42 protein-coding genes and 1 pseudogene are annotated in these 44,335 nt (G+C 39.6%); 30 read left to right on the top strand and 13 right to left on the bottom strand.

Translation table 11 applies throughout. The features are described 5' to 3' along the window. From GEZ89_RS09595 to GEZ89_RS06740, 17 genes and pseudogenes are all read left to right on the top strand, one after another. Window positions 1–408: pseudogene (locus GEZ89_RS09595) on the top strand (hypothetical protein); the annotation flags it as partial. Further along, window positions 401–1,681, top strand: coding sequence for a restriction endonuclease subunit S (locus tag GEZ89_RS06815; RefSeq protein WP_228113875.1), 1,281 nt, complete (start codon window positions 401–403; stop codon window positions 1,679–1,681). The pseudogene GEZ89_RS09595 and the gene GEZ89_RS06815, both read left to right, overlap by 8 nt. Before the next feature lie 9 nt (window positions 1,682–1,690). Beyond that, a complete protein-coding gene (locus tag GEZ89_RS06810; RefSeq protein WP_153225452.1) occupies window positions 1,691–2,221 on the top strand; it encodes a hypothetical protein in 531 nt (176 codons plus the stop codon). Between the two features lies 1 nt (window position 2,222). Further along, window positions 2,223–3,050 (top strand): hypothetical protein, encoded by an 828-nt coding sequence (locus tag GEZ89_RS06805; protein ID WP_153225451.1) that lies wholly within the window; start codon window positions 2,223–2,225, stop codon window positions 3,048–3,050. 31 nt (window positions 3,051–3,081) lie between these two features. Next, complete coding sequence (locus tag GEZ89_RS06800; RefSeq protein ID WP_153225450.1) at window positions 3,082–4,683, top strand: type I restriction-modification system subunit M; 1,602 nt, start codon at window positions 3,082–3,084, stop codon at window positions 4,681–4,683. Window positions 4,684–4,763: 80 nt separating this feature from the next. Next, the gene (locus GEZ89_RS06795) at window positions 4,764–5,168 is read left to right on the top strand and encodes a YbgA family protein (protein WP_153225449.1); all 405 of its coding nucleotides are present in this window, start codon (window positions 4,764–4,766) and stop codon (window positions 5,166–5,168) included. Further along, on the top strand, window positions 5,152–5,517 hold the full coding sequence (locus GEZ89_RS06790) for a TIGR02328 family protein (protein ID WP_153225448.1): 366 nt from the start codon (window positions 5,152–5,154) through the stop codon (window positions 5,515–5,517). Before GEZ89_RS06795 ends, GEZ89_RS06790 begins: the two co-directional genes overlap by 17 nt. Before the next feature lie 185 nt (window positions 5,518–5,702). Then, window positions 5,703–5,996, top strand: a complete 294-nt coding sequence (locus GEZ89_RS06785) for a helix-turn-helix domain-containing protein (protein WP_153225447.1) — start codon at window positions 5,703–5,705, stop codon at window positions 5,994–5,996. Between the two features lie 258 nt (window positions 5,997–6,254). Next, entirely contained in the window at window positions 6,255–8,504 is a 2,250-nt protein-coding gene (gene metE / locus GEZ89_RS06780) for a 5-methyltetrahydropteroyltriglutamate--homocysteine S-methyltransferase (RefSeq protein ID WP_153225446.1), read from the top strand. A gap of 62 nt (window positions 8,505–8,566) precedes the next feature. Continuing rightward, window positions 8,567–9,433, top strand: a complete 867-nt coding sequence (metF, locus tag GEZ89_RS06775; protein ID WP_153225445.1) for a methylenetetrahydrofolate reductase [NAD(P)H] — start codon at window positions 8,567–8,569, stop codon at window positions 9,431–9,433. A gap of 337 nt (window positions 9,434–9,770) precedes the next feature. Continuing rightward, window positions 9,771–11,993 (top strand): polyribonucleotide nucleotidyltransferase, encoded by a 2,223-nt coding sequence (gene pnp / locus GEZ89_RS06770; protein ID WP_153225444.1) that lies wholly within the window; start codon window positions 9,771–9,773, stop codon window positions 11,991–11,993. A 15-nt stretch (window positions 11,994–12,008) separates the two neighbouring features. Beyond that, window positions 12,009–12,626 carry a serine O-acetyltransferase gene (gene cysE / locus GEZ89_RS06765; RefSeq protein WP_153225443.1) on the top strand — a complete coding sequence of 206 codons (618 nt, stop codon included), beginning with the start codon at window positions 12,009–12,011 and terminating at the stop codon, window positions 12,624–12,626. Between the two features lie 79 nt (window positions 12,627–12,705). Then, on the top strand, window positions 12,706–13,467 hold the full coding sequence (locus GEZ89_RS06760; RefSeq protein WP_153225442.1) for a nucleoside phosphorylase: 762 nt from the start codon (window positions 12,706–12,708) through the stop codon (window positions 13,465–13,467). Between the two features lie 224 nt (window positions 13,468–13,691). After that, a complete protein-coding gene (gene cysS / locus GEZ89_RS06755) occupies window positions 13,692–15,035 on the top strand; it encodes a cysteine--tRNA ligase (protein ID WP_153225455.1) in 1,344 nt (447 codons plus the stop codon). Continuing rightward, entirely contained in the window at window positions 15,028–15,414 is a 387-nt protein-coding gene (locus tag GEZ89_RS06750; RefSeq protein ID WP_045763483.1) for a Mini-ribonuclease 3, read from the top strand. Before cysS ends, GEZ89_RS06750 begins: the two co-directional genes overlap by 8 nt. A 2-nt stretch (window positions 15,415–15,416) precedes the next feature. Next, window positions 15,417–16,286, top strand: a complete 870-nt coding sequence (locus GEZ89_RS06745; RefSeq protein WP_153225441.1) for a helix-turn-helix domain-containing protein — start codon at window positions 15,417–15,419, stop codon at window positions 16,284–16,286. Between the two features lie 113 nt (window positions 16,287–16,399). Then, window positions 16,400–17,530: an ABC transporter ATP-binding protein gene (locus GEZ89_RS06740; protein ID WP_049504000.1), complete on the top strand. Its 1,131-nt coding sequence runs from the start codon at window positions 16,400–16,402 to the stop codon at window positions 17,528–17,530. Window positions 17,531–17,630: 100 nt separating this feature from the next. On the opposite strand, the gene GEZ89_RS06735 is transcribed toward GEZ89_RS06740, so the two are convergent. Beyond that, window positions 17,631–20,012, bottom strand: a complete 2,382-nt coding sequence (locus GEZ89_RS06735) for a bifunctional 2',3'-cyclic-nucleotide 2'-phosphodiesterase/3'-nucleotidase (protein WP_153225440.1) — start codon at window positions 20,010–20,012, stop codon at window positions 17,631–17,633. Window positions 20,013–20,304: 292 nt separating this feature from the next. Here GEZ89_RS06735 and GEZ89_RS06730 point away from each other — a divergent pair, with 292 nt between their 5' ends. Beyond that, window positions 20,305–22,521, top strand: coding sequence for a RelA/SpoT family protein (locus GEZ89_RS06730; RefSeq protein WP_049503998.1), 2,217 nt, complete (start codon window positions 20,305–20,307; stop codon window positions 22,519–22,521). A gap of 30 nt (window positions 22,522–22,551) precedes the next feature. Beyond that, window positions 22,552–22,995, top strand: coding sequence for a D-aminoacyl-tRNA deacylase (dtd, locus tag GEZ89_RS06725; RefSeq protein ID WP_153225439.1), 444 nt, complete (start codon window positions 22,552–22,554; stop codon window positions 22,993–22,995). Window positions 22,996–23,033: 38 nt separating this feature from the next. Here the strand turns inward: dtd and GEZ89_RS06720 are convergent, their stop codons facing one another. The 8 genes from GEZ89_RS06720 to GEZ89_RS06690 all read right to left on the bottom strand — a co-directional run bounded on the left by GEZ89_RS06720 (window position 23,034) and on the right by GEZ89_RS06690 (window position 28,719). Beyond that, window positions 23,034–23,447 carry a hypothetical protein gene (locus tag GEZ89_RS06720; RefSeq protein ID WP_153225438.1) on the bottom strand — a complete coding sequence of 138 codons (414 nt, stop codon included), beginning with the start codon at window positions 23,445–23,447 and terminating at the stop codon, window positions 23,034–23,036. Between the two features lie 18 nt (window positions 23,448–23,465). After that, complete coding sequence (locus GEZ89_RS09730) at window positions 23,466–23,879, bottom strand: hypothetical protein (protein ID WP_228113874.1); 414 nt, start codon at window positions 23,877–23,879, stop codon at window positions 23,466–23,468. Between the two features lie 128 nt (window positions 23,880–24,007). Then, window positions 24,008–24,718 carry a nicotinamide mononucleotide transporter gene (locus GEZ89_RS06715; RefSeq protein ID WP_194251843.1) on the bottom strand — a complete coding sequence of 237 codons (711 nt, stop codon included), beginning with the start codon at window positions 24,716–24,718 and terminating at the stop codon, window positions 24,008–24,010. A gap of 117 nt (window positions 24,719–24,835) precedes the next feature. After that, complete coding sequence (locus GEZ89_RS06710) at window positions 24,836–25,486, bottom strand: metal-dependent transcriptional regulator (protein WP_153225437.1); 651 nt, start codon at window positions 25,484–25,486, stop codon at window positions 24,836–24,838. 89 nt (window positions 25,487–25,575) lie between these two features. Continuing rightward, window positions 25,576–26,070, bottom strand: a complete 495-nt coding sequence (tpx, locus tag GEZ89_RS06705; protein ID WP_061863530.1) for a thiol peroxidase — start codon at window positions 26,068–26,070, stop codon at window positions 25,576–25,578. 120 nt (window positions 26,071–26,190) lie between these two features. Continuing rightward, on the bottom strand, window positions 26,191–27,120 hold the full coding sequence (locus GEZ89_RS06700) for a metal ABC transporter substrate-binding protein (protein WP_060955483.1): 930 nt from the start codon (window positions 27,118–27,120) through the stop codon (window positions 26,191–26,193). 31 nt (window positions 27,121–27,151) lie between these two features. After that, window positions 27,152–28,000, bottom strand: coding sequence for a metal ABC transporter permease (locus GEZ89_RS06695; RefSeq protein ID WP_075229540.1), 849 nt, complete (start codon window positions 27,998–28,000; stop codon window positions 27,152–27,154). After that, window positions 27,997–28,719 carry a metal ABC transporter ATP-binding protein gene (locus tag GEZ89_RS06690; RefSeq protein ID WP_075228047.1) on the bottom strand — a complete coding sequence of 241 codons (723 nt, stop codon included), beginning with the start codon at window positions 28,717–28,719 and terminating at the stop codon, window positions 27,997–27,999. Before GEZ89_RS06690 ends, GEZ89_RS06695 begins: the two co-directional genes overlap by 4 nt. 178 nt (window positions 28,720–28,897) lie before the next feature. Here GEZ89_RS06690 and GEZ89_RS06685 point away from each other — a divergent pair, with 178 nt between their 5' ends. Continuing rightward, window positions 28,898–30,790: a M13 family metallopeptidase gene (locus GEZ89_RS06685; protein WP_075229567.1), complete on the top strand. Its 1,893-nt coding sequence runs from the start codon at window positions 28,898–28,900 to the stop codon at window positions 30,788–30,790. An 87-nt stretch (window positions 30,791–30,877) separates the two neighbouring features. Further along, on the top strand, window positions 30,878–31,642 hold the full coding sequence (locus GEZ89_RS06680) for a hypothetical protein (RefSeq protein WP_153225436.1): 765 nt from the start codon (window positions 30,878–30,880) through the stop codon (window positions 31,640–31,642). 104 nt (window positions 31,643–31,746) lie between these two features. Here GEZ89_RS06680 and GEZ89_RS06675 read toward each other — a convergent pair whose 3' ends face one another. Next, window positions 31,747–32,376, bottom strand: a complete 630-nt coding sequence (locus GEZ89_RS06675; RefSeq protein ID WP_153225435.1) for an MBL fold metallo-hydrolase — start codon at window positions 32,374–32,376, stop codon at window positions 31,747–31,749. A 102-nt stretch (window positions 32,377–32,478) separates the two neighbouring features. Next, window positions 32,479–33,555 carry a DUF2974 domain-containing protein gene (locus tag GEZ89_RS06670; RefSeq protein WP_153225434.1) on the bottom strand — a complete coding sequence of 359 codons (1,077 nt, stop codon included), beginning with the start codon at window positions 33,553–33,555 and terminating at the stop codon, window positions 32,479–32,481. Between the two features lie 95 nt (window positions 33,556–33,650). Here GEZ89_RS06670 and GEZ89_RS06665 point away from each other — a divergent pair, with 95 nt between their 5' ends. The 9 genes from GEZ89_RS06665 (at window position 33,651) to GEZ89_RS06615 (ending at window position 42,670) form a co-directional block, all read left to right on the top strand. After that, window positions 33,651–34,328 (top strand): response regulator transcription factor, encoded by a 678-nt coding sequence (locus tag GEZ89_RS06665; protein ID WP_153225433.1) that lies wholly within the window; start codon window positions 33,651–33,653, stop codon window positions 34,326–34,328. Then, window positions 34,321–35,295, top strand: a complete 975-nt coding sequence (locus tag GEZ89_RS06660; protein WP_153225432.1) for an ATP-binding protein — start codon at window positions 34,321–34,323, stop codon at window positions 35,293–35,295. Before GEZ89_RS06665 ends, GEZ89_RS06660 begins: the two co-directional genes overlap by 8 nt. A gap of 326 nt (window positions 35,296–35,621) precedes the next feature. Then, on the top strand, window positions 35,622–36,380 hold the full coding sequence (locus GEZ89_RS06655) for an ABC transporter ATP-binding protein (protein ID WP_070459777.1): 759 nt from the start codon (window positions 35,622–35,624) through the stop codon (window positions 36,378–36,380). 1 nt (window position 36,381) lies between these two features. Then, window positions 36,382–38,373, top strand: coding sequence for an ABC transporter permease (locus GEZ89_RS06650; RefSeq protein ID WP_153225431.1), 1,992 nt, complete (start codon window positions 36,382–36,384; stop codon window positions 38,371–38,373). Between the two features lie 578 nt (window positions 38,374–38,951). After that, entirely contained in the window at window positions 38,952–40,001 is a 1,050-nt protein-coding gene (locus GEZ89_RS06640) for a DUF389 domain-containing protein (protein WP_153225430.1), read from the top strand. Window positions 40,002–40,718: 717 nt separating this feature from the next. Beyond that, entirely contained in the window at window positions 40,719–41,021 is a 303-nt protein-coding gene (locus GEZ89_RS06630; RefSeq protein WP_075231213.1) for a TMEM175 family protein, read from the top strand. Then, window positions 40,946–41,287, top strand: a complete 342-nt coding sequence (locus GEZ89_RS06625) for a hypothetical protein (protein WP_322741494.1) — start codon at window positions 40,946–40,948, stop codon at window positions 41,285–41,287. Before GEZ89_RS06630 ends, GEZ89_RS06625 begins: the two co-directional genes overlap by 76 nt. A 13-nt stretch (window positions 41,288–41,300) precedes the next feature. Further along, window positions 41,301–41,624 carry a potassium channel family protein gene (locus tag GEZ89_RS06620; RefSeq protein WP_001253404.1) on the top strand — a complete coding sequence of 108 codons (324 nt, stop codon included), beginning with the start codon at window positions 41,301–41,303 and terminating at the stop codon, window positions 41,622–41,624. After that, window positions 41,621–42,670, top strand: a complete 1,050-nt coding sequence (locus tag GEZ89_RS06615) for a DUF389 domain-containing protein (protein ID WP_153225427.1) — start codon at window positions 41,621–41,623, stop codon at window positions 42,668–42,670. The genes GEZ89_RS06620 and GEZ89_RS06615 overlap by 4 nt, the downstream gene beginning before the upstream one ends. A gap of 428 nt (window positions 42,671–43,098) precedes the next feature. Here the strand turns inward: GEZ89_RS06615 and GEZ89_RS06610 are convergent, their stop codons facing one another. Together GEZ89_RS06610 and GEZ89_RS09590 are read right to left on the bottom strand one after the other, a co-directional pair. After that, complete coding sequence (locus GEZ89_RS06610) at window positions 43,099–43,329, bottom strand: hypothetical protein (protein ID WP_153225426.1); 231 nt, start codon at window positions 43,327–43,329, stop codon at window positions 43,099–43,101. Between the two features lie 18 nt (window positions 43,330–43,347). After that, window positions 43,348–44,335 (bottom strand): hypothetical protein (locus GEZ89_RS09590; RefSeq protein WP_194251842.1); only part of this gene is annotated, 988 nt, incomplete at its 5' end.

Below are 44,335 nucleotides of genomic sequence, written 5' to 3'. Positions count from 1 at the left end.
GTAAATGATGTTTATAATCCAGATCCCAAAATTAAGATGCAAGATTTGCATTTGGTAATCTTTCCTTTGAAAGAATCATCCCTTGTTTTAGCCTTCTATCATAATAAAGACAAAAAATATAGAACTTTAAGACATCAGTTTAATAGTGAAAATTCTAAAAAAACAAAAGAATTTTTAAATTATCTTGTATTTGCCTATACAGAAAATTTTTTTATTTCGAAAAAAATCTGTGAAAAAATTCAAAGTGATAAGAAACTAATCCAACTAAGTCGTGAATTATATCAGAATCCAAATTTTGGAAGGGTCAGTATTTTTGATATTTTTAATATGAACTATAAACCAGTTAAAGCAGATGAAATTCCTAATTTTTTAACAAAAGATTGGGGGCTTGGAGAAAAAGATGAGTAAGATTAGTAAAATTAGATTTAAAGGATACTCAGAAGAAGTACGCAGAAAGTTATTAAAACAATTGGTAAAATTGGATGGTAGAATTGGTTTTAGGGGATATACAAAACAAGATATTGTTGAACGTAGTAATGGTGTTCTGGCATATAGTCCAACTAATATTTTGAACAATAAGATTGTGAATGGAAAAAATGATACCTATATTTCGCAAGCTAAATATGAAGAATCTCCTGAAATAATGGTAAAAAAAAATAACATATTGTTTGTAAAGACAGGTTCTACTCTAGGAAAGTCATCACTAGTAAGAGAACTTACTGAACCTGCCACCATAAATCCTCAATTAATAGTAATAAAAACGATTCATGTCGATTCTGATTATTTAGCTGTTTATTTACTTACAGATAGTATACAAAAACAAATATTTCAAGCTAAAATTGGGGGAGCTGTTCCAACATTGACGGAAACAGAAATTGGTAAATTTGTTATTTCACTGCCCTCACTCGCTGAACAATCCGCCATCGGCTCCCTCTTCCGCACCCTTGACGAGCTTCTAGCTAGCTACAAGGATAATCTTGCCAACTACCAATCTCTTAAGACGACCATGCTTTCCAAGATGTTTCCCAAAGCTGGACAGACCGTTCCTGAGATTCGTTTAGATGGATTTGAAGGTGAGTGGGAATGTTTAAAAATAGCAGAGATTTTCCAAATAATAGATGGAGATAGAGGTAAAAGTTATCCGGGAGAAAGTGACTTCTATAGTGTTGGTCATACCTTGTTTTTAGACACAGGGAATGTAAAAAAGTCAGGATTAGATTTTAGTACAACTAAATTTATATCAGAAGAGAAGGATAAAGAATTAAGAAATGGTAAATTAATCTTAGGGGATTTTATTCTAACTAGTAGAGGGACACTTGGGAATGTAGCGTATTATAATGAAAATATCCAAAAAAGATATAGTTCTGTTAGGATAAATTCGGCTATGCTGATTTTAAGACCTTTATTAGGCGACAAAATATCTCCAGATTATATTTTAGCTGTTTTACGTGGAAACTTGATTAGTGATTTTATGAAAGTAAATCAAGTTGGTTCAGCACAACCACATATTACAAAGAAAGAGTTTTCTAAGATTAAAGTATTAGTACCTTCTAATATTCAAGAACAACAAGCCATCGGTGCTTATTTCTCTAACCTTGAACAGCTTATCACATCTTATCAAGATAAAATCACTCAGCTCGAGACTTTGAAAAAGAAATTATTGCAAGATATGTTTATTTGAGGTTCCCCAATGAAATTTTTAAAAAGATTATTTTTGTCGTTCAGTTCTTTTTTTCCTGGTTTAATTTTGTTTATTTTTACTATAAATATTTGTCCTAACGTTGAAAATTTATTGGCGAGTATTACAAAAATAATTATTTTGATTATAGTAATGCTAGTAGTTGCATTTGTAACACTAAACAATTTTGAAAAAAAAGAAAAATCTGATACGGCTAACATCGTATCAATTCAACCAGTTGAGCATGAAATTATTCCAACGTATATAGGTTTGTTTGTCATAATGCTTGGTCTAGGTAGTTTAAGTTTTATTTATCAAATATTTATTGTGTTTTTTATATTTGTGATATGGTTTGTCTTAATGGAAAAATCATATTACTTTAATCTTATTTGGTTACTTGTATTTAAATATAGGTATTATAAGGTACAAGATGAGATTGGTAATACTTATATAATTTACAGTAAGGAAAATGATGTAAAAGAAGTTGGTAAAATTCAGAATTTAGTAAGAATTAATAATTTTACTTTTTTGGAGAAGAAATAGTATGTTATTGGTAAAAGTAGATCGAAAATATAGAAAATTGGATAACTCAGATGACATTTCTGAACTAGTTGCCCCAGAGATTGGGCCTGAAAATAGCAGAGAGTTTGATCCAGAAACAAAATTAGAACAAGGGGATTGGTTCTATATTGAAATTGATGCCGATCATAGAACGATGATCAGTGAATATAGTGACAAGTTTTTAAATACTGCAAGCTTAAATGATGTGAATAGAGATGAGTTCTCGAAAATTGACTTAATTTTTCGTAAAGTTGATAACGATGGGTTAGTTTTTCAAAAAATTACACAATCAAAGAGAATGGTTGAAAAATCAATTTTAAGATGGATACCTAACATTGGAAGACCAGAAAGAACAATTATCGAGAATGGTATAGAATTAAAATCTGAAATTGATGCTTACTTTGATGGAAATGATAAATTGTATTTTAAAAGTTTTAAAACGATTCGTAGCTTGTTTAATGGGATTGATGATTATTATCGTATAGCAAGTCAGGCAGAAGTTGATGAGTTTAAAGAAGTTAATCTAGTGCATTTTGTTTCAGATTTTGAAATTAAGACTAATAACTTAAAGATGTTGGCAGTTTTAAAAGATTATGAGATAGATTTGGATGATATAGCTATTAAAAGTACTTTGTTGAGAACATACAGTCAGTATCCTAGTCAAGAGTTTGAGTTGGATAATAATCAAAATTTTATAATTGATAGTAATAGAAAATTAACATGCTTTCTAAAGTTAGCACTTGGACGGTTATATACAAATCCAATAACTCATCATAAAATGGAAGCTAATTATGCAAAAAAACTTAATTAAAAATAGGTTAATTTAAAAAGAAAGAAACACTATGGAAACAACACAAACTTCCCAGTCGCTTTACCAAGCCCTGTGGAACTCAGCGGATGTTCTCCGCTCTAAGATGGATGCCAACGACTACAAGTCCTATCTTTTGGGCATGGTCTTTTATAAGTATCTGTCAGACAAGATGCTCTTTTTCGTGGCTGAGACTATGGAAGAGGGGACAGATAGTCTGGAGGATGCCCTTGAGGTCTATCGCAACTACTACGAGGATGCGGATACCCATGAGGATTTGGTCTCTGTCATGAATGACGAGCTCAACTATATCATCAAGCCAGACTTGACCTTTACGGCTCTAGTAGCACGTGTCAATGAGGGGACTTTCCAGCTGGAAGACTTGGCTCAAGGTTTTCGTGATATCGAGCAGAGTGACGACCTCTATGAAAATCTCTTTGAAGATATCGACCTCTACTCTAAAAAGCTAGGGGCAACTCCGCAAAAGCAAAACCAAACAGTAGCAGCAGTCATGAAAGAGTTGGCTGTGCTGGATGTGGCTGGTCATGCTGGCGATATGCTGGGGGATGCCTATGAGTATCTGATCGGTCAGTTTGCGACTGACTCGGGTAAGAAAGCTGGTGAGTTCTATACGCCTCAGCCTGTTGCCAAGCTCATGACCCAGATTGCCTTTTTAGGTCGTGAAGACCAGGAAGGCTTTACCATCTATGATGCGACTATGGGGTCTGGCTCTCTCTTGCTCAATGCCAAGAAGTACTCTCATAAACCGCAGACGGTTGTCTACTTTGGTCAGGAGCTCAATACCTCGACTTATAACCTAGCTCGGATGAACATGATCCTACACGGTGTTCCGGTTGAAAATCAATTCCTCCACAATGCCGATACACTAGACGAAGACTGGCCAACTCAAGAACCGACCAACTTTGACGGTGTTCTCATGAACCCTCCATACTCTGCTAAGTGGTCAGCAAGCTCTGGATTCCTGAATGACCCTCGTTTCTCTCCTTTTGGGAAACTTGCGCCTCAGTCCAAGGCTGACTTTGCATTCCTCTTGCATGGATACTACCACCTAAAGCAGGATAATGGGGTCATGGCTATCGTCCTTCCCCACGGTGTTCTCTTCCGTGGCAATGCGGAAGGAACCATTCGCAAGGCCTTGTTAGAAGAAGGGGCTATTGATACAGTTATCGGTCTACCAGCCAATATCTTCTTTAACACCAGCATTCCGACTACGGTTATCATTCTCAAAAAGAACCGTACCAACCGTGATGTCTACTTTATCGATGCTTCTAAGGAGTTTGATAAAGGGAAAAACCAGAATATCATGACGGATGCCCATATCGAGAAGATTCTGGAAGCCTACAAGTCTCGTGAGGAGATTGATAAGTTTGCCCACCTAGAAAGCTATGAAGAAATCGTCGAAAATGACTACAACCTCAATATCCCTCGCTATGTGGATACCTTTGAGGAAGAAGAAGTCGAGCCTCTGACAGATATCGTCAGCAAGATTAACAAGACAAATGAAGCTATCGAAAGCCAAACAGCTTCCCTGCTTGAAATGCTCGGTCAACTCCACGGAACCACACCAGAAGCTGATGCAGAACTCAAAGAGTTTTTGAAAAACTTTAAAGGGTGATGGAGTAATTAATTCGCTCATTTTATAGAAATAACTTTGTTTCCGTATTTCCTGGGAACTAGTAGAAAGTTAGGAGAAATATGGAAAATAACAACCAACGTGCCCTTTGTCAGCAACTCTGGGCGGAAAATAAATACCTTGTTTTGAGCCATTCTAGCAATATTTACAAGGACATTCGCCAGTATCTCAAGCAAGAAGTGGTGGAGCTTAGTCAGGTTCAAGAGATGATTGACCGTGCCTGCCAGATTCCGGAACACAGGGGTCAGGTTTGCGATGCCTTTCAGCATATTTGGGGCTATTTTAAAAAGCAAGCCAGCCTTGACGAGCGCAAAGACTATATGCTCTTGCTAGATCGCTATCGCTTTGGTCAGGCTTCCAAGGAAGACTTGATTGCGAAAACTAGAGATTTGCTTGAACGTTATCCAAATGCTTATCTGCAACATTCTACCTTGTTGAAAGGAGACTCCCATGAGACTTTGGCATGAGACTTTAATCCCACAACTGCCCCGTCCTCAGCTCTTGGGGCAACATCGAGAGTGCTGTGCCCTTCGTGGCAATGGCTGGGGCAGAAAGCATGCGACGGTTGACTATGTCTTTACCCACTCGCCTTATCGTCTCTATGCCTATCATCGCTTGATCATGGAGGAGATGGCTGACCGTGGCTACAATGTCAGTCCAGAGTGGCTGGACAAGAACTACCGTGGCAAGACCTGCCCTTCCTATGAAGACTTAGGAGAGGAAAAGCTGAAAAGTCCTATCTATAGCGAGCATGACGCTGCCTACTATGAGGAGTGCCTGGCTAATCTCCGAGAGAAGGGGATCGAGTTGGAGTAATAGTAAGGATTATCTTCAATTAAAGACTCTTCTTGTAATTTTTTCGAATAATAAAAATGAGACCTTTAGAATGATTCTAAGGTCTTCTTTTTGTAAGTATTTGGATTTACTTTTAATAACTTTTGAGTTATAATTTTAAAAAGCCAAGCGTGAACTAAAGGACTTAAAAGAAAGAGGGATAAGTGATGAAGAATAGTGCCGTTGGGAGTAACTGGAAGGATGTTCGGTCTCAACTATTTACCAAGGAGGAAATCCTTGAAAGTGATATGCGAGTGGCTATCATGAGTGAGTTGATTGAGGCTAGGCATGAGCAAGGAATTAGCCAGAAAAAGTTAGAAGAACTTAGTGGAGTGAGCCAGCCTGTCATAGCTAGGATGGAAACAGGAAAGACCAGCCCTCAGTTGGATACGGTCTTAAAAGTTTTAGCCAGTTTAGGAAAGACACTAGCAGTCGTTCCACTTGAACAGGAAAAAAGTTGATTAAACTGACCTATAGTCTTTTCTAATAACAAGCCATAGTCATCTTTCGGTTTAATCAAGTTTGACTATGAACATGGCTATCTTGAAAATCTATTAACCATTGTCTATCAAGGATTTGGGGAATCTTCTCCAAATCTTTTTTTGTACTTTAAAAAGTGATATAGTTTCAAACTATATCAAAGCCTAATTTTTTACAATTATACAGACGCTTTCTTTTCTGTTAAGATAGTTTCAACAACAATTTTTGGAGGACAAAACATGTCAACTACAATTATCGGTTTCCCTCGTTTGGGTGAATTCCGCGAATTAAAATTTACAACTGAAAAATACTTTAGAAAAGAAATCTCAGAAGAAGAACTCTTGGCTGCTGCGAAAGAATTGCGTGCAAAACACTGGAACATCGTTAAAGAAAAAGGCATCACTGAAATCCCATCAAATGACTTTTCTCACTACGACAACTTCCTTGATGCTGCCTTCCTTTTCAACGTAGTTCCTGCATCTGTTCAAAACTTGGACTTGTCTGATCTTGAACGTTACTTTGCTTTGGGACGTGGTTACCAAGGAGAAAAAGGGGATGTTCGTGCCCTTCCGATGAAGAAATGGTTCAACACTAACTACCACTACATCGTTCCTAAATTTGAAAAAGACACTCAAGTAAAATTGGCTGGTCACAAGATCTTTGATGAGTTCCAAGAAGCTAAAGAACTTGGTCTTAACACTCGTCCTGTCCTTGTAGGACCATTCACTTTCCTTCAATTGTCAGACTTTGAAGAAGGTGTGAAAGCAGAAGACTTCGTAGATAGCTTAGTAGCTGCTTACCAAGATGTTTTTGCGAAATTGGCTGAACTTGGTGCAACTCGTATCCAACTCGACGAAGCTGCTCTTGTCAAAGACTTGACAGAAGAAGAAAAAGCCCTCTTCTTGAACATCTACAACAAACTCTTGGCTGACAAAAAAGGTCTTGAAGTCTTGCTTCAAACATACTTTGGTGACGTTCGTGACGTTTACGCTGACCTTGTAAAATTGCCAGTAGATGCGATTGGTCTTGACTTCGTTGAAGGTAAGAAAACTCTTGAACTCGTTAAAGGTGGCTTCCCAGCTGACAAGACTCTTTATGCAGGTATTGTCAATGGTAAGAACATCTGGCGCAACAACTACGAGAAGAGCTTGGCTATTCTTGAGCAAATCCCAGCTGAAAACATCGTTTTGACAAGCTCATGCTCACTTCTTCATGTACCATTCACAACAGCTAATGAAGAATTTGAACCAGCTATCTTGAACCACTTTGCATTTGCAGTTGAAAAACTGGATGAAATCCGTGACTTGGATGCTATCCGCAACGGTCAAGGTGCAGAGGCTCTTGCAGCAAACAAAGAACTCTTTGCGACTGAACGTGTTGGTGAAAATGCGGAACTTCGTGCGCGTATCGCTGGATTGACTGATGCAGACTACACTCGTTTGCCAGCCTTCGCAGAACGTGAAGCTATCCAAGAAGATGCATTCAAACTTCCAGCTCTTCCAACAACAACAATCGGTTCATTCCCTCAAACTAAGGAAGTTCGTGCTAAACGTTTGGCCTTCCGTAAGGGTGAATTGTCACAAGAAGAATACGATGCCTTCCTTGCTGAAACCATCGACGAATGGATCAAATGGCAAGAAGAAGTTGGATTTGACGTGCTTGTACACGGTGAATTCGAGCGTAACGACATGGTTGAGTACTTCGGTCAAAACTTGTCAGGTTACCTCTTCTCTAAGAACGGTTGGGTACAATCATACGGTATGCGTGGGGTTAAACCACCAATCATCTGGGGTGATGTAACTCGTCTCAACCCAATCACTGTTAAATGGTCTAGCTACGCACAAAGCCGTACGGACAAACCTGTTAAAGGTATGTTGACTGGACCTGTTACAATTCTTAACTGGTCATTCCCACGTGAAGACATCTCTATCAAGGATTCTACTCTTCAAATCGCTCTTGCAATCAAGGATGAAGTTCTTGACCTTGAAGCTGCAGGCGTGAAAATCATCCAAATCGACGAGGCTGCTCTTCGTGAGAAATTGCCACTCCGTCGTAGCGACTGGTACGAAGACTACCTTGACTGGGCTATTCCAGCCTTCCGTTTGGTACACTCAACAGTAGCACCAGACACACAAATCCACACTCACATGTGTTACTCAGAATTTACAGATATCATCCCAGCTATCGACAACATGGATGCAGACGTTATCTCATTTGAAGCTAGCCGTTCAAACCTTGAAATCTTGGACGAACTCAAAGCGAAAAACTTCCAAACAGAAGTTGGACCTGGGGTTTACGATATCCACTCACCTCGTGTGCCTAACGAAGGCGAAATCGACCACACAATCGAAGCTATCCTTGCGAAAGTACCAAGCAAGAAAGTTTGGATCAACCCTGACTGTGGTTTGAAAACACGTGGTATTCCAGAAACGAAAGAAAGCTTGATCCGCCTTGTAGAAGCTGCCAAAGCTGCGCGTGAGAAATTGTAAGAAAAGATATTTCTCCATACATGGTTGATCAGTAAGAAATCAACTAGAAAAGGTTCATAAATATGTCACGTCAAACACCGTCCCTCTCATTTGAAGTTTTCCCTCCAAACCCAGCAGTAGGCAATGACAAAATTATTGCAGCTCTGAAAGACATGCAGGGCTTAGCACCACACTTCATCAGTGTGACTGCCAGCAATAATAAATTTAATATCAAAGAGACGACGGTTCGTTTGGCAGACTATATCCAAAATGACTTGGAGATTCCAACCATTGCTCACTTGCCAGCTATCTACCTAACTAAGGATAAGGTAGCTGAGACTATTGCAGATTTGGATAAGGTTGGGGTTCAGAAAATCTTGGCTCTTCGTGGAGATATCATTCCTGATGTGGAGCCACAAAAGGATTTCCGTTACGCGACAGACTTGATTGAGTTTATCAAGGAGCAGGCGCCACATTTTGAAATTATTGGAGCTTGTTACCCAGAAGGGCACCCTGATTCGCCAAACCAAATCTCAGATATTCAAAATCTGAAAAGAAAAGTAGATGCAGGCTGTTCAAGTCTTGTCACTCAGCTTTTCTTTGACAATGAGCGTTTCTACGATTTCCAAGATAAATGTACCTTGGCTGGGATTGATGTTCCTATCCATGCTGGAATTATGCCAATCCTGAATCGTAACCAAGCGCTTCGTCTCTTGAAGACTTGTGAGAATATCCATCTCCCACGTAAGTTCAAGGCTATTTTGGACAAGTATGAGAATGACCCTGAGTCACTCAGAACAGCAGGACTTGCCTATGCCGTAGACCAAATCGTGGACTTGGTAACGCAAGACGTAGCAGGTGTGCATCTCTACACCATGAACAATGCAGATACTGCTCAGTACATTCACCAAGCAACCCATGCCTTGTTTAATCACCAATCTTTAGGATAATAAAAAGCAAACCATTCTTCTTTTCATGGAGGAATGGTTCCTTTTTAATAGAAAAGCCAGCACTTTTTAAGAAAAATATGATAAAATAGACTCTGTACGTACTTGATACAAAGATGAGGGTATTAAATAATACAATGCATTCAAACTGCAAGGTTTAGCGACACGAGCGAGTCAAATCGATATTATTTGACGAGGGAGTTAGTAAAGCATTTAGCTAATCGCCTGATAGCGATTAGCGTGAAAGGCTTAGATGCTTTAGTATCAAACCTTTCTAATGATTTGTATCTTGATCTTTGTAGGCAAGGCGTATAATATTATCAATCCAAAGGGGATTAAAATGACAAAACATGTGTTTCAAACGACTTTTGCGGGTCGTGAGTTGATCGTAGAGACTGGTCAAGTTGCTAAGCAAGCAAATGGCTCTGTTGTCGTGCGTTACGGTGAGTCAACTGTCTTGACTGCTGCCGTTATGTCTAAGAAGATGGCGACTGGGGATTTCTTCCCACTTCAAGTCAACTATGAAGAAAAAATGTATGCGGCTGGGAAATTTCCTGGTGGCTTTATGAAACGTGAAGGACGTCCTTCAACAGATGCGACCTTGACAGCGCGTTTGATTGACCGTCCAATCCGTCCAATGTTTGCGGAAGGTTTCCGTAATGAAGTACAAGTTATCAACACAGTCCTTTCTTACGATGAAAATGCATCTGCACCAATGGCAGCGATGTTCGGTTCATCATTGGCTTTGTCTATCTCAGACATTCCATTTGACGGACCAATTGCTGGGGTACAAGTGGGTTATATCGATGGCCAAATCATCATCAACCCAACGCAAGAACAAGCAGAGCGCTCTCTTCTTGAATTGACAGTAGCTGGTACCAAGCACGCTATCAACATGGTAGAGTCTGGTGCCAAAGAATTGTCAGAAGAAATCATGTTGGAAGCTCTTCTCAAAGGGCACGAAGCTGTTAAAGAATTGATTGCCTTCCAAGAAGAAATCGTTGCGGCAGTCGGTAAAGAAAAAGCAGAAGTAGAATTGCTTCATGTGGATGCTGACTTGCAAGCTGAAATCATCGCAGCCTACAACAGCGACCTTCAAAAAGCTGTTCAAGTAGAAGAAAAATTGGCTCGTGAAGCTGCGACTCAAGCAGTGAAAGACCAAGTCACAGCAGTTTATGAAGAAAAATATGCAGACCACGAAGAATTTGACCGTATCATGCGTGATGTGGCTGAAATCTTGGAACAAATGGAACATGCAGAAGTGCGCCGTTTGATCACAGAAGACAAGGTTCGTCCTGACGGCCGTAAGGTCGATGAAATCCGTCCTTTGGATGCGGTTGTTGACTTCCTTCCTCGTGTACACGGTTCTGGTCTCTTCACTCGTGGACAAACGCAAGCTCTTTCTATCTTGACTTTGGCGCCAATGGGAGAAACTCAAATCATTGATGGTTTGGATCCAGAGTACAAGAAACGCTTTATGCACCACTATAACTTCCCACAATACTCTGTAGGGGAAACTGGACGTTACGGTGCTCCAGGTCGTCGTGAAATTGGTCACGGTGCTCTTGGCGAGCGTGCTCTAGCTCAAGTATTACCAAGCTTGGAAGAATTCCCATATGCGATTCGTTTGGTAGCAGAAGTCTTGGAATCAAACGGTTCTTCATCTCAAGCATCCATCTGTGCGGGAACACTTGCCCTTATGGCTGGTGGTGTGCCAATCAAGGCTCCAGTAGCAGGTATTGCCATGGGTCTCATCTCAGATGGAAACAACTACACCGTATTGACAGATATCCAAGGTTTGGAAGACCACTTTGGAGATATGGACTTTAAGGTTGCAGGTACTCGTGACGGGATTACAGCCCTTCAAATGGATATCAAGATTCAAGGAATTACTGCAGAAATCTTGACTGAAGCTCTTGCTCAAGCCAAGAAAGCTCGTTTTGAAATTCTTGACGTGATTGAAGCAACCATTCCAGAAGTTCGTCCAGAATTGGCTCCAACTGCTCCGAAAATTGATACTATCAAGATTGATGTTGACAAGATTAAGATTGTCATCGGTAAGGGTGGAGAAACGATTGATAAGATCATCGCTGAAACAGGCGTTAAGATTGATATCGACGAAGAAGGTAACGTATCTATCTACTCTAGTGACCAAGCTGCCATTAACCGCGCTAAAGAAATCATTGCTGGCTTGGTTCGTGAGGCCAAAGTGGACGAAGTCTACCATGCCAAAGTAGTTCGTATCGAGAAATTCGGTGCCTTTGTCAACCTCTTTGACAAGACTGACGCTCTCGTTCACATCTCTGAAATGGCTTGGACTCGCACTAACCGTGTCGAAGACTTGGTAGCCATTGGTGATGAAGTGGATGTTAAGATTATCAAGATTGACGAAAAAGGTCGTGTAGATGCTTCGATGAAAGCACTCTTGCCACGTCCACCGAAACCTGAACATTCAGAAGAAAAAGGTGAAAAGGGGCATCGTCATGGCGATCGTCCTCGTCACCATCACAAGGACAACAAACCTAAGAAAGAAACTACAGAAACACCAAAAGACTCAGAATAAGAAAAGGAGAATTGTATGGGATGGTGGCGTGAAACCATTGATATCGTAAAAGAAAATGATCCAGCGGCCCGCACCACTTTGGAGGTTCTTTTGACCTATCCTGGTGTCAAAGCCTTGGCTGCCCACCGTCTCTCTCATTTTCTCTGGAAGAATGGCTTTAAGCTCTTAGCTCGTATGCACAGCCAGTTTTGGCGCTTTTGGACGCAGATTGAGATTCATCCAGGAGCTCAGATCGAATCAGGTGTCTTTATCGACCACGGTTCTGGCCTTGTGATTGGGGAGACGGCTATCGTTGAAAAAGGAGTTCTTCTCTATCACGGAGTGACTCTTGGTGGGACTGGTAAGGATGTTGGCAAACGTCATCCGACCGTGCGTAAGGGAGCTCTCATATCTGCACATGCCCAAGTTATCGGGCCTGTAGAAATCGGTGAAAATGCCAAAGTCGGTGCCGCTGCGGTCGTTGTGGCAGATGTTCCTAGCGATGTAACGGTTGTCGGTATTCCTGCTAAGATTGTCCGAGTGCATGGTCAAAAGGATGAACCAACCATTCACGAAGTCGAAGAAAAACGAGAGTATTACGTCAATAAACTCGAGCAAGCGAGAGATGCCAGTCATAGATCGTCTGAGCTTTAACATTTGATTTCGTCCGTTTGAAAAGATTGGCTTTGTCAAACAAACCCAAGTGGTTTATCTGAATGCGAAAGAGTAATAAATGCTATTAGAAGAATTTGAAAATGTACCTGCTGTTATCGAGCCAACTGATCGAAGCCTCCTTAGTGGTGGAGAAGTTTGTGATACCATAATCTTATCTTTTAATGGAGAAATCCTTGGACGAGTAAAGCAGATAGATGGTGTCTACGAAGGTGGCTATCTTACCAATCTAAATGGCAAACTGCCATGGTATATCTATGAAAAAGATGGGAGTAAGGTAGCAGTTGCTATGGCTACGATTGGTGCTCCAATGGTTGTTGGACTCTTAGAAGAACTCAAAGCGAGAGGTTTTAAAAACTTTATCGTTTTGGGATCTTGCGGAGTTCTGGACCAGTCTATTCAAGCAGATAAGATTATCCTACCAAGCTCGGCTTTACGTGATGAAGGTACTAGTTATCACTATGCTCCAGCAAGTGATGAAATAGCCTATGAGCGATCTCTACTCTTAACTATGGAAAAATCCTTGGATAAAGCTGGTATTGAGCATATTCGAACAAAGTCTTGGACCACAGATGCCTTCTATCGTGAGACAGCTGCTAAAGTCAAACGAAGACTGGCGGCAGGAGCTAGAGTTGTAGATATGGAAGCTTCAGCTATCATGGCCTGGGCCCAATATCGACAAGCCAATGTCTATCAATTTTTCTACACAGCTGACTATGTCGACCATCACAATCATGAATGGGATGCTAGACGCGAGGATAGAAAAGCGGATGCTATGACTTTCTTTGAGATTGCCCTAGTTATTGCTCAAGAGTTAGTTTAGACTAGTCTTTACGATAAATTCGAAACAAGAAAGGGAGCCTAACGGAAAACATAGCAATAAAACTTCCGTAGTGACTCCCTTCATCTTTTTACTTCATTCTTCTTTTATGTTTAGAAAGGAGCAAGGAATTCCGATTTGTGACAGGCAATCGGACTAAAATTTCGTTGAACAGTTAGTTATGAAAATATCTGTTTATGAATTTTAGCTTTCCTGACTATTATTTTATGATTAAAATCTATGACACCATGTCTCGTGATTTGCGAGAATTTGTCCCAATCGAGGACGGTAAGGTCAAGATGTATGTCTGTGGGCCAACTGTATACAACTATATCCACGTGGGGAATGCCCGCTCGACAGTAGCCTTCGATACTATTCGTCGCTATTTTGAATATCGTGGTTATGAGGTTGCCTACATTTCCAACTTCACGGATGTGGATGATAAGATTATCAACCGTGCCAAGGAAGAAGGCATCACGCCTCAAGAGGTTGCGGATAAGTACATTGCTGCCTTTCGTGAGGATGTGACGGCCTTGGGCGTGAAACCTGCGACTCGCCATCCGCGTGTAGTAGAGTTTATGGCTGACATCATCCGTTTTGTGGAAGATTTAATTGAGAAGGGCTTTGCCTATGAGAGTCAAGGAGATGTCTATTTCCGTGTGGAAAAATCTCATAACTATGCTAAATTGGCCAATAAAACCCTAGAAGACTTGGAACTAGGAGCTTCAGGTCGTACAGATGAGGAAACAGCTCGCAAGGAAAATCCTGTGGACTTTGCTCTATGGAAAGCTGCTAAACCAGGCGAGATTTCTTGGGACAGTCCTTGGGGACCTGGTCGTCCAGGTTGGCATATCGAATGTTCGGTCATGTCAACGGAGATTTTGGGTGATACCATCGATATTCACGGTGGTGGAGCTGACCTTGAGTTTCCTCACCATACCAACGAAATTGCCCAATCTGAAGCTAAAACAGGCAAGACCTTTGCCAACTACTGGATGCACAATGGTTTTGTCAATATCGACAATGTCAAGATGTCTAAGTCTTTGGGTAACTTTATTACGGTACACGATGCCCTCGAAACGATCGACGGTCAAGTATTGCGTTTCTTCTTTGCGACTCAGCACTACCGTAAGCCTATCAATTTTACGGAAAAAGCAGTGCGTGATGCGGAGACCAATCTCAAGTATTTGAAGAACACCTATGAACAACCATTTACTGGAACTGTAGATGCGGCGGAGTTGCAAGCATTTAAAGACAAGTTTGTGGCTGCCATGGATGAAGATTTCAATACAGCTAACGGAATCACCGTTGTCTTTGAAATGGCTAAGTGGATTAACTCAGGCAACTATGATGTAGCTGTCAAGGAAACTCTTGCAGCTATGTTAGAAGTCTTTGGTATTGCCTTTGTTGAGGAAGCTTTGGATGAAGAGATTGAAGCCTTGATCCAAAAACGCCAAGAAGCACGTGCAAATAAAGACTTTGCAACAGCTGACCAAATTCGTGACCAACTAGCTGCACAAGGGATTAAATTGCTTGATACCAAGGATGGAGTGAGGTGGACACGTGATTGATGTCAATCTCATTAACGGGATTGCTCTAGCCTTTGAAGGAGATGCGGTGTATTCTATGTATATTCGTCGTCATCTCATCCTCAAAGGTATGACCAAGCCCAATAAACTTCACCAAGAGGCAACCAAGTATGTGTCGGCCAAGGCTCAGGCACATTTGATTTCCCTCATGTTGGAAGAAGAAGTTCTAACGGAAAAAGAAGAAGAAATCTATAAACGGGGTCGCAACACCAACAGCCATACCAAGGCTAAGAATGCGGATGTGGTAACCTACCGTATGTCCACGGGCTTTGAAGCGGTCATGGGCTATCTTCATATGACAGAAAATGTGGAGCGCCTCGAAACCTTGATTTCTTGGTGCATCCAAAAAGTGGAGGGCTAGAAATGATTGCAAAAGAACTACTGGCTTGGTTTCCTGATGGTAAAATCTTAGATCAGCCAGTTGATAAAGAGGGTTATCTAAGTCTACCTCTGTCAAATTATCAGTGGCTTTTGCTTGACGAAGCTAGTCTTAGCGAGCGTGAAAAACAACTGGTGGCTCTCTTAACCAAACAGGAGCAAACCATTTCCCTGAATCCCTGGTATACTTATCTGATCGAAGGTAAGGGACAGGCACCGCAAAACTTTAAAAAGTTGCAACTTGTCTATTGTCACCTATCCTATTTCCAACAGGAAAATTTAACGTCTTGGTTAGAGATGATGGGAACCCTCTTTCCAAATTGTCAAACAGTTCTTCAGGTGGGAGCCCAAGATTACATTTTTGTTCTTCAACAGGATAAGTACTCGTCAGTTCGTTCTATCCTAACAGACACTATCGAAGCGGTAGAGTATGACTTTGGAGTTCGTCTATCAATCATGCTGGGACAGGTCTGGGCTCAGAATGCCCACCAAACCTTAGCGGCCTTGATTAAGGCAGAGCGTGAGCTCTTTAAGACTTGGTGGCGTCAAGGTCATCAAGGAGTTCATACTTTTTCTCAACTTTATCTTTGGAGTTTGGGAGAAAGACAGGTTGATCTTAGACTTATCAAGGACTATCTCCGTCAGCAAATTCTAGATCAAGATCAGATTCAGGAAATCGTCCTTTCAATGTGGGAAAACAGTGCAGTCTTGACAAAAACAGCTCAGCAGTTGTATTTGCACCGTAATTCTCTCCAATATAAGATTGATAAATGGGAAGAATTGACCGGTCTTCAGTTGAAAGAATTGACTGACCTCACCTTTTGTTATCAGTTAATTTTACCAGATATAATCTAAAGTTTTGTGCAAGTTGCACAGAACTTTTTTTGTTTTTTGGTCAACTTGCCATAGATTAGTTAAGCGTTTTCATCTATAATAAAACTATCAAATGACAAAAGGAGTTCTCCACAATGGTAGAATTAAATCTTAAAAATATTTACAAAAAATATCCAAACAGCGAACACTACTCAGTTGAAGATTTCAACTTGAACATCAAAGACAAAGAATTTATCGTTTTCGTAGGACCTTCAGGATGTGGTAAATCAACTACTCTTCGTATGATTGCAGGTCTTGAAGACATCACAGAAGGTACTGCATCTATCGATGGCGTGGTTGTCAACGATGTGGCTCCAAAAGACCGTGACATTGCCATGGTATTTCAAAACTACGCTCTTTACCCACACATGACTGTATACGATAACATGGCTTTTGGTTTGAAATTGCGTAAATATAGCAAAGAAGACATTGACAAACGTGTACAAGAAGCAGCAGAAATTCTTGGTTTGAAAGAATTCTTGGATCGTAAACCAGCTGACCTTTCAGGTGGTCAACGTCAACGTGTTGCCATGGGTCGTGCGATCGTCCGTGATGCAAAAGTATTCTTGATGGACGAACCTTTGTCAAACTTGGATGCAAAACTTCGTGTATCAATGCGTGCTGAAATCGCTAAAATCCACCGTCGTATCGGAGCTACAACTATCTACGTAACTCACGACCAAACAGAAGCGATGACACTTGCAGATCGTATCGTTATCATGTCAGCAACTAAAAACCCTGCTGGTACAGGTACTATCGGACGTGTTGAACAAATCGGTACTCCTCAAGAAGTTTACAAAAACCCAGTTAACAAATTCGTAGCAGGATTCATCGGAAGCCCAGCTATGAACTTCATCAACGTTAAATTGAACGGTGACCGCATTGTTGCTGACGGATTTACTTTGAAAGTTCCAGAAGGTGCTTTGAAAGTTCTTCGTGAAAAAGGCTACGAAGGAAAAGAATTGATCTTCGGTATCCGTCCAGAAGACGTAAATGCAGAACCTGCTTTTCTTGAAACATTCCCAGAATCAGTTGTGAAAGCAACAATCTCTGTATCAGAATTGCTCGGTTCAGAATCTCACCTATACTGCCAAGTTGGTAAAGATGAGTTCGTTGCAAAAGTTGACGCTCGTGACTACTTGCAAGCAGGTGCAACAGTTGAACTTGGATTTGACTTGAACAAAGCACACTTCTTCGACGTAGAAACTGAAAGAACAGTTTACTAAGATATAGAAATAAAAATAGGCACTGTTGAATTTGCAGTGCCTTTCTTGTAACCATAATAAAAGAAGTAGGATGAACATCATCTTACTTCTTTTGACTTAATTAGCCTTGTTTTTTCTTGCTTTTAAGAGAAAGTCCGAATCCTGCTAGGACGATTCCTAGTAGTGTAAGGATGGATGTTTCTTCTCCGGTATTTGGCAAACTAGTAGTAGCTGCTTTAGTAGTTGTTGGTAGTGTGATAGTTTGACCACCATTTGAAAGAGTAATAGTCTCATTTCGTCCATTAAGGCTCTGATTGCCAGAATCTTGTTGGTCTGGTGTTGTAGGATCTACTTTTGGCTCTACATAGAGAAGTCGGTATTCACCAAAACCTTCTTGCTCTGAACTTGCGAGATATTGAACATCGCCATCTGTGCCTAGCAAATTTTTAGCCTTATCAGCTGTCAAGAAACGGATATCTAATCCTTTAATGCTATCAGTGAAGCGCCAATTTTTATCTGCACTTGGGTTGATATTTTTTTCTTCAAGGATATAGTTAATAATTGCTTGACGATTTTCAAGTCCAAGTAGACGGTTGAGGCTAGCATCACGAACACCAGGGAATTGACCATTTGCGCGATAGTTGTTGGTTACAACGATAAATTCTTGCTCTGGACGAACATCTTTGCCTTGGTATTTAAGATTGCGAACACGATTAGCATCTGGATGAAGTAACTTGCCTTCTCGGTCATATTTGTTCGGTTGTGTTACATCATACTCGTAAGTTACACCATCGATGACGTCAAAGTTATAGGTACGATAGCTAGAGTTGATGAGCTGCTGAGCTTCTTTTTTACTCGGATCAATAGTGTTGAACTGGCCTGCAGACATTTCCAACCATTCTTTTAATTGGGCTCCAGTAATTTTGAGAATAGCTGTAACATTGTCGTAGAGGTAGAGATCTGCTACGTTTTTGATCGCAATTGGACCTGCTGGGATGTCTGTGTAGGCAGTTGCATCCCCACGGGTACCAGCTTTAAATGGAGCAGCGGCAGAAAGAATCGGGAGACTACCTTCAGGAGTTCCTGCTAGTTCTCTCTTAGCATACCAAATTTGAGCGTTGTTGACGATTTGAACTGATGGATCATCTTTTACAAGGGCAAAGTAGCTAGTAATCGGGGCACTTGTTGTTCCGACTTGCTGGCGGACATATTTGACAGTTCCTTCATGAGATTCTTTAGCAATTTCTTTGATGCGTTCGTCGGCTTCCTTGGATTTTGTATAAATTTTACGGATAGATCCTTTGCTGTTGACAACTGACCATTTTCCATTTTTATATACAAGATTGAGGTCAATAATACCTAGATGATCACCGTATTTTCCAGCCATGGTGACAGGAGTGCCATTGATTTTACCGTTGATACCATCAACACCAGGATATTTTTCATAAAAACCTGTTCCGTTTCCACTAGGAAACTCGGCATGTGAGTGACCTGTGACTACGGCATCAACACCAGGTAGGCTAGCAATTTGGTAGCCCTCGTTTTCCTCACCTTTTTCGTACTTGTCATCTCCAATACCTGAGTGAGATAGAACGAGAGTGATATCTGCACCTGCTTTACGCATTTCAGGAATAATATTTTTGATAGCTTCTACTGAATCATTAACCAAAACCTTACCTTCAAGGTTAGCTTTATCCCAGCTAAGAATTTGAGGAGGGACAATTCCTGTAACCCCAATTTTGACAGTCGTTTTGTGACCAGTTTTATCTACAAAAGTTTTGGTGATAATTTTGTAAGGATCGTAGATGTAAGCACCTGTTTTAGGATCGACAACATTGGCATTGACAATAGGCATACCAGCGGTTTCGATGACACGTTTAAGATAGTCTAATCCATAGTTAAACTCGTGATTTCCGAGTGTCCCCACTTCAAAACCAAGCTTTTGAAGTGCTGTATACATAGGGTGTTGTTCGCCTTCTTTAACTGGATTGACGATAGCCTTGTAGGTTCCAAGAGGTGTTCCTTGGATGGTATCCCCATTGTCAACGAGGATAGTATTGCTATTTTCCTTTTTAGCTTCTTCGATGAGGATTGCTGTTTTTGCAAGACCGACATTTTCAACAGGTTTGTCTTGATAGTAGTCATAGTTGACTAGATTTGTATGCAGGTCGGTAGTTGCAAGGATACGGACATCAACTTCTTGCCCTTCGACAGGTTGGTTGGCTTCATCTTCTGCGAGACTTCCTTCGTTTGAAGCTTTAGCTTCAGCAGTTGGTGCTAGGGCAACTTCTGTAGTCCCTTTTTCAATAGTCCCTTCTTTTTCAGAATCAGCTAGTGTGTCACTTGCTTTACTAGTGACTGGTTTTTCAGCTGGACTTGTTGCTGAACTAGGTTTGATACTAGCATCTAAATTTGTGCTGGTCTCATCAGCCTGTGCAGTAGATACTGCAAAGACAGCGGCAGTAAGCCCTAAAAGGGCGGCTGGTTTGCGAAATGATGTCATAACATTCTCCTAAAAAATAGTTTCACTTGATTATACAAAATCACAGGCTAGGTATCAAGTTAGTTACGAATATTATTTTATAGATTTTAAACAAAGAAGCAGGGAAAATTTGAAAATGGAAGTTTTATTTGTCATACATAACAAAAATGCAGGAAAATGTGAACATTTATCTGAAAATTGTACTTTTTTCTTTTTAGAATAATCAGTAAGTGATTCTAATCTAGAATGGGCTTTACTAGTTTTCATATCCTCAAAAAAGTGTTAAAATGGTAGGAAGAATTGGAGAGTATGCATGCCGAAAGAAGTAATTTATTCAGGCGATGAAGTCGTCGCTTTAACGCAAAAATATTTATCGAAAGAAGATGTGGCTTTTGTACACAAGGCCTTGGTTTACGCTGTAGAATGCCATAGTGGCCAGTATCGTAAATCAGGCGAGCCTTACATTATCCACCCTATTCAGGTAGCAGGTATTTTGGCTAAACTCAAGCTAGATGCTGTCACTGTTGCCTGTGGTTTTTTGCATGACGTGGTAGAAGACACAGAAGCTACCTTGGATGACTTAGAGCGTGAGTTTGGCCATGATGTTCGAGTGATTGTTGACGGTGTTACAAAGCTTGGTAAGGTTGAGTATAAGTCTATCGAGGAGCAGCTGGCTGAAAATCATCGCAAGATGCTCATGGCTATGTCAGAGGATATCCGTGTTATCTTGGTCAAACTTTCTGACCGTCTGCACAATATGCGAACTCTTAAGCACCTTCGTAAGGACAAGCAGGAGCGTATTTCCAGAGAAACAATGGAAATCTATGCACCGCTTGCTCATCGTTTGGGGATTTCAAGTGTGAAATGGGAACTGGAAGATCTCTCTTTCCGCTATCTCAATCCAACTGAATTTTACAAGATTAGTCACATGATGAAGGAAAAACGTCAAGAGCGTGAAGCCTTGGTCGATGAAGTTGTGACGAAACTCGAGGAATACTCATCTGAGCGCCATCTTACAGGAAAAATCTACGGTCGTCCAAAGCATATCTACTCTATCTATCGCAAGATGCAGGACAAGAAAAAACGCTTTGAAGAGATCTATGACTTGATTGCCATTCGTTGTATTCTAGACACTCAGAGTGATGTCTATGCGATGTTGGGCTACGTTCATGAGCTTTGGAAACCAATGCCGGGACGTTTTAAAGACTATATTGCCAATCGTAAGGCCAATGGTTACCAGTCTATCCATACGACTGTTTATGGACCAAAAGGGCCGATTGAGTTCCAGATTCGTACTAAGGAGATGCACGAGGTTGCTGAGTACGGGGTTGCGGCTCACTGGGCTTACAAAAAAGGAATCAAGGGTCAGGTTAATAGTAAGGAATCTGCTATTGGAATGAACTGGATCAAGGAGATGATGGAGCTCCAAGATCAAGCAGATGATGCCAAGGAATTTGTGGATACTGTCAAGGAAAACTATCTGGCTGAGGAGATTTATGTCTTTACTCCAGATGGGGCGGTTCGTTCACTTCCAAAAGATTCAGGTCCGATTGACTTTGCTTATGAAATTCATACAAAGATTGGGGAAAAAGCGACTGGTGCCAAGGTTAATGGCCGTATGGTTCCATTGACGACCAAGTTAAAAACGGGTGACCAGGTTGAAATCATCACTAATCCAAATTCATTTGGACCAAGCCGTGACTGGCTCAATATGGTCAAGACCAGCAAGGCTCGTAACAAAATTCGTCAGTTCTTTAAAAACCAAGATAAAGAATTGTCCATCAATAAAGGTCGTGAATTGCTGATTAGTCAGCTCCAAGAAAACGGCTATGTGGCCAATAAATTTATGGACAAACGCCACATGGATGAAGTCCTTCAAAAAACCAGCTACAAGACAGAAGAAGCGCTATTTGCGGCGATTGGTTTTGGAGAAATCGGAGCCATCACTGTCTTTAACCGTTTGACTGAGAAGGAACGTCGTGAAGAAGAGCGGGCCAAAGCTAAGGCAGAAGCAGAAGAACTGGTCAAGGGTGGCGAAGTCAAGGTGGAGAACAAGGACACGCTTAAGGTTAAGCATGAGGGTGGAGTAGTCATCCAAGGTGCTTCTGGGCTCCTGATCCGGATTGCTAAATGTTGTAACCCTGTTCCAGGTGATGATATCGTCGGCTATATTACCAAAGGACGCGGAGTTGCCATCCACCGTGTAGACTGTATGAATCTTCGTTCACAGGAAAACTATGAGCAACGTCTACTCGATGTTGAATGGGAAGACCAATTCTCAAGCAAGGAGTATATGGCTCACATCGATATCTACGGGCTCAACCGTTCTGGTCTATTGAATGATATCTTGCAAGTCTTATCAAATACAACTAAGAATATTTCAACCGTTAATGCCCAACCAACCAAGGATATGAAATTTGCTAATATCCATGTTTCCTTTGGAATTTCAAACCTTTCAATGCTGACCACCGTGGTTGATAAGATTAAGAGTGTACCAGAAGTCTACTCGGTTAAACGTACCAATGGTTAAGTTGGCTTGATATCATCAGAAAGGATTGCTATGAAAATTATCGTTCAGCGTGTCAAGAAAGCACAAGTTTCTATTGAGGGTCAAGTATATGGGAAAATCCAGCAGGGGCTCTTACTCTTAGTAGGTGTTGGACCTGAGGATCAAAAAGAAGATTTGGAGTATGCAGTCAGAAAGCTTGTCAATATGCGAATTTTCTCAGATGCTGAAGGCAAGATGAACTTATCGGTTAAGGATATCCAAGGCCAAATCCTCTCCATCTCTCAGTTTACTTTGTTTGCAGATACCAAAAAGGGAAATCGTCCAGCCTTCACAGGCGCAGCCAAGCCTGATATGGCATCAGACTTCTATGATGCTTTCAACAAAAAATTAGCTCAAGAAGTGCCCGTTCAGACAGGCATCTTTGGAGCGGATATGCAGGTTGAGCTGGTCAATGACGGACCGGTTACCATTATCCTTGATACGAAAAATAGATAAGAAAGACCAAGCCCGACCGGCTTGGTTTTTCTCATCTATCACAAAATATTCCAAAATGAAATCGGTTCTTGATAAGCTTTGGGGAAGTCTTGTTTCAGGATTTGGCAGGTGCGATAGGAAGGGATGAAATGTCCTAGGATGAGGAGAGTTCCCTGAAGGAAGAGTGGGACACCCCTTAAAAACAGCAAGGAGAGAATTATCAGGCTATCCCATAGGAGGATTTGTAAGGCAAAACGCCAGAATCTAGGTCTAATCTGGGAATAGAGTTGACTGAAGTGGTCACAAAGCTGGTTAGACAGATAGGTCAATAGCACAGGATGAAAGAAAATGAGCCAACCACTGTAAATCAAAATCCAATCCCACGTCAGTCCCTCTTTAAATGTCAAAAATGCCAGCATGATTCCATCGATGATAAGGAGTTGAATGGTTTTGATGTAGATGATTTTTTTCATGATAAAACCTTTTTTTCCTTAGAGACACTCCCACAAAGAGATATGTTTGTCATAAAAGTCTGGATAGTTTTCTCTTAGGTGGCTAGCCGTTATATAATAAAAAGTAGAATGACAGGAAGTAAAGACTGGAGTAAGAGAGTAAAAATGTTGAGGGCCAGTGATGGCTAAAAAGACAAATAATAGTAGGTCAGTGGAGAGAATCTTTAAGTAGTAAAGGCGAATTTTTTTGTTCATCTGAGGATAAATCTCAGAGAAATGTTTTTTGAGTCGATTGACCAAGCGAAATAGCAGTAGTCCTTGAGCAAGGATGAAAATGAAGCAAAAAATCAGGCCTCTCTCCAAAGAAAGTTCGTATCGAGGTCTGAAAGTTACCAACAGTAGCAAATCGCTGACTACGATGGCTGTAAAATGGATTCTAAAGAGATTTTTCATAAGATGACCTCCCTCTTTTATCTAGCTTCATTCTACTCCAAAAGAATGGGAGTTACAAGTAAAATGATAAAAAATTTTAGTAAGGAAATTCTATTAAGTCGGCTTGCTTTCTTTATTTGAGTTTCCTTCTATTTTTCCACTTCTTCATCATTCCAGACAAATAAAGCTCCGATTGCATTGAGGATATAAAAGATGTATTTTCCGATATTGGCAAAGTTTCCTTGAATGCCAGCCTTTGTCAGCTGAACGAAATTGTAAATCAACCAAAATCCCCACTGAGTTGTCAGTTTCAATGCATTCAAAGCATTGGCAATGAGGGAGAGTGCAAAGGAAATAGTTGTTACGTAGGCAAGGAGATTCATCTTTCCTCCATAGCCGATATAGTTGGTCATAAATGCAAAGAGGAAGGCGATGATTGAAATGATGATGGCAGCTAATTTTATCTGTTTTTGGCTCATTTGGTTGGGTCTGCCTTCTTGCGAAGCTTCCCATTTCTTAATAGCAAAGGTATAAATGAGGAAGGTGACAGGATAGGTGATAATGGCCGCCTTATTTCCAAGGATATAGTCAATGGTGCCGGACAAAATCGTATTGACAATGCCAAAGTAATTTCCCCATTTGCTTAATTTTCCCGTGAAACGAGTGGACAACATGGAAATCCCAACGTTGGTTACGGAAATCAATCCAAAGGGCACAAGGGCAGTCCATGAGCCCCAGTCTACGAATTTATTGAGACGGGAGTTGAGGTAACCAGATGCGATCGCAATTCCAACGACCAGAGCAACCCCAAAGAGGTCAAACCATTTGGATGTCGCAAAAATTTTTAGTGATTTTTTCATAGGTTAAAATATCTTTCTTTTTTTACAAACATTCTACAACAAAATGAGAGTAACATCAAATGCTAGAAATAAAACCCTGAAAATAAAGCTTTCAGGGTTGGTAGGGGACTTGAGAAATTAGTTCAGTTTTTCAACATAGAGCTGCTTGGCAATTTCTAGGCTGACTTGAAGTTCTTCATTGTTGTGAATCAGGGTAAAGGTATTAGAGAAGCCATCGAACTGCTTGACTTGGAGTTGGTCTCCAATATGGATAGCATGTTTATCCAAATATTGGAGGATTTCAAAGCTGTCATGAACTCTTGTCAGAAGGTAGTTTCCTACTTCTTTGATATCAGAAAGTGGCAGGTTATTAACTTCAACTAGAAGCTCACCCTTAGCAGGAATGGTTCCTCCATGGGGACAGGTCTTTGGAAAGCCTAACATACTCTCCAGTCTCTCCACAAAAAGGTCTGAAACTGTATGCTCTAATACCTCAGCTTCATCGTGAATCTGATTGCTGGTATAGTCTAGATGGTGAACTAGAAAGACCTCTATCAGTCGATGCTTGCGATAAAGCTCAGAGACCAGCTTTAAGCCAATATCCGTTAGTATATAGCCATTTTCTTTATTCTTTAATATAAGATTTTCGGATTGCATGCGCTTGATCATCTCAGTTACCGCAGGAGGTGATACCTGCATCCGAGCAGCGATTTCCTTGTTGGTAATCTTAGGAACTTCCATGCCAATCTCATAAATACATTTTAAGTAATCTTCTTTATTTGGTGTCATTCGCATTTCCTTGTTTATTATCTCCATCTAGTATACCAAAAAAAGCTAGATTTCTCTAGCTTTCTGTCTTGTTACAAGTGGGCTTTCTTTTAGTCAAGCGACTTTGCTGCTTCAATGGCTGCTTCAAAGTTTGGCTCGCTGTTGATATTGTCCACATACTCAACATAACGGATAATATTGTCAGCATCGAGAACAAAAACGGCTCGAGCAAGCAGATGCCATTCATTGATTAAGAGGGCATAATCGCGTCCAAAGGAGTGGTCGAAGTAGTCTGAGAGCATGATGGCATTCTCAATTCCTTCAGCACCACACCAGCGTTTTTGAGCGAAGGGGAGGTCCATAGACACCGTTAAGACAACAGTGTTGTCTAAGCTAGCTAATTCTTGGTTAAAGCGACGAGTCTGTAGCGAGCAGATGCCTGTATCGATAGAAGGGATGACACTCAAGATTTTTTTCTTGCCTTCAAAGTCAGCCAGTGTTTTTTTAGAGAGGTCAGTCGTTGTGAGAGAGAAATCAAGTGCCTTGTCGCCCACTTGTAGTTGTTTTCCCGTAAAAGTAACAGGGTTTCCAAGGAATGTAGTCATAAGCTACTCCAATCTTTTTTCTTTCATTCTACATTAAATGTTCAGAGTTTTCCAATAATTTGACTGGATTTTGAATCAAAAAAAAACGCCAATTCAAGGTGACTGACGTTTTTAAAATGATTATTTAGCTAAACCTTCAGCAATCTTGTCAAGGTTGTATTTCATCATGTTGTAATAGCTATCGCCTTCTTTACCTTCTTCAGCGATTGAGTCCGTAAAGATTTGAGCATAGATTGGGATGTTTGTGTCTTTAGAAACAGTCTTCATTGGACGATCATCGACACTGGATTCAACAAAGAGTGATGGAACTTTCATTTGGCGAAGTTTTTCCACCAAAGTCTTGATTTGGTCAGGTGTTCCTTCTTCTTCAGTATTGATTTCCCAGATGTAGGCACTTGGTACACCGTAAGCTTTAGAGAAGTATTTGAAGCATCCCTCGCTGGTTACGATGAGTTTCTTGTCAGCATCAATAGCGTTAAATTTCTCTTTGGCTTCCTTGTCAAGCTTGTCTAGTTTTTCAGTGTATTCTTTGAGATTCTTTTCGTAGAATTCCTTGTTGCTAGGGTCTTTAGCGATGAGTTGCTTAGCAATATTTTGAGCATAGATGATCCCGTTTTCAAGGTTGAGCCAAGCGTGTGGGTCTTCTTTTCCTTTTTCGTTTTGACCTTCAAGGTAGATAACATCAACGCCTTCGCTGACTGCAAAGTAGTCTTTGTTTTCAGTTTTCTTAGCATTTTCTACCAATTTTGTAAACCAAGCATTTCCACCTGTTTCAAGGTTGATACCGTTATAGAAAATCAAATCAGCTTGAGAAGTTTTCTTGACGTCTTCAGGTAGTGGTTCGTATTCGTGTGGGTCTTGACCAACAGGAACGATACTGTGAAGATCAATCTTGTCACCAGCAATATTTTTAGTAATATCAGCGATGATTGAGTTTGTGGCAACAACTTTTAGTTTTTGACCAGAAGCTGCATCTTTTTTTCCACTAGCACATGCTACAAGAGCGATGACGGAAAGAAAGAGAACGAGTAATGTACCTAATTTTTTCATTAGATCCTCCAATTTATTGGGGTTTTGCCCCTTATTTTAACAAATGTTTATTTTTCAGTTTCAAATATCGTTGTTTTGGAGCGATAAAGAAGCTAATGAGAAAGAAACTAGCAGCTGTGAGCACGATACTAGAACCTGCCGCAACGTTAAAGCTATAGCCGATAAAGAGCCCCAAAACTGAAGCTATCGCTCCAAAGGTTGAGGAAAGGAAAATCATGCTTTTCAGGCTATTAGCATACAGATAAGCAGTTGCAGCTGGGGTAATCAGCATGGCTACAATCAGGATAGTTCCGACACTTTGCATGGCTGTCACAGATACGAGAGTTAGGAGTACCATGAGAAGGTAGTGATAGAAATTGACAGGCATTCCCATGGCTTTGGCCAAGAGTTCATCAAAGGACGTTATCAAGAGTTGCTTGAAGAAAATCCAGATTAACAAGAGAATGGCTGCCCCTACCCCCATGGTAATAAACATATCCGTATCTTGGACGGCCAGGATATTACCAAAAAGGATATGGAAAAGGTCAGTTGAACTTTTAGCGACACTAATCAAGATGATACCGAGGGCTAAGAAAGAAGAAAAGGTAATGCCGATGGCGGTATCGCTTTTGACAATCGAGTTTCCCTTGATGTAGGTAATGATGATAGCAGCTAGCAGTCCAAAGACAATGGCTCCGATAAAGAAGTCAATGCCCAAGATGAAGGAGAGGGCTACACCTGGTAAGACAGCATGTGAAATGGCATCTCCCATGAGTGACATCCCACGTAGAATGATGAAACATCCTACAGCTCCAGCTACGACCCCGATAACAATAGCTGTTATCAAGGCATTTTGTAAGAAATGGAATTTTTGTAATCCATCGATAAATTCTGCAATCATAGGTCACCTCCATTGAAAAAGAGTCGATTACCGTAAGCTTCTTTGAGATTGGCTTGGGTAAAGGTTTCTTTGGTCGGACCAAAAGCAATCACTTCTCGATTGACAAGCAAGACTTGATCGAAGTAGTTGGGAACCTTGCTGAGGTCGTGGTGGACGATAAGGACCGTCTTTCCAGCTTTTTTCAGATCTCTCAGCGTATTCATGATGATTTCCTCACTGACTGAGTCAATCCCAACAAAGGGTTCATCCAAGAGGATATAGTCGGCTTCCTGCACCAAACATCTGGCAATCAAGACCCGCTGGAATTGACCTCCAGAGAGTTGACTGATTTGCCGTTCAGCGTAGTCAGCTAGGTCGACGATTTCAAGGGCCTCTTGCACTTTCTTCCAATGTTTAGCATTTAAACTTCGAAAGAGAGGAATAGAGGGAAACAGTCCTAACGAGACGCATTCCTTGACCTTGATGGGAAAGTTGTAGTCGATATTGATTTTTTGTTCGACATAGGCGATTCGATGTAAGGATTTTTTAACTTCCTTGTCATCGAGAAATGCCTGACCTTGATGTGGGATAATTCCCAGCATACCTTTTAATAATGTTGATTTCCCAGCGCCGTTTGGGCCAATAATTCCGGTAATCGTTGGTCCTTGGAGCACTAGTGAAATATCCTTTAGTGCCAACGTTTCTTTGTAGGAGACACTGAGGTTTTCGATACGTATCATACAGTTATATTCCTCCTATCTTTTAATATACCTTAAAATAAAAATTAAGTCAAGTTAATTTTTGTAAATATTTAAAATATTAACTAGAAAACAATCAGAAGAAGACGGCATTTTTAATTGCATTCCCCAGGGATTTTTGCTAAGCTAAGAATAAGTGAAAAATGAAAGCGAGAACAAGATGACACGTTATCAAGATGATTTTTATGATGCAATAAATGGTGAGTGGGAAAAGACTGCTGTTATTCCAGCCGATAAATCGAGAACAGGTGGTTTTATCGACCTTGACGAAGAAATCGAAGAGTTGATGCTAACGACGACTGACAAGTGGTTGGCAGGAGAAGATCTTCCAGAAGATCCTATCCTAGAAAACTTTGTCAAGTACCATGCTATGGTCAGAGATTTCGATAAGCGAGAAGCTGATGGAATCGAGCCAGTCCTCCCTTTACTGAAGGAATATCAAGATTTGGAAAGTTTTGCGGATTTCGCAAGTAAACTAGCTGCATTTGAATTAGCTGGTAAACCAAACTTCCTTCCATTTGGAGTATCACCAGACTTTATGGATGCTAGAACCAATGTTCTTTGGGCTAGTGCTCCAGGAACTATTTTGCCTGATACAACCTACTATGCGGAAGACCATCCTCAGCGTGAGGAATTATTGAACCTTTGGAAAGAAAGTACTTCTAATCTCCTCAAAGCCTATAACTTCTCAGATGAAGAAATCGAAGATTTGCTAGAGAAACGATTGGAATTGGACCGCCGTATCGCAGCTGTCGTACTTTCAAACGAAGAAAGTTCAGAATATGCCAAACTTTACCATCCTTATTCTTATGAAGATTTCAAAAAGTTTGCGCCTGCCCTACCTTTAGATGACTTCTTCCAAGCAGTGATTGGACAAACTCCAGACAAGGTTGTTGTAGATGAAGAACGTTTCTGGCAAGCAGCAGAGCAATTCTATAGTGAAGAAGCTTGGCCTTTGCTCAAGGCAAGCTTGATCTTGAGTATAGTTAATCTTTCAACTAGCTATCTAACAGATGAGATTCGTATCTTGTCAGGTGCCTACGGACGAGCTCTTTCAGGAGTTCCAGAGGCTCAAGACAAACGTAAGGCAGCTTACCATTTAGCTCAAGGACCTTTTAAACAAGCTCTTGGCCTTTGGTATGCCCACGAAAAATTCTCTCCAGAAGCCAAGGCAGACGTAGAGAAAAAAGTGGCGACCATGATTGACGTTTATAAGGAACGTTTAGCTAAAAATGACTGGCTGACTCCTGAAACTCGAGAAAAAGCCATCGTCAAACTCAATGTCATCAAGCCTTATATCGGTTATCCAGAAGAATTGCCAGTCCGCTATAAAGATAAGGTAGTGGATGAATCTGCTAGCCTCTTTGAGAATGCCCTAGCCTTTGCGCGTGTGGAAATCAAGCACAGTTGGAGCAAGTGGAATCAGCCAGTTGACTACAAGGAGTGGGGAATGCCTGCTCATATGGTCAATGCCTACTACAATCCACAAAAGAACTTGATTGTCTTCCCTGCTGCTATTTTACAGGCACCATTCTATGACTTGCATCAGTCATCTTCTGCCAACTATGGTGGGATCGGAGCGGTTATCGCCCATGAAATTTCTCATGCTTTTGATACAAATGGGGCTTCCTTTGATGAAAATGGAAGTCTCAAGGATTGGTGGACAGAGAGCGATTATGCAGCCTTTAAAGAAAAGACACAGAAGGTTATCGACCAGTTTGATGGCCAAGAATCTTACGGCGCAAAAATCAATGGGAAATTAACTGTATCCGAAAACGTTGCCGATCTAGGAGGAATCGCTGCAGCGCTAGAAGCTGCTAAGAGAGAGCCAGATTTCTCAGCTGAAGAGTTCTTCCATAACTTTGCTCGTATCTGGCGTATGAAAGGTCGCCCAGAGTTGATGAAACTCATGGCTAGCGTTGACGTACACGCGCCAGCTAAACTCCGTGTTAACGTCCAAGTGCCAAACTTTGACGACTTCTTTACGACCTATGATGTCAAAGAAGGCGACGGAATGTGGCGTTCACCAGAAGACCGTGTGATTATTTGGTAAAATGATTTCTTAACCAAGTATAACTTGACGTGAATGATTCATTTTTGAAGTTTATACATCTGAAAATGCAATGCTATCGAGGTTAATATGAAGAAATTTTTAATGATGCTCTCATCTATTCTTTCGATTTCAGTTTTGGCATCTTGTGGTCTCAATAAAAATAATAGCAATACAGAACCTTCATCTGCACTATCATCTGTTTCCAAAGACGATAAGTCTAGTACATCAACAGAAGCAAAGACTGAAAATACAAGCGAATCGTCAACCAAAGCGTCACAATCAACTGCTGAAAATAAGAAGGAAACGGGACCAGATTTGTATAAAGAAGTGATTGAACGTTATAATCACTATACAGAGCTTTTAAAACAAGGTAATAGAGAAGATTTATACGAGGAAAATAAACAACACAAGATTGCATCAGAAGAATATGGCATGATTTTCTCTCGAATGGATTATCAAAATGCACCAGACTTTAAATATGCCCTTCTTGATTTGAATAAGGATGGGCAAGATGAGTTACTTATTGGGGATGAAAAATTCGTTTCAGCCATTTATTATTTGGAAAATCAAAAACCAAACTTACTTCACACAGCTTATGTAGCTTCTGCAGGTGGTTTTCGCTCAGGCTTTGTTATTTACGAAAATGGTCTAGTCTCTTATGCAGACTGGCAGTCAACTCGTCCAGAAATGAACCTGGCTCTATATTCGTTTGATAAAAATGGAGTGCAGAAGATTAAAGAAGCAACTATTCAAATCGGTGGTAATGAAAAAGCAGAGCAAGTTTTAGATATTTCTTCTGAAAAGCTTGATTTGTCTAACATTGACTGGAAAGAATTGAATCCAACTAATTAGTTTTAAATTATTTTTCTAGTCAATGTTGATTCTTCTGAGCAAGTAGTGATGTAGAAATTGAAGCTACATAAAAACCAAGGATGATTGTCCTTGGTTTTTATGTTTTAGAAAAATGGATTGAAGGTTTTTTCGTGCGCGATAGTCGTAGCCGGACCATGTCCTGGATAGACATCGTAGTTTGGAAGGGTGAAGAGCTGGGTTTGGACACTATGAAGGAGTTGTTCCATACTACCAGTTGGCAAATCTGTCCGACCAATGGTTTCTCGGAAAAGGGCATCTCCCGTTAAGACCAAGTGTCCATCTGGGAAAACCAATGAAACTCCACCGATAGAGTGGCCTGGCGTTGGTAAGACTGTGAAGCGGAATTCTTCAATCTGGTATTCTTCATGAAAGACATAAGTGTGTTCAGCTGGTTTGCAGATGACATCCGCCATATCATCGTGTCGAGGGAGTCCTGAAAGGTTGTCGACAGGAGTATAGAGCCAAGATGCTTCACTTTCTGCCACATAGACTGGAGGATTTCCATAAGTATCTCTGACCAAGTCAAGACTCATAATATGGTCGTAGTGAGTGTGGGTCAGAAGAATGGCACAGACTGGTTTGTTAATGTTCTCGATAGTCTTGCGAATGGCCTCCCAATGGCTACCAGGATCGATCACAATCAGGTGTTGCTCCCCTTCGAGATAATAAGTATTTTCATAAGCAACAGGATTCACAGTTTTATGGATTTTCATAGGTTTCCTCTTTCAAAGAATTTACTCCTACTAGTATAACACAGAAGAATAAAATAAGGAATCAAGAAGAAAGTCCCTTCAGAGAAGAGACCTTGTTATTGATTAAAAATGATTCTTCCAGGCTTGGAAGCGTGCATCCAGTAGGAGTTGTGTCAGGTTTTTTAAGATTTCAACTTGCTTGGGCTCCAGTGTCTGGGCTTGAGAAACAAGTTGTTGAATGTGTTCAATAGCATTTCTAGAAGATAAATCATTGATGGAAGTGATTCCAGATTCTAGGATGGTTCCGAAAAAGAGATCAATGTAGAGCTCTAGTTCTTCATCGGGAACACTATCCACCCATTCTTTAAGAGTGTCTTTGATTTGTAGACTTTCACTACTGATGGCCTCTAGTTGGACAAAGTGGTGTCCCTCAGTTAGCCAGCTGAAAGTATTGTGTTGGGCGATGCCACCGAGAGCTGTAGATTTGACGACGGTAGGAGTATCAGGAACTTCTAGCATCATGCCAATGACAGAACCTTGTGGGACGAAACGGTGAATTTTTGGAATGACATCTTGATAACCAGTGGTTTCAGTCAGATGAGCCTGCAAACCAGGGGCATCATAGGTATAAACTGCAGATATCTTGTCTTGCAATTCAGACTGGATTTGACTGGAAGCATAGACAGCCAGATTCCCACCTTTAGAATGTCCAGCTACAATCACTTTCTGTTTTGGGTGTTGGGTAAAGAAATCTTCCAAGTATTCAAGAGCATGTTTTTGGGCAGGGATTTCCTTCATGTAGGTCATATGGAAATCTTCCTTCCAACCAATAATACTATCGTCTGTACCTCGAAAGACAATCAGATAAGTATCTAAGTTAAGGCGATAGGTCATAGCAGCGAACTGTTTCTGTTGCTCCGTATCAATCTCGTTTACAAAGTTAGAGAGTTTGCTATTTTTAAAACGTTTGTGCTGGGATAACTGATCGAGGAGCTGAAGACGTTCTTTATTGGTCAACATGGTGCTTTCTCGAGGGACGCGAGTTGCGACATCGCTTAAACGATTGACAGGCTGGTTCAATAGGTTATCAAAAGAAAGATAGGTCAGCTCTGTCAAAGCAAGTATATCCAGTTCATTCAAGGGAAGATCGTAAAAAGAATCGTATTGAACATCAGTTAGGTAGTCGAAAATATTGGCCATGGGAACTCCTTTCTTAACTTTTATCTTATCAGATTTACATCAATTTCGCTAGTAGTGAGGAGAATTTTGCTATAATATAGAAAAAGGAGGAGCAGATGCATAAGATTTTACTAGTAGAAGATGATCCAGTTATTCGTCAACAAGTTGGGAAAATGCTCTCTGAATGGGGATTTGAGGTAGTCATGGTAGAAGACTTCATGGAAGTTCTAACACTATTTGTTCAGTCTGAGCCTCATCTGGTTCTCATGGATATCGGCTTGCCTCTCTTTAATGGCTATCATTGGTGCCAGGAGATTCGCAAGATTTCTAAAGTTCCCATTATGTTTCTGTCTTCGAGAGACCAGGCTATGGACATTGTGATGGCCATTAATATGGGAGCGGATGATTTTGTGACCAAGCCTTTTGACCAGCAGGTCCTTTTAGCAAAGGTACAGGGCTTGTTGCGTCGTTCCTATGAGTTTGGACGGGATGAAAGTCTCTTAGAGTATGTTGGAGTTATCCTCAATACCAAGTCTATGGATGTGCATGTCAATGGCAAAGCTATCAGCCTAACCAAGAATGAATTTCAGATTTTGCGGGTTTTATTTGAACATGCGGGAAATATCGTAGCGCGTGATGATTTGATGCGGGAACTCTGGAACAGTGACTTTTTTATTGACGACAATACCTTGTCTGTTAATGTCGCTCGTTTGCGCAAGAAACTGGAGGAAGAAGGTTTGATTGGTTTTATTGAAACCAAGAAAGGAATAGGGTACGGATTGAAACATGCTTGATTTCAAAAGTTTTTTTCTAGCTTATATCCGTTCGCGTAGCCGTTTTTTCGTGTTTATTCTCTTACTTACAGGTTTACTTTTTCTCTTTGAGGTCTTATTTGATAACCAAGTGCCCTACTTTAACTATTTCTTCTTTCTATCTACCTTTTTGACACTTTTGTTTTTGGTCTATGATTTCTTGATAGAATTGCAACGCTACCGTAAGGAACTGTTCTACGGAAAAAGAGAAGCCAAGTCCCCAATGGAGGTCCTACTAACTGAAAAACTAGAGAAAAGTGAAGAGGAACTCTACCAAAAGAAATCAGATGCTGAAAACCGCTACAATGATTTGGTGGACTACTATACACTCTGGGTGCATCAGATAAAAACACCAATTGCGGCCAGTAAACTCCTCGTGAGCGAGGTGGCAGATCGCCAATTGAAGCAACAGCTAGAACAGGAAATTTTTAAGATTGATTCCTATACAAACCTCGTTCTCCAATACCTACGCTTAGAGAGCTTCCATGATGATCTGGTGTTGAAGAAAGAAAATGTGGAGGATCTGGTCAAGGAAGTCATTCGCAAATATGCCATTTTCTTTATCCAGAAAGATCTAAGTATTAATCTGCATGACTTGGATAGAAGCATTGTTACAGACAAGAAATGGCTGTTGGTAGTTATTGAACAAATCCTGTCAAATAGCCTCAAGTACACAAATGAAGGTGGGGTTGAAATCTACATGGATGGTTCAGACCTTTGCATCAAAGATACCGGAATTGGTATCAAAAACAGTGATCGATTGCGAGTCTTTGAACGTGGTTTTTCAGGATATAATGGTCGAATGACCCAGCAGTCATCTGGACTTGGGCTCTATCTAACCCAGAAAATCAGCCAAGAATTAGGGCATCAGATTCAAATAGAATCCGAGCTTGGGCAAGGAACAACGGTGAGGATTAAGTTCTCTGAAGTGAATTTACTGATTGAGTGAAAAGAATTACTAAGAGCTTGGAAGAATCCTTTCAGGCTCTTCTTTAGACCTTGTTATGGTAAGAAAGCAGGCTTCAATCAGATAAAAAAATGTAATCTTACAAAAATGTAAGATTAAAGACCTCTTTTGTAAGGTTATGTTATGGCAAGTCCTCTTTATTTGGAGTAAACTTATAGCATAAAGAAAAAGGAGAGAAACCATGAAAACAATCTTACAAAAGAAAGATACAAGTAAACCAAGTCCAAAAGAGATCGAGCGAGTTCAGCTCGGTTGCGCTATTATGCAGGCTCAGTTTCAATTAATGGGATATTAAAAAGGAGATTATCATGACACTATTAGATGTAAAACACGTTCAAAAGATTTATAAAACACGTTTCCAAGGCAACCAAGTAGAAGCCCTGAAAGATATTCACTTCACTGTAGAAAAAGGCGACTACGTTGCCATTATGGGTGAGTCTGGTTCTGGGAAATCAACCCTACTCAATATTCTCGCCATGCTTGACAAACCAACTCGTGGTCAGGTCTTCCTAAACGGAACAGACACAGCTACCATTAAAAATACTGAAGCATCAAGCTTCCGTCGTGAAAAGTTAGGCTTTGTCTTCCAAGACTTCAATTTGTTAGATACGCTTTCTGTTAAAGACAATATCTTACTCCCTTTGGTATTGTCTAGAAAGCCTATTACAGAAATGATGAAAAAATTGGTCGTGACGGCCGAAAATCTTGGCATCAATCAATTGCAGGAGAAGTACCCTTATGAAATCTCTGGAGGGCAAAAACAAAGGGTTGCAGTTGCACGGGCTATCATCACAGAACCAGAAATTCTTCTTGCGGACGAGCCAACAGGTGCCCTAGACTCTAAATCGTCTGCAGCCCTCCTTGATATCTTTGATCAGATCAACGAGCAAGGGCAAACCATTCTCATGGTGACCCACTCAACAGCAGCGGCTAGCCGTGCAAAACGTGTTCTTTTCATCAAGGACGGTATTCTCTATAATCAAATCTACCGTGGTGAAAAGACGGATCGTCAGATGTTCCAAGAAATCTCTGATACCTTGACTGTTATGGCAAGTGAGGTGAACTAGTATGTTTCGATTAACCAATAAGTTGGCCATATCCAACTTAATTAAAAACCGCAAACTCTATTATCCGTTTGCTTTGTCTGTCATTTTGGCAGTCACAATTAGCTATCTCTTTTATTCCCTAGCCTTTAATCCTAAAATTGTGGATTTACGTGGTGCATCTGCTATTCAATTTACCCTACAACTAGGGCTTGTCGTTGTGACACTTGCATCTGCCATTATCGTGCTTTATGCCAACAGTTTTGTCATGAAAAATCGCTCAAAAGAACTGGGTGTCTATGGTATGTTGGGACTAGAAAAGCGCCATTTAATTGGTATGACCTTTAAGGAACTCCTGATTTTTGGTCTAGTAACAGTCACTGCTGGGATTGGGATTGGTGCTCTCTTTGACAATCTGATTTTCGCTTTATTGCTCAAACTTTCAAAGATGAAAGTGGAGTTAGTTGCAACTTTCCAATGGTCCGTAGTGCTTTCAATCCTTCTGGTATTCGGTTTTATCTTTTTAGCCCTTGTCTTCCTAAATGCTATCCGCATTATCCGAATGGATGCTCTGCAACTTTCTCGTGAGAAAGCAAAAGGTGAGAAGAAGGGGCGTTTCCTAGTCCTTCAGACACTTGTAGGGCTAATTGCACTAGGTGGTGGCTACTACTTAGCACTAAGCGTAACAGATGCTTTCAAAGCTATCGCTACTTTCTTTATTGCGGTTATGTTAGTTATTGTAGGGACCTATCTCTTATTCAATGCTGGTATTACAGTTTTCTTACAGTTGCTCAAGAAAAACAAGAGATATTACTACCAACCTAACAACCTCATCTCTGTTTCTAACCTTATCTTTCGTATGAAGAAAAATGCTGTCGGATTAGCAACAATTGCCATCCTTTCAACCATGGTTTTGGTTACTATGTCTGCAGCTACTAGTATCTACAACGGATCTGAAAATATGAAAAAAATCCTATATCCTCACGATATGTCAGTTTCAGGACAAAATGTAGAAGTTGAGGATTTAGACCAACTATTGAGTCAATATGCCAGTGAAAAGAATCTAACGATCAGCAATAAGGATGTTCTCAGCTTTTCAAGTTTTGGTCTTTCTAGTCAAGATGGGACCAAATTAACCATCTTTGAAAAAGGGCAAAACAATGTCATGCCTAAGACAGTCTTCCTAGTTTTTGAACAAAAAGACTATGAGAAAATGACTGGACAAAAGCTTCATTTAACGGATAACGAAGTTGGTCTTTGGGCTAAAAATGACCAACTAAAAGGTCAGAAAACATTCAGTCTTAACAATCAAGAGTATCGTATCAAGGAAGAAATCCAGCAAGATTTTATCATCAATCATGTTTCAAATCAGTATGTTCTCTTGATTTCGGATTATAACTACCTTGTCGTACCAGATCTTCAAAGCTTTTTAGAAAAATATCAGGATTCTGCTATTTATACTCAGTTATACGGTGGTATGGATGTAACCGCCAGTCAAGAGGAACAGTTAAAGCTAGCTGACGATTTTCATGAGTATGTGAATAATTTCAGTCATAATCTTAAGAGCGAAGGTGGTATGGTATACGGTGGAAATACTGCGAGTGACGCAATTGCCCAAATGAATGCTCTCTTTGGAGGAGTTCTCTTTATTGGTATTTTCCTATCTATCATCTTTATGATTGGAACTGTACTCGTTATCTACTATAAACAAATCTCAGAAGGTTATGAAGATCGTGAACGCTTTGTCATCTTGCAAAAAGTGGGCTTGGATCAAAAACAAATCAAACAAACCATTAACAAGCAGGTCTTGACTGTTTTCTTCCTCCCTGTAATCTTTGCTTTCCTACACTTGGCTTTTGCCTATCATATGTTAAGTTTGATTCTTAAGGTCATTGGGGTAGTAGATACAGCTATGATGTTAAGCGTAACACTTTCTATCTGTGGTATCTTTGCTTTAGTCTATGTACTAATCTTTATAATTACTTCAAGAAGTTATCGTAGAATTGTTCAAATGTAAAAACAGAAACATCAAAAAAGAGAGTGGTACAGAAATCGTTAATTCGGTAGAATTCGATTTCGTCGTCCCACCTCCGCACAGTTGAGTAGGGCTGTAAAAGATGATGAAATCAGCGTAGTAGAGTCCACTCAACCACTGCGTCTTGCTCGACAATCCAAAGACAATTGAGAGGCTAGGACTTTTGTCCCAGCCTCTTTTTTAGTAGCTTGGATTTTGTACCGGGTTTTATCTCTTGTTTCTCAACACGTGATTTGTTGGCGATATCAGCTAGGATTGCTGCTACAAACTCATCATGTTTAAACATTAAAAAAGTATCTACTTTCAGAGGAGATATCGTTTTTTCTTCTTCGGATAAGGAAACAAAAATTACTTCATTTCTCTATCTTTTCAATTAATTGATTTCTTCAGAGAAAGACTGTAAAATTTTTGATATAATATGTAGGATGGACTGATGGATATTTAAAAGATAATGTTCAAAAGAATCACAGGTAAGAATTAAAAACATGTCAGTTTAGACAGATGTCTCTCTACCATCATCCATGCAGAAACAAGATTATATGAAATAAAAGGAGTAACCAATGTCCGGAAACTATTCAACACGTGAATTCCGCGAGAAACTATATGATGACCTTCATGTTCGATTAAGAGATACATTGATTTTGATGTGTGCGATTTTTATTGCCTCTATAGGTCTAAATATGAATTCAACAGCTGTCATTATTGGAGCCATGCTGATTTCCCCTCTTATGACACCGATTGTTGGACTGGGATTCGGTTTAGCTATTTTTGATACGCGTTTAATCAAGCAATCTCTAGAGGTTTTATTTACTCAAGTATTGGTCAGTTTGCTTGTCTCGACACTGTATTTCTGGATTTCCCCCTTATCTTATGCAAGTAGCGAGTTGATTGCACGAACCTCTCCAACCATTTGGGATGTTCTCATTGCTATCGCGGGTGGGATAGCAGGTTTCATTGGTTCAAGGAAAAAAGAAGCAAACAATATCGTACCAGGAGTAGCCATTGCAACAGCTCTGATGCCACCTATCTGCACTGCAGGATATGGTTTAGCTAATGGAAATGTACGATTTTTATTTGGGGCTCTTTATCTTTTCTTGATCAACTGTGTCTTTATCATGCTAATCAACATTGTTGGAACAAGAATTTTTATGAGAAAATCTCCCTTAAGTTCATTTAATGAGCTAAACATTAAAATGAAAATTGGGTTGATATCCTTGATTGTATTATTGGTCCTTCCAGCCAGCTATTCAGCAGTCACTCTGACGATGGATCAAGCGCGAAAAGAAGGGATCAAACAGTTTGTAGAAAATGAGTTCGCCAATCATACGGTCATTAATCAAGTCTACAAGTCAAGTAGCAATGAATTAGTCTTGACGGTTGTTGGAGATCCGATTTCAGAAGAAGAATTAGAAACACTCCACCAAAAACAAGCCTCTTACGGTATTCAATCTGTTCAATTGAAAGTGAATCAAGTTCAGAACTCGCCAACATTAGATAGTGAAGCGACCAAGGAATTTTATGAAAACATTGACAAGTATATTGATCAAAAACTCTCTGAAAAAGATTCACAAAACGATCTCGTAAAAGAAAATGAAGCAGACAAGGATTGAGGACAATGAACTGAATCGGTTTTTACGCCGTGTTTTTCTTGTATCTTCCTCTTTCTTACTTATAGCAGGTTGTTTTTGCTTGAATAAGAAATAAATTAGAAGTTCTATCATCTAAGAAAAATGATGAAAAAAATCATTTAACTAATGGTGTGAACGTTTAGTGTTTATCAGCTCCATTCTCTGTAATTTTGGGGGTAAAATCCACACCATTTAGATAAAATTAGTTGAATTTGATTGGAAAAACGCTTTTATAAAAGCGGAGAAAAGTCTTGATATTACGCTGTTTTTAGTCCAACTGAAATTCATACTTTCCAAACCAGGCTTGAAAAAAGCTCGTAAAGCATCACAATTTAGTAAACGTTAAAACTTATTTAAACTTATTGAAAGCATTTCGTATCAAAAATACGGGATGCTTTTTCTGTTCACCCCAAATTTTTGTAACTAGGTGATACTTGAAATTAATACAAATTTGGTTGTTTTTGATAAATCTAAGCAACACTAAATGATGAAGTGAAAGGGGATGAATCTTTGATAGTATTCATTTATTGTGAAATATGATATACTTATTAATTAGATGGATGAATACTTCTAGAGTTAAATATAGCATAATAGGGACAGACTTTTTGGTTTATTTTTGTTTGTAGTCGGATTATGAAAGAATATCCAATATTATGCGATAAGATAGAATGTTACAAAAAAGAAAGGGGATGCAATCCGATGAAGAAAGACAGATTAATTGTATTGACAGATGCTGTTCTAGCAATTATTATGACCATCTTGATTTTAGAGTTAGAAAAACCAACAACACCAAGTCTTGAAGCTTTTTGGGATTTACGGCAAAATTTCTTTGCTTGTTTTCTTTTCTTTTTCTGGTTGGGATCGTTATGGATGGCACTAAACACATTATGGGAAAAGGTTGAGAAAATTTCCTCAGAAATTATTTGGTGGAATTTGTTTCTACTCTTGGAGCGGCAGGAGTTCTCTTTGGAGAATTTCATGCCATCCAAGATACCAGTCTGAATGAGGTGGTGGACCGGATCTATATAAATGTCAAGGATTTACCGTTTCAGTCCTTGGGAGCTTTAGCTAATATCCTGTCTGATGTTAAGAAGGGACTGATTCAAGACAGTCATATCTGGTCTTTCTTCCAGTCATTTTTCAAACAATATCAGTTGATAATCAGCTTAAATCAGATCTATCAGTTTGTCTATCTTTCTCTGATGGAGATCATGTCCTATCTTCACTTTGATTATTGGAAAAAACGGCTCGGTCAGGAGCTAGTATGAATAAGGAGAACAAATGAGACGTTTAAAAATGTTATGGCATATTATACAGGTTACGGGTTTTACTCGGTTTGCTCTGAGTTTTGTGACCTTTGTTTTTGGGTCAGGAGGCGTGCTTTTCCTAGTTGAACCTGCTATCACAAATTACGGAGACGGTCTTTGGTATGCTTTTGTGACTTCGACGACTGTCGGCTACGGGGATCTCCTAGCTGTGACCTTGATTGGAAGGATTACCAGTGTCTTCTTGACGATTTATGGGCTCATATTTTTTGGCTGTTTATCAGCTGTTATTATTAATTATTATACCGATTTAAATAAGGAAAGAGGAGAGGACAAATGACTGCCAATTATTCAACACGGGAATACCGTGAGAAATTATATGATGATCTTCATGTTCGATTAAGAGATACAGTGATTTTGATGTGTGCGATTTTTATTGCCTCTATAGGTTTAAATATGAATTCAACAGCTGTCATTATTGGAGCCATGCTGATTTCCCCTCTTATGACATCGATTGTTGGACTCGGATTTGGTTTAGCTATTTTTGATACGCGTTTAATCAAGCAATCTTTAGAGGTTTTATTTACTCAAATATTGGTCAGTTTGCTTGTCTCGACTTTGTATTTCTGGATTTCCCCCTTATCTTATGCAAGTAGCGAGTTGATTGCACGAACCTCTCCAACCATTTGGGATGTTCTCATTGCTATTGCTGGTGGGATAGCAGGTGTAATTGGGTCAAGGAAAAAAGAAGCAAACAATATCGTACCAGGAGTAGCCATTGCAACAGCTCTGATGCCACCTATCTGCACTGCAGGATATGGTTTAGCTAATGGAAATGTACGATTTTTATTTGGGGCTCTTTATCTTTTCTTGATCAACTGTGTCTTTATCATGCTAATCAACATTGTTGGAACAAGAATTTTTATGAGAAAATCTCCCTTAAGTTCATTTAATGAGCTAAACATTAAAATGAAAATTGGGTTGATATCCTTGATTGTATTATTGGTCCTTCCAGCCAGCTATTCAGCAGTCACTCTGACGATGGATCAAGCGCGAAAAGAAGGGATCAAACAGTTTGTAGAAAATGAGTTCGCCAATCATACGGTCATTAATCAAGTCTACAAGTCAAGTAGCAATGAATTAGTCTTGACGGTTGTTGGAGATCCGATTTCAGAAGAAGAATTAGAAACACTCCACCAAAAACAAGCCTCTTACGGTATTCAATCTGTTCAATTGAAAGTGAATCAAGTTCAGAACTCGCCAACATTAGATAGTGAAGCGACCAAGGAATTTTACGAAAACATTGACAAGTATATCGAACAAAAACTCTCTGAAAAAGATTTACAAAACGATCGCGCAAAAGAAAATGAAGCAGACAAGGATTGAGGATAGTCAACTTATCTAACTCATGGAAGCAAATCCTGGGAGGATATCCTATATCCAAAAGTTAATGGATAGAAAGAATTGTTGATGAGGATACTATTTGTGGTGGTTTGACCAATCACTACTAACTCAGCTTAATCAAAATATAAAAAAGCAGGCTCTATAATATTTGTAGTGGGTAAATTCCCTATGGATATTATGGAGCCTATTTTGTTGTAGAAAAAAGAGCTCGAACAAACTATAGTGTATTGAATCTAAAATAGTATGTTGTGATTGCTAAAACATTTCTAGAAATAAATTTAACTTTCCCAATTTCTTTGTTCATATCTTATTTCAATCCACTATAAAAGGATTTAGTACTGTGCAATACAGAACCAAATCCTTTACTTAAACTAACTAACTTTTTGGGGGCAGAACAATTACTCTATAGTTTATTTACCAGAAGTCATCACATTTTCCCATTCAATAGCCTCTGTTTGAACATTTAGAGTTATACTCCCTTCTTTTTTATAAAACTCACTTACATCAAATTTATTTTCTATCTCTTTACGCATTTTATTTATAAGTAATCCCTGCTTACGTGCAGAATATTTTGTATTAGAAGCTATGCGTATGAATTCTTGATTTGCTTCTCTAAAATTATTTTGAAAAATGCTTGCCATACTATACAACCTCCAAAATTAAAAATTATCTTTAATTATTTCTAAAAAATTTATTTCATTACTGTCTTTTTCAGTATCGTCAGATATAAAATGTCCTTGTATTCTAATATTTTCCATATTTTTACGCATAACTTTCATGTTGTAGCTCATTGTTTCAGTTATTGCAATACCGATATTCTTCAAAAGGCGTTTTAATGCTAAATCATCCTTAAAACTTTTCTTTGTATTGACATACTCTGTGAAATCATACATAATATACCCCAAATTAACTTTCTCAGTATTTGAAATATTATTGCTTGATATATTAAAAATTAATAAGTTATTAGCGTTAAGATGTAATTCTTCTTTTGTAGCAGCGTTTGTACTACCATAGAAAACACTATTAGATACCGTGATACGACTTGTTTTATCTGGTCCTCCTTCAGAGAAATATAAATCGTCATCTATAAAAGCTTCATAAATATAATCCGTATTGTTATCAGATTCGTATAGATAAATCTTTATGGGAATAGAGCAGTTTGTAATTTTTTTTAAAGCTTCTTTATTTTTCATTAAGCAATCTTTAAAAAATCTTTTCAATCCTTTACAAAAGATTTTATCAAAAATTCTAACTAATCTTTGGTTTATAATTGCACTATTCACATCAATAAACGAAGCTTCTTTGGATATTCTATCTAGTTCAGTCGTTAATGCGCTCTCGTTTTTTAAAACATCTATACTCCTGAGGGAGTTTATTGCTTCGTAAAAGTCTCGACCATCTTGATACTGAAGTTGTTCGGAAAGTAAATCATATTGCTCAAATGATTTAGTTATATGAGATAAATGAATTATATTATCTTGAATCAATATGGAATAATATTCGAAAATCTCTTCAAGTAAAATATTTTTGTTCCTTGTTTCATTCCATTTATTTATAAACGCTAATATTAAAATAACAATAAATACATATAGTCCAATCTGTAATATGTCATTTATTATTTTACTATAATCACCAGTTTCTTTATTT

The organism is Streptococcus mitis (assembly GCF_009496285.1).
In the GTDB taxonomy this organism is placed as follows: Bacteria; Bacillota; Bacilli; order Lactobacillales; family Streptococcaceae; genus Streptococcus; species Streptococcus mitis_BP.
Note: the sequence above shows the minus strand (reverse complement) of the source record. Positions and strands in the feature narration are given on the sequence as shown.

What these genes read in the sequence shown, in the direction of transcription:
- GEZ89_RS06815 (WP_228113875.1), top strand. Translation starts at nt 401, where the DNA reads ATGAGTAAGATTAGTAAAATTAGATTTAAAGGATACTCAGAAGAAGTA.
- GEZ89_RS06810 (WP_153225452.1), top strand. Translation starts at nt 1,691, where the DNA reads ATGAAATTTTTAAAAAGATTATTTTTGTCGTTCAGTTCTTTTTTTCCT.
- GEZ89_RS06805 (WP_153225451.1), top strand. Translation starts at nt 2,223, where the DNA reads ATGTTATTGGTAAAAGTAGATCGAAAATATAGAAAATTGGATAACTCA.
- GEZ89_RS06800 (WP_153225450.1), top strand. Translation starts at nt 3,082, where the DNA reads ATGGAAACAACACAAACTTCCCAGTCGCTTTACCAAGCCCTGTGGAAC.
- GEZ89_RS06795 (WP_153225449.1), top strand. Translation starts at nt 4,764, where the DNA reads ATGGAAAATAACAACCAACGTGCCCTTTGTCAGCAACTCTGGGCGGAA.
- GEZ89_RS06790 (WP_153225448.1), top strand. Translation starts at nt 5,152, where the DNA reads ATGAGACTTTGGCATGAGACTTTAATCCCACAACTGCCCCGTCCTCAG.
- GEZ89_RS06785 (WP_153225447.1), top strand. Translation starts at nt 5,703, where the DNA reads ATGAAGAATAGTGCCGTTGGGAGTAACTGGAAGGATGTTCGGTCTCAA.
- metE (WP_153225446.1), top strand. Translation starts at nt 6,255, where the DNA reads ATGTCAACTACAATTATCGGTTTCCCTCGTTTGGGTGAATTCCGCGAA.
- metF (WP_153225445.1), top strand. Translation starts at nt 8,567, where the DNA reads ATGTCACGTCAAACACCGTCCCTCTCATTTGAAGTTTTCCCTCCAAAC.
- pnp (WP_153225444.1), top strand. Translation starts at nt 9,771, where the DNA reads ATGACAAAACATGTGTTTCAAACGACTTTTGCGGGTCGTGAGTTGATC.
- cysE (WP_153225443.1), top strand. Translation starts at nt 12,009, where the DNA reads ATGGGATGGTGGCGTGAAACCATTGATATCGTAAAAGAAAATGATCCA.
- GEZ89_RS06760 (WP_153225442.1), top strand. Translation starts at nt 12,706, where the DNA reads ATGCTATTAGAAGAATTTGAAAATGTACCTGCTGTTATCGAGCCAACT.
- cysS (WP_153225455.1), top strand. Translation starts at nt 13,692, where the DNA reads ATGATTAAAATCTATGACACCATGTCTCGTGATTTGCGAGAATTTGTC.
- GEZ89_RS06745 (WP_153225441.1), top strand. Translation starts at nt 15,417, where the DNA reads ATGATTGCAAAAGAACTACTGGCTTGGTTTCCTGATGGTAAAATCTTA.
- GEZ89_RS06740 (WP_049504000.1), top strand. Translation starts at nt 16,400, where the DNA reads ATGGTAGAATTAAATCTTAAAAATATTTACAAAAAATATCCAAACAGC.
- GEZ89_RS06735 (WP_153225440.1), bottom strand. Translation starts at nt 20,012, where the DNA reads ATGACATCATTTCGCAAACCAGCCGCCCTTTTAGGGCTTACTGCCGCT.
- GEZ89_RS06730 (WP_049503998.1), top strand. Translation starts at nt 20,305, where the DNA reads ATGCCGAAAGAAGTAATTTATTCAGGCGATGAAGTCGTCGCTTTAACG.
- dtd (WP_153225439.1), top strand. Translation starts at nt 22,552, where the DNA reads ATGAAAATTATCGTTCAGCGTGTCAAGAAAGCACAAGTTTCTATTGAG.
- GEZ89_RS06720 (WP_153225438.1), bottom strand. Translation starts at nt 23,447, where the DNA reads ATGAAAAAAATCATCTACATCAAAACCATTCAACTCCTTATCATCGAT.
- GEZ89_RS09730 (WP_228113874.1), bottom strand. Translation starts at nt 23,879, where the DNA reads ATGAAAAATCTCTTTAGAATCCATTTTACAGCCATCGTAGTCAGCGAT.
- GEZ89_RS06715 (WP_194251843.1), bottom strand. Translation starts at nt 24,718, where the DNA reads ATGAAAAAATCACTAAAAATTTTTGCGACATCCAAATGGTTTGACCTC.
- GEZ89_RS06710 (WP_153225437.1), bottom strand. Translation starts at nt 25,486, where the DNA reads ATGACACCAAATAAAGAAGATTACTTAAAATGTATTTATGAGATTGGC.
- tpx (WP_061863530.1), bottom strand. Translation starts at nt 26,070, where the DNA reads ATGACTACATTCCTTGGAAACCCTGTTACTTTTACGGGAAAACAACTA.
- GEZ89_RS06700 (WP_060955483.1), bottom strand. Translation starts at nt 27,120, where the DNA reads ATGAAAAAATTAGGTACATTACTCGTTCTCTTTCTTTCCGTCATCGCT.
- GEZ89_RS06695 (WP_075229540.1), bottom strand. Translation starts at nt 28,000, where the DNA reads ATGATTGCAGAATTTATCGATGGATTACAAAAATTCCATTTCTTACAA.
- GEZ89_RS06690 (WP_075228047.1), bottom strand. Translation starts at nt 28,719, where the DNA reads ATGATACGTATCGAAAACCTCAGTGTCTCCTACAAAGAAACGTTGGCA.
- GEZ89_RS06685 (WP_075229567.1), top strand. Translation starts at nt 28,898, where the DNA reads ATGACACGTTATCAAGATGATTTTTATGATGCAATAAATGGTGAGTGG.
- GEZ89_RS06680 (WP_153225436.1), top strand. Translation starts at nt 30,878, where the DNA reads ATGAAGAAATTTTTAATGATGCTCTCATCTATTCTTTCGATTTCAGTT.
- GEZ89_RS06675 (WP_153225435.1), bottom strand. Translation starts at nt 32,376, where the DNA reads ATGAAAATCCATAAAACTGTGAATCCTGTTGCTTATGAAAATACTTAT.
- GEZ89_RS06670 (WP_153225434.1), bottom strand. Translation starts at nt 33,555, where the DNA reads ATGGCCAATATTTTCGACTACCTAACTGATGTTCAATACGATTCTTTT.
- GEZ89_RS06665 (WP_153225433.1), top strand. Translation starts at nt 33,651, where the DNA reads ATGCATAAGATTTTACTAGTAGAAGATGATCCAGTTATTCGTCAACAA.
- GEZ89_RS06660 (WP_153225432.1), top strand. Translation starts at nt 34,321, where the DNA reads ATGCTTGATTTCAAAAGTTTTTTTCTAGCTTATATCCGTTCGCGTAGC.
- GEZ89_RS06655 (WP_070459777.1), top strand. Translation starts at nt 35,622, where the DNA reads ATGACACTATTAGATGTAAAACACGTTCAAAAGATTTATAAAACACGT.
- GEZ89_RS06650 (WP_153225431.1), top strand. Translation starts at nt 36,382, where the DNA reads ATGTTTCGATTAACCAATAAGTTGGCCATATCCAACTTAATTAAAAAC.
- GEZ89_RS06640 (WP_153225430.1), top strand. Translation starts at nt 38,952, where the DNA reads ATGTCCGGAAACTATTCAACACGTGAATTCCGCGAGAAACTATATGAT.
- GEZ89_RS06630 (WP_075231213.1), top strand. Translation starts at nt 40,719, where the DNA reads ATGAAGAAAGACAGATTAATTGTATTGACAGATGCTGTTCTAGCAATT.
- GEZ89_RS06620 (WP_001253404.1), top strand. Translation starts at nt 41,301, where the DNA reads ATGAGACGTTTAAAAATGTTATGGCATATTATACAGGTTACGGGTTTT.
- GEZ89_RS06615 (WP_153225427.1), top strand. Translation starts at nt 41,621, where the DNA reads ATGACTGCCAATTATTCAACACGGGAATACCGTGAGAAATTATATGAT.
- GEZ89_RS06610 (WP_153225426.1), bottom strand. Translation starts at nt 43,329, where the DNA reads ATGGCAAGCATTTTTCAAAATAATTTTAGAGAAGCAAATCAAGAATTC.